The following is a 57,219-nucleotide window of genomic DNA, read 5'->3' as shown; positions in this document are numbered from 1 at the left end:
TTTGGTGGATACCGCGATGAAGTTCCCGCATACGTGACCTGTGGCTACTACCGGGATGGCAAGGATAACCAAGAACTGCGCGATGAAGTCTTGATGCTCAAGGAGCAGGGCCACACGGGCTTCAAGGTAAAGGCCGGTGGCCTGCCTCTGGGCGAAGACATCGAACGCATGGCTGTGATGCGACAGGCGATCGGTTCTGAAGCGCTTTTCATGGTCGACCCGAATCGTGCCTGGGATTTGGCAACGGCGATCGAAGGCGCCAGGTTGCTGGAGCCCTTGAATCCTCGATGGCTTGAAGAGCCAATTCGATGGGAGGATGACCGCAGGGGTCTTAAGTTGCTGGCTCAGAAGACTCGAATCCCGTTGTCTGGCGGAGAAAGCGAGGTCACCAGCTATGGCTGTCGCGCCATGCTGGAAGAACACGCAATCCAAATTCTGCAGTTCGACTGCACCATGATGGGTGGGTTCACCGAAGGCAGAAAGCTGGCAGGCCTGTGTGAGCTGAATCACGTGCAGGTAGCGCCTCACCATGATTGCTTTATTCACGCGCATATCGTCGCGGCTAGTCCCGCTGGCTACATCGTGGAGGCTTTCACCGATCCCGAACGCGACCCTCTACAGGCTGAGCTGTTCGAAGACGCGCCGAAAATTGTCAACGGCCGCCTCAAGCTCAAAGAGCAGCCTGGGCTGGGCCTCACCTTGTCGGAAAGCGCAATTCGGAAATTCGGCGAGCGGGTGATGTGATGGGCGCTTGCTTCGCAATCCATCCAATGCCGACCGTATTGGATGCTCGAACGGTCGATCAACTAAGTCGTTACGAGGCCTCCCAGCTGGCAGATTGCGTGGGAAAGCCGCAGGCAGCGGGGTCACATCTAGTTGGGCGACACGACGGAACACGGCTCGTCGGATGCGCGCTCACGGTCCGAACAAAGTCGGGGGACCACCTGATGGTTCAGAAGGCAATCGACCTGGCACGCCCGGGCGATGTCATCGTGGTCGATGGCGGAGGGTTCACTGAACAAGCCCTCGTTGGCGAGATCATGGTCACGCTGGCCACAAAGAGGGGTATCGCGGGCTTTGTGATCGATGGTGCAGTCCGGGATCTGCGGTTCCTGCGAGACCAATCATTGCCCGTCTACTCAACTGCCGTGTGTCTTCGCGGGCCCAGCCGCATTGGACCTGGTGAGATCAACGTATGCATCTCTGTCGCCGGTATGCAGGTGCGAGCCGGAGACATCGTCGTCGCAGATGCCGATGGGGTGGTAGCCATACCCCGGAACGACGTCCCCGCCGTTCTGCAGGCAGCCGAGGCGCTGAGCCGCAAGGAATCCGCGACGTTGCTAGCCGTCCAAAACGGTGATGTTGACCGCGAATGGATCGATGCAGCCTTGCACGCAGGGGGCTGCCACTTCATCTCCGGCAGCTGAATGGATCTGTCCGCAAGAGAAAATTGAAGGAGACCAAAATGAAGAGACTGTTGCAAACGATCGCCCTGGTGTGCATTGTTGGGGCACCCCTCACAGCCCTGGCGCAGTCAGCCCAGCCATACCCAAGCCGGCCGATCAAGATCGTCGTTCCGTTCCCACCTGGCGGGACCACAGACATCCTCGCGCGCATCGTTGGACAGCAGATGTCGACCGCGTGGGGTCAACCTGTCCTGATTGAGAACAAGGCCGGGGGAGGCGCGACGATCGGTGCTGACATGGTCGCCAAGTCGCCGGCGGATGGTTATACCCTGCTGATGGGCGCTGCACATCACACGATCGCACAGAACGTATATACAAAGCTACCGTATCACTTCGGTAGAGATTTCGCCCCCATTAGCGTGATCGCGATGGTTCCGAATGTGGTCGTCGTTAACGCCAACGTCCCTGCTCAGACAATTCAAGAGTTTGTTGCATTGGCAAAGTCGCAACCGGGCAAGTTGAACTATGGAACAGCCGGTGCCGGGACCGCACATCACATGCTGGGTGAGATGTTCAAACTGAAGACAGATGTTGATCTGGTTCACGTGCCCTACAAGGGAAGTGCACCGGCAGTGGCTGATCTCGTCGGGGGTCAGATTCAGGTGATGTTCGATACCGTCACCTCGGCGCTGCCTCAGATCAAAGCCGGAAAGACCCGTGCGCTGGCGGTGACCACTTCAGAACGATCCACCGCATTGAAAAATGTTCCCGCGCTAGCCGAAACGGTCATTCCGGGTTTCAACGCCGGGACTTGGTTTGGGCTCTTGGCTCCTTCCGGTACTCCGCCTGCAATCATTCAGAAGATCACCGAAGAGATCCAAAGAACGGTGAGATCTCCCGGTGTGCGTAAACAGTTGCTCGAGATGGGCGCCGAACCGGTTGGCGGCTCGTCGGAGGAGATGAATTTCCAGATCCAATCTGAACTCGCTACCTATGGCGCGGTGGCCAAGCAGATCAAGCTGCATGTTGAATAGCCTGAACCCATCCGCATCGAAGCCTAGCGGGCATCAACCGTGCGAAGCACGCATTCCGCATCGCTGCCTAGAACGGGACATGCGGAAGGACTATCGGCCAATGCACATTCAAGGTCGTCGCCTTCCCAGAACAGCTCACCTTCGCTGCGTAGCTCGAAGCCCTCACGTACACACACGCGACCTTAGTTCGACCCGAAATTTATGCTTCCCGACATAGATTCGCTCGCCCTCTTCGTCAAAGCGGCTGAACTTCGCAGCTTGACGCGAGCGGCGGAGTCCTCGCACATGGGGTTGGCCGCGGCCAGTCGCCGGATCTCCCTGCTGGAGCATCGTCTCAAGTGCTCATTGTTCGAACGCTCACCAAAGGGTGTCGAGCTGACCCCCGCAGGCGCGACTCTGTTGGTTCACGCGAAGGCGATGCTTCTCCAACTGAACCAGATGCAGGCAGATATGGATGACCATGGAGCTGGGCGGCGGGGTCACCTCCGGGTATGGGCGAACACTTCGACAATGACGGAGTTTGTGCCTGGCGATCTTGCGCGATTCGCGAAGCTCAATCCGGATGTGCTGTTGATCCTGGAAGAGCGCTGGAGCGCTCAAATCGTTGCCGCGCTCTTGGCTGGTGAAGCAGACGTTGGCATCATCGTGGAAGGGGTGGCAACTGACGGTCTCGAAGTCTTCCCCTATCGCACCGATCGGCTAGCGGTGATCGTTCCGCAGGATCACCCGCTTGCCTCGAACGAAGCAGTAGATTTCGTCGACGTGCTCGACTACGACCTGATTGCGCTCGAAAGCGGGTCATCAATGATGCGCTTGCTCGCTGAGCAGGCGGTCCACCTTGAAAAGGGATTGCGACTGCGCGTGCAAGTGCGGGGCTTCGAGGTTGTCTGCCGCGTGGTTCAGTCAGGATTGGGTGTAGGCCTACTTCCGTATCAGGCAGCTAGCGTCATGAGCCAAAGCATGGGTTTGACCGTTCGACCACTCACGGATGAATGGGCGGTCCGGCAAATGCTGACCTGCATTAAAAAGGACCGTCCGCGCTCGATCTCCCTCACGCGGCTGCTGGAGGTGCTTACCAATGCGAAGGTTTCGGCCGACCTAGCGAACACGCGACAAGCGCCGAGCACTGCCCAGGATTCGCTCGGCCTTCAGAATGACGGGGCGGTCCACCATTTTTCCGGCGATTGCGATCGCTGCGCCATGTGAGTTTGCGATGGCCTGAACCACCTCTTCAGCCCATTTGATGTCGTCGGGACTGGGCGCGAAACACCAATTCACTTCATCCAGCTGCGAGGGGTGGATACACAGCTTGCCTCCGAAGCCAATCCGTTTTGACCGCGCGGTGTCGGCGCTCAAGACCGCGATGTCACCGATTGCGGGCGTGACCCCATCCACAGGCGCCTGTATGCCCGCCAGACGCGACTCGAGAACCAGCCGTGAACGAAAGTATAGAAGTGCGTCGTCATCCCCGGTGAGACCCATGTCGACCTGAAAGTCCAAGGTACCGAACGCCAGGCGTTCGACACAACGGGTCGTTGCTAGCTCACTCGCTCGCTGAAAACCTACAGCGGTCTCGACGATCGGCAGAAGCCGCTTGCCATGAGTCGCGCAAGCCGAGACGAGTCCCGAATCCAGAACTTCAGCCTTTGGCACCATCAGCCCCAGGACGCCGGGATTCGTCAGAAGTTCCAAATCGTCCTCGTACCAGGCGGTCTCCACAGCGTTGATCCGCACGAAGACAGGTCTCGAAGGATTGAGCCAAGCACTGACGGCAGCGCGCGCGTGAACCTTGCGTTCGACACCGACGGCATCCTCGAGATCGAGGATAACCTCGTCGGCCGCGCTTGCCCAAGCCTTGTCAAAGCGATCAGGACGGTCGCCGGGCACAAAAAGGAAAGAGCGGGCCGCTGCGGCAGGTGGTGCGGTGGTTGGCGATAGTCTTGTTGTCATCGCCGGATGATTTCATGACGCGCACTGGCGCGGAATTCCACTTTCGCGAAGACCGGCTTCGAATTCTGCAAGCACGGGTTACTCCGAACCTCGATTCTTGGCAAGTCCCGCTTGCCCAAATCCCGATGGCCGAGCGTCCGCCCCCTTCGCAGAATGCGATCACCAAGCGGTGCACGCTGCGCGCCGCTTGTATCGACGAAAGGCTCTTCAGCATGACGCGTCCCCTGGATGGAATAACCGTTATCTCGCTAGAACACGCAATCGCTGCGCCCTATTGCACGCGGCAATTGGCAGACCTCGGCGCCCGTGTGATCAAGATCGAGCGCCCTGGCGTCGGCGATTTCGCACGTGCTTATGACCAGCGCGTTGATGGAGAAGCTTCACATTTCGTTTGGGTGAATCGGTCCAAGGAGAGCTTGACACTCGATCTGAAGCAACCAACAGCGCTCGCGATCCTTCTGGAGCTCATCGCCGGCGCCGACGTTCTGATTCAGAACCTTGCGCCAGGGGCTGCCGCACGAATGGGACTCGGCGGTGAAGCTCTGCAGGCGCGGCATCCGGCGCTTATCGTCTGCGACATTTCGGGCTATGGGGCAGACGGCCCCTACAGGGACAAGAAGGCATATGACTTGTTGATCCAGAGTGAGGCGGGGTTTCTCTCGGTCACTGGAACGCCGGAAGCACCCTGCAAATCTGGGAACTCGATCGCGGATATTGCCGCAGGCATGTACGCCTACACCGCGATCCTCGCCGCTCTCCTGCAGCGCGGCAAAACAGGGAAGGGATCGCATATTGACGTATCAATGCTGGAATCCCTGGCCGAATGGATGGGGTTCCCGATGTACTACGCATACGACGGAGCCACCCCTCCCCCACGGAGCGCGGCCTCTCACGCCACTATCTATCCATACGGCCCGTTTCCCGTTGGGGATGGCGGCACGGTGATGCTTGGCCTCCAGAACGAGCGCGAGTGGCGGGTGTTCTGCGAACGGGTGCTTTTGTCAACCGCCCTCGCGAGCGATGCTCGCTTCGACGCAAATGCAAAGCGAAATAGCAACCGCGAGACGCTCCGGTCGATGATCGTGGAGGTCTTTAGCGCTTTGAACACTTCGGAGGTCCTCGAGCGCCTCGATGCCGCACAAATCGCCAACGCACGCATGAACGACATGGCCGGCTTGTGGGCTCACCCGCAACTCGCAGCTCGCGATCGTTGGCGTGACGTTGGCTCACCCGCAGGTCCGATACCTGCCTTGCTGCCACCCGGCAGGCAAAGTGCTTTTGAGTACTGCATGGGCGCGGTGCCCGCGATTGGAGAGCACACGGAGGCGATATTGAAGTCACTTGGTCGAAGCGCCAATGACATCGCAGCGCTGCGTGTCGCAGAAGCAATCTAAGTGGCCTCACGAGTTCCGCCACCAACTGCGTCCTCGGCACCTTCTCCACGCGACCGCGTTCCACTGCGCAAGAATTTTCAGATGGGTCACCCCGGGCGTACCAGTCCAACACAGGGATTCCGATGGACGAACGACAATTAAAATACTTTCTGGTGACCTCGGAGATGGGATCGGTAACCAGTGCGGCGGACAAGCTCGATATTGCTCAGCCCTCCCTAAGCCAGATGCTGCTGCGACTGGAAGAGGAGCTTGGCACAAAGCTGTTCATGCGAACGTCGCGTGGCGTGGTCATGACAGAGACAGGTCAAGTGTTCCGCGAACATGCCTTGAAAATTCTCTCAGACATGCGGCGCGTCCGTGACGAGATCAGGCTTGAGGACACCTTTGAGCGCTGCGAGGTGACGGTTGGGCTTCCGAGTTCATTGGCCACCCTCATCGGATCACGTCTCGTGAGTGAGTTTCAGAGAGTTGCTCCGGGAGCCAAGCTGACACTCGTGGAAGCAATGTCTGGGCACATCCGTGAATGGTTGACTCGGGGCGAGCTCGATGTAGGAGCGCTCTATAGCGCGCAGGATTGCTGTCATCTCTCTTTGCAGCAGATAGCTGTAGAGGAGCTGTTTCTCGTTGGAGAGTCCGGTGCCTTTGGTGATGTTGACAACGACGGTCTGGCAATTGATTCCATCGATATTCTCGAGCTGAATCGCTTTCCTTTGATACTTCCAACAGCCCATCATGGGTTAAGACGGCTCGTGGATCAAAAGATCAAGCGTCTGGAAGGAAAAATCAACGTTCGCTTCGAGATCGACTCCCTGACACTGATTAAATCACTCGTCCGGGATGGACATGGGTATTCCATGTTGGCCCACGCCGCCATTTCTGAAGAGCTCAAGCGAGGGCAAATGTCGGCGGCGCGGATTGTGAAGCCGATTTTTCGGAGGGGGGTATTTGTGGCAAGAAACCCCTTGCAGGTCGTGACAAGGGCATCTGTGAAGATGGCGGAGGCTATAACCAACGTTTCCTGGAAGCTCATTCAGGACGGTGAATGGCTGGCCACTCGGGTCAAACCCCCAGCATCTGAGCCATTTATCCAGGAGACAGAGCCTGCCCGGCTCTAGTCGGCTGATGCTCAAGCGCTCCGGGGAAAAAACCAAAGGCGACACGCTCTGTGGAGGTCCTTGGGGCACTCGCTGCTAACGAGCGCAGTGTCGATCCGTGCTTCGCCCAGGAGCATTGCTGCACATTGCACGACGGTTGGGCGCGTCAATTTGCACAGTAGCCGTGGGGGACGGACCGCGGCGAAAGGCGGAATGTGGTCGAGGTTGTGTCAAGCATCGCGATCAAGCCGGTCATCGCGTCCGTGATCCATTGCGGTGAGGCCGCGGACAGGCGGCCTTCAACGGCGTTCTTTGGGTTCCCTCCATCGTTGGTGGAGGGGCCTGTCTCACTTCCGATCAAACCAGACGGTCTGCGCGTTCATGAATTCCTGAACGCCGAAATGCGAAAGCTCTCGACCGTAACCGCTCTTCTTCACGCCGCCGATCGGAACTCGAGGGTCGGAAGCCGAGAAGCCGTTGACGAAGAGTCCGCCAGTCTCGACGCGCCGTGCCAGGTCTCTGGCAAGTCCCTTGTTCCGTGTCCAGATCGCGCCACTGAGACCAAACTCGCTATTGTTGGCAAGGTCGATTGCTTCGTCGACTCCCTTAGCCACGATCAGCGATGCAGCCGGACCAAACGTCTCTTGGTCGAACGTTGCCATGCCGGGCTTGACGTTTCCGAGCACGGTGGGGGCATAGAAGTTTCCATCGCCTGGGATCTTCGATGCACCGAGGAGAACCCGCGCCCCTGCTTCGACGCTTCGCTGCACCTGGGTATCCAGTTCGTCACGCAGATCGTGGCGCGCCATGGGGCCGATGTAGGTATCCTCGCTCTGCGGATCACCGACGCGAAGCGCCGCCACGGCTTGAACAAAACGCTCGGTGAACTCCTCAGCGATCGGAGCGTCAAGGATGATTCGTTTGGCGGCGATGCAGATCTGACCGCTATTCTGGAAGCGGCCCACTACGGCCGCTTTGACAGCCTCTTCGAGATCGGCATCGGCGAGCACGATAAAGGGATCCGACCCTCCAAGCTCGAGCACGGTCTTCTTCAGCGCCGCTCCGGCCTGTGAAGCGATAGCGGAGCCCGCACGCACGCTGCCCGTCACGGCAACGGCAGCGATGCGATTGTCTACGATCGCCTTGGAGACCAAATCGTTGGTGATATTGACGACGGAGAACGCGCCCTTCGGGAGCCCCGCCTCGAGCCAGGCCGCCTCTGTGAGATAAGCGCAGCCCATCACATTCGGCGCGTGTTTGAGCACGTAGGCGTTGCCGCCAAGCAAGATGGGTACGGCCCCCCGCAGGATCTGCCAGTACGGAAAGTTCCACGGCATGATGGCAAGCACGGGGCCAAGCGGCAAGAAAGACACGTAGGCCTGTTCACCGACACTGGTCGGCTTGTCGGCGAGAAGGTCAGCGCCGTTCTCCGCATACCAGTCGCACAGGATCGCGCATTTTTCCACCTCTGCACGCGCCTGCACGATGGGTTTGCCCATCTCTTTCGTCGCCATCATGCCCAAGGCCTCAACATCGCGGCGCAAGATTTCCGCCATGCGCCTCAGTACCCCCAATCGCGCCGAAACGGCCATGCTCGACCACGTTTTGTAGCCCTGAGCCACTGTGGTCAATGAGCGTTCAAGGCTTGTCGCCGACTCATAAGGGTATTTCGCGAACACCTCGCCATTCGCAGGATTGGTAGACAGCGCGGTGTCGGTTTGCAGGACCACTTGATTCACTTGGCTTCCTTTGAGAGTTTCGAGTTCGCTGCGGTGTCGAGAAGGCTCACCGGAGGGAACGCGCAAAGCCATGAATGCTAGGGATCGATCGTTTGCCCGAATATCAGTTTCTCGACAACATTGGCTTTCAGATCATCGAAGTCAGGGAAAACCCAGGGGCCTAGGGCACTTGGCCTATCTTCGGTTCAAACAAGGGAGGCTTGACGAACTTCAACTTCCAGCGCTTCCCACCCTGAGGCAGGATGGTGAGAGCAAAGGAGCAAACGCAACCCATGAACCATAGCTCGCCATCGGAGGGACTCGTCCACATAGAAGGCTATGGTGCTGCACGCCCGTTCCGCGGTGCGCGCGTAGAGCGTACCGACGTCTCGCGCACTGCTGTTCGGTTTCGAAAAGCCGAAGGAGGGGGAGCGTCGAAGGTCTTGCCAAACTTGCGCGAAGCGATTCGAGCTGCCGGGCTGAAGAGCGGGGATACGATCTCGTTCCATCATCACCTTCGAAACGGCGACGCGGTCCTCAATATCGTGATCGCCGAGGCCGCGGCAATGGGACTGCGCGATCTCACCGTGGCTGCAAGTTCGCTGTTCGCGGTCCATGCGCCACTGGTGGACCACATTCAGCGAGGCATCGTCTCGCGCATCTACACGGCGTACATGACCGGACCGGTCGCTGATGCAATCTCGAGCGGGATTCTTCGCACGCCAGTTGTCATGCAAACCCATGGGGGGCGCGCCCGCGCCATCGAGTCGGGCGAGTTGCACATCGATGTGGCATTCATCGCGGCCCCAGCAGCCGATGACTACGGCAATCTCAGTGGAACCCAAGGAAGAGCGGCATGTGGTCCATTGGGCTATGCGGTCGTCGACGCGCAATACGCAAGCTGCGTGATTGCGGTGACCGATCAGCTCGTTGCATATCCATGCGGTTCGATTGACATAACCCAGGAGTTCGTCGACTTTGTGGTCGACGTGGACTCCATTGGGGATCCCAACGGAATTCTTTCGGGTACGACGCGTCCGACGACGGACCCGGTCGGCCTGGAGATCGCGAGGCAAGCCTCATCAGTCATCGAAGCATCGGGCTACCTGGTGGACGACTTCTCGTTCCAAACAGGGGCAGGCGGGGTCTCCCTGGCTGTCGCCGCTGAGGTGGGAAAGTCTATGCGCCGGCGTGGTGTGCGAGGAAGCTTCGCTGCGGGCGGAGTAACAGGCTATCTCGTGGACATGCTGGAACAAGGCCTGTTCCGAAACCTTTTCGATGTGCAGTGCTTTGACCTGAAGGCCGTTCAGTCGTACCGGGACGATAGCCGGCATCTGGCAATGTCGGCGTCGATGTATGCGAACCCCAACAATCGAGGCGCCGTTGCCAATCGGCTGGATGCGATGATCCTCGGGGCAGCGGAGATCGACCGGAACTTCAACGTGAACGTGACGACCGGGAGCTCAGGGAATATATTGGGTGGGTCAGGAGGGCATGCGGACACGGCAGCAGGCTCCAAACTGTCGATCGTTACGACCCGCCTGACCGCTCGGGGCGGTCCCAAGGTGGTCCAAAAGGTGCGATGTATTACGACACCCGGGGAGACCGTTGACGTCGTTGTGACCGAATTCGGTATTGCCGTCAACCCACGGCGCGGTGAACTCGAGCATCGCCTCCGCGGTGCGGGGCTCATGCTGAAGTCGATCGATACCTTGTGCGCAGAGGCCGCCCGCTTGGCACCGGTGGTGCCGTCTGCACCTGCAGACGGGCGAATCGTTGGCGTCGTTGAGTATCGCGACGGCACCGTGATAGACGTCTTGCGGATGGTGGCGTGAGACGCTTCATCGAGACAACTACACGGACTGTGCCGGTGCCGCGACATTTCTACAAGGTCAGGATGGTGCAGCCCGTGGTTTTGCGGGCTTCCAGGTCGCGGTGCGCCTGCTGCACGTCGGTCAAGGCATAGCGCTGGCCGATCGGGATTTTGACGGCGCCGCTCTGCACCACTTCAAACAAATCATCGGCCATAGCTTGCACGTTCTCACGGCCAGAGGCATGCGAGAACAAGGTCGGCCGGGTCACGTAGTACGAACCTTTTGCCAACATTCCGAGATTGAAGGCCGGCACCGGACCTGAGCCGTTGCCGAAGACGGCGAGCAGGCCGAAGGGCTGCAGGCAGGCCAGCGAGCCTTCAAAGGTGTCTTTGCCGACGGAGTCATAGGCCACCCTCACGCCCTTTCCACCGGTGATCTCTTTCACGCGCTCAGCGAAGTTCTCATTGCCGTAGTTGATGGCATGCGCGGCGCCATGCGCAAGAGCTGTCTGGCACTTGGCATCGCTGCCAGCGGTGCCGATGAGCTGGAGACCCATAGCCTTGGCCCATTGGCATGCGATCAGACCTACGCCACCTGCGGCAGCATGGAACAGGACAAAGTCGCCGGGCTGCAGGCCTCCGACGGGTAATGTCTTCTTCAGCAGGTACTGCGCTGTGAGACCCTTAAGCATCATCGCAGCGCCGGTCTCGAACGAGATCGCGTCCGGCAGCTTGCAAACGAGCTTGGCCGGCATCACGCGCGCTTCGCAGTACGCGCCGGGCGGCTGGCTCGCATACGCGGCGCGGTCGCCGGCCTGGAGGTGAGAGACGCCCTCCCCCACCGCCTCGACGATTCCGGACGCTTCCATGCCGAGTTGCAATGGCATGGGGAATTGGTAGAGCCCACTGCGCTGGTAGGTGTCAAGGAAGTTGAGGCCCACTGCATGGTGGCGGATGCGTATTTCGTCGGGCCCCGGATCGCCGACTTCGACCTCGACGATCTTCAGTTCCTCGGGACCGCCATTGCGGTCGATGCGGACGGCTTTGCTCATGGGTCTTGGTTCCTTGTGCTTAGTTGGGGATCGGCCAGACGCAAAGCGTCGAAGCTGTCACGGGCCGAGGTGACCTCATACCCTGCGCGCGAGGATCAGAGTTTGGACTCAAGCTCCGGTATCGCCTCAAACAGGTTGGCCACCAGCCCATAGTCGGCGACCTGGAAGATGGGTGCATCCGGATCACTGTTGATGGCAACAATCACCTTAGAGTCCCTCATTCCTGCTAGATGCTGGATAGCACCGGAGATACCGACAGCAATGTAGAGCTGTGGAGCGACAATCTTGCCGGTTTGGCCCACCTGTAAATCGTTCGGAGCAAAGCCACTGTCCACTGCAGCGCGCGAAGCCCCTACCGCCGCACCCATTTTGTCAGCCAGTCCTTCGACAAGCGCAAAGTTCGCTTCAGACCCAAGGCCACGCCCGCCAGACACAACGATATTGGCCGAGGTGAGTTCTGGACGATCCGAAGTCGCCACCTTGTCCTCCACCCAAACAGAGAGCGCGACACCGGTGGCGCCAGATACCGCTTGGAGCGAAGCCGCGCCGCCTGCTTGAACTGGAGCGAATCCGGCGGTGCGTACCGTGAAGACCTTTGGCGCATTGCCAGCGGCAACAACGGTCTGAATGGCATTCCCCGCGTAGATGGGGCGTTCGAAAGTCGAACCATCAATGACACTGATCACATCGGAAATCACCATCACGTCCAAGAGCGCAGCCACGCGCGGCAGCACGCTCTTGCAGAAGGCCGTGGATGCGCCGCAGATGTGCGAATACCCACTGGACAGTGAGACGACCAGCGCCGCAGTCGCTTCCGCCATGCCGTGGGCATAGGCAGGATTGGCCGCGATCAGCACATTGGCAACACCTGTGAGTCCCGATGCTTCGGCCGCGGCAGCCTCGCAGTCATCGCCTGCAATCAGAATATGCACCTCGCCCAACCCCTTGATCGCGGTAATTGTCTTGGCGAGGGAGTCGGTCGCCAGAGAACTGCGATTGACGTCAGCAATAACAAGAACGGTCATCTCAGAGCACGCCTTCTGATTTCAACTTCATGATCAATTCGTCAACGGATGCCACTTTGAGGCCCGGTTTGCGACCTTGCGGCTCGGCCGTCCTCACGACCGCCAAGCGTGGCGTCACATCGACGCCATAGTCGGCCGGCGTCCTGATCGCCAGCTCCTTCGATTTGGCCTTCATCACGTTCGATAGTGAGGCATAACGCGGCTCGTTCAGCCGAAGATCGGCCGTGATGATGGCGGGGAGATTGACGTTGACGATCTGCAGGCCTCCATCCACCTCACGGGTGACCTTGGCGTTGGTCCCTTCGATCGAAATTCTTGATGCGAAGGTTGCTTGCGCCCAACCGAGCAAAGCCGCAAGCATTTGACCGGTGGCGTTCATGTCGTTATCGATTGCCTGCTTACCGGTCAACACAAGGCCTGGCTGCTCCTCCCGAACTACACATGCGAGAAGCTTGGCGACGGCCAGCGGCTCAATGTCGGTATGCACATCCGAAGCAGCTTCGATCAGGATTGCACGGTCCGCTCCCATAGCGAGTGCCGTTCGCAACGTGTCCTGTGCCTTCTTCACGCCAATGGAGACAACCACGATCTCCGTGGCCCACCCGCTTTCCTTCAGTCGGACTGCTTCTTCCACCGCAATCTCGTCGAAGGGATTCATCGACATCTTCACGTTGGCCAGGTCTACGCCAGAGCCGTCTTGTTTGACGCGGACCTTCACGTTGAAGTCGGCCACCCGCTTCACGGGAACAAGTATCTTCATTTTTCAGGACCTAATGATCTATTCCCCTGCCGGCGCTTTTCTATGAGTAGAAAAATCCCTGATTTGGCAGGACATCCGCTCGGCGTACTAGCGAGAACTTGCGATACGCTTTTGGAGTGCATCGAGCAAAACGGCTGCAAGAATGATTGCACCAGTGGCGAACTCCTGCCAAAAAATGTCGATCCTTGCCAAGTTCAAGAAATTGCGCGTCAAGGCAATCACGATCACCCCGATGATCACCCGCAGGATATTTCCCTGACCGCCGGCCAAGCTAACGCCCCCGATGACCACCGCCGCGATAACCTCGAACTCGAGACCTCGCGCCGTGTCGGCTTGAATAGAGCCAATCCGTGCAAGCAGGACGAGGCTGGCGAAAGACGCGGTCAAGCCACAAATCATCAAACAGAAGATCTTGATCTTGTTGACGTTGATGCCCGAAAGGATCGCAACATTTCGGTTGGAGCCGATCGCATAGACCTTCTTGCCAAATGCTGTATGGTTCAGCAGCACATAACCGGCCAAAATAGTAAGAATCGCGATAATAAAAGGCAGCGGAACACCGAGCGGGCGAGCCAAACCAATTACTCGGAAGGCATCGGGAACCCCGGACACTACTTGACCCTCTGTCACCACGAAGGCAAGGCTGCGCGCAATCATCATCGTTCCCAAGGTGGTGATAAACGAAGGGATGCCGAATCGAGTGACCACGAATCCCGCAAACAACCCAAATGCCGGGCCGATCAGAAGAGCGAGGACCACCGTCAGAAAGATGCCGAGTTGTGGCATCAAAGTGCCTGCGATCGATGCGGTGAGTGCGACCACAGCGCCGACGCTGATGTCAAATTCTCCGTTAATCATGCAGATTGCCATGCCGGCCGCGACGATCATCGCGGGAGCCATTTGGGCCATGAGATTCTGAAAATTTACGATCGTTGCAAAGCGCGGTGAAATGAAAGACATCACGGCAACGAGAATAAACAAAACTGCAAGCGACTGGATAAAGCCATAAGAGGACCGAAGCCGCTCTTGCAGATTCGACGTCGTATGCAAGGTGGTAACTGTATTGACTGCGCTGGTATTCATGGTACTGCTTTCCCGCTCACCGAGGATTGAAGAATTCTGTTGTGCTCAAGTCTTTCGCCTTTGAATTCGTCGACGATTGAGCCTCGAAACATCACAAATGCTCTGTCGCACAACTGCTCGATATCCTGGATCTCCGTCGTAAAAATGGCGACTCCCACTCCCTCTGCGGCGATCTGCTCAATGATCTTCCGAATTTCATCTTTCGACCCGACATCGATGCCTACGGTCGGGTCATCCAGCATGAAAACTTTAGGTTTTGTCGCGAGCCATTTCGCAATCAAAACCTTTTGCTGATTTCCGCCGCTAAGTGTCTTGATCGGAACGCCCGCATTGGGTGCCGAGACTCGCAACTTCCTGATAGATTTTTCGCCAAGCGTATTGAGCTTGGATCTCGACAGCAACCCGACACCATTTCCGAACTCCTTGAGGACCGGAAGTGTGATGTTTTCGGTCAGTGAAAACTCCGGAAGAATACCCTCCCTGAGACGATCATTGGTGAGAAGTGCCATCCCTTCTTTCAAGGATATTCCGGGGCTTCTAGACGTATGCTGCTTTCCCTCGATAGTGATTGAGCCGCTGCTTGGCTTGAATTTATTGACACCGAACAGAGTTTTCGCAAGTTCGGTCAGACCGGAACCGGTGAGGCCGGTAAAGCCCAGAATCTCCCCCTTGTGGAGATCGAAATTGATGTCATTCAGCAGGCCAGGCACTTGCAGCCCCTTCACCGACATCAAGACTTCTTTCCTCTCCGCAACATGCCGGGCACTGCGGGCTGCCGTCTTGACGAGCTCGTGACCGAGCATCTGAGTTACCACCTCCTCTACGGTGGTCTCATCCTTGCTGAAGAGGGCAACTGTGTGCCCATCGCGCATCACACTGATCTGGTCGCAGATCCTGAAAATCTCCGACAAATAATGAGATACGAAGACGATCGTTACCCCGTGCTGCGCAAGACCCGCAAGCAGATTCAAAACGACATCAACTTCCATCGCTGTCAGCGACGACGTCGGTTCATCCAGCAGGAGAATGCTTGGATTCCATGTCATCGCTTTCACGATCTGGATCATCTTCTTTAGATCATTAGGAAGACGGCCAACCTGCATGCTGGCGTTGACTTCGATCTTGTATTGATCGATTAATTTTTGCGCCTTGCGGTTCATCTCCCTCGCAGTCAGAGTTCCCAACGGGCCGACGGGCTCGTTGTTCAGGAAAATATTCTCCGCAACAGACATGGTTTCCACCAGATTGATGTCTTGGTGGACCGTAACTACGCCTTGATGAAGGGCTTCAAACGCGGTGTTGGGCTCGTAGGGTTTTCCGTTTAAAAGGATGCACCCTGGCTCGTCGGGTTTATGGACGCCGGCAAGAATTTTCAAAATCGTACTCTTGCCCGCGCCATTTTCACCGACGAGTCCCACCACCTGCCCTTTTTGAAGGGATAGATTTCCGGCCTTAAGGGCGCGTATGCTTCCAAATGTTTTCTTTACGTCCTTACAGACAAGTACCGGTTCGCCCATACAGTTCTCCAAAGAATAATGACCTCGTGGACCTATATTGGTCTACGCGTCGATGCTGGTCATTTTTGGACTTGTGGGTCGTTGGAGAATTCGGCGACGTTCTTGGGCGTCATGAGCTTCGGCGCAAGTTCGATGTTCTTTTTGGTCTTGCCGCCAGTCAGATGCGTGAGCATTGAGTTCATGCCAACATAGCCCATCTGATATGGATCCTGAACAATCGTACCGGCAATTTTTCCATCGCGAACCATCTGATAGGCAGTCGGGTCGGTGTCGAAATTAACCAGTTTCACCTTCTTGTTGTTCTCTGCCTGAAGCGTTGCCGCAGCACCAATGGCTGGGGCGTGATTTTGGAAAAACACGCCGGCAATATCGGGGATTTCAGTCAGGGTATCTTCCATGGTTCTGCGACCGTCCTCGAGGGACAGCTTCATGACCTTGCGAGGAAGAACTTTGAGCCCGAGTTCGGCTGCGCGCTTTTCGAAGCCGCGATTGCGATCGATGATCACTTGGACCGCGGGACCATGATCGAAAACAATGACTTTGGAACCCGCTGGCACCAGCGTTGCCATATAGTCTGCCGCCATGCGCCCGCCCAACTCGTTCTCGGTACCCACGTAGGTAATCCAATCGCCCGATTTGAGCCCGATATCGGTCACGACAACGGGAAGCTTGTTGTCGTTGAACAATTTCTTTACCGGGCCGGCCAGAACCACCGAGTCGCCAGGAAAAATGAGCAAGCCGTCAATGTGCTGTGCAGAAAGATCTTCCAGGTCTGCCACTTGCTTGGTCGTGTCTGTGTCGCCACCGTTCGTAACGATCAGTTCGACATTGACTCCCTTTTTCTTCCACTCGGCCATCGCCGCTTGAGCACCTTTGACCTGCGTACGCAGAAATTTGTTTGTGCCCCAGAATTGCGAGTAGCCAATACGAAACTTTTGATCGGCTCCGAAAGCAGTGGTCGTGAGCGTTGTCGCGAACATCGCGGCGCTGGCGAACGCTGCCAGTTTTAGAAAATGGCGTTTGTTGTGCTTCATGAATTGTCTCCGTACGCCGGTCAAAAGCCGGCAGAATCTTGTTGATGAAAGAGCCTTCAGCTCCGCGCCTCCGGGTTGACTCCCGTTGCGCAAGTCGATCTTGGCACTCCGAATAGTCGCGAACAATCCGCAACGGCTTCTGGCGACAATTGGGTTTACCTATTGCTGCTCGCTCGCTGGCCGTGGTTAGCGCGGGCACCGTCCGCCCACGACGGCGGAGCGTTGCGAAATTCCTTAGTCGAGGTCGAGCAAACGCTGGCGCTCGGCCGTCCGAGCAAGACGGGCCGGTCGAGACTGCGCTGCGCTTGCAAGTCCGGCTCAGCGCGACAGGCGGCTGCCCTCTGTCAAACAGCCGGATTGCGCGAAATTCGGCGACGGTTTTGTTGGGCAAGATCCGAGTGCGCCGTCAAGCACTGGCGCCTCCACTCTGGCCAGCCCCATTCAGGAGGAACTGCATAACCGTGGATGCGCTTTGAGAAGTTGCCAGGTGCCAGATGCAAGAGATGTAGGCGGGCCTCGACGGTCTGCACCCTGACCACCGCAGGAAGCGGGCGTCGCGGCCCCCTTTGTAGCTGACGCAGGAGCAGGAGCAGGAGCAGGAGCAGGAGCAGGAGCAGGAGCAGGAGCAGTTCGATGGGTTCGTGGCGCCATAAACCGCAATTGGGAAACGGCCTGCCAATGGCTTGGCAGGGCACTCGGTCGCCGAGGTGTGGCGTTCAAGACCCAGCTTCGCGGACGCGCTGTGGGCGGCTTCCAGAAAGCGGAAAACAGACCGCAATCGCCCGGGACACCGGTCCCCAGGGTCTAAGTAGTGGGGAGTACACGCTACACGATCACGTAGCAGGGCCCTCGTTCAACGATTGGTTCGATCGCTTCCATGATCTCGTCGTAGTCGACGTTTTCATAGAGCGCTTGGAAGCCGGGGAAACGCAGCGCGGTCGTCACCTCGCTGGCTGTCAAGTAGGCGCCGGCAATAAAGCGGCCGACCACTTCCATCTGTGCGACAGGGACTGCGTTGATCACCTTGAGCGGATCGGCGGGGGTTTCGGCCGGGAGCGACGCAACAGTCTCATAGAACTTCAGGGCCAGGTCGGGCCGCGCCTCGAGCGCGCGCGGCAACAGCTTGGTGACCAATTCCAGTTTGCTCGCCGACGGCATGTCGAGTTCGGCACTGCCCGGGATCATCGCATCGCACATCCAAAACAGTTGTGCTTCGATATCTTTGTAGTTGATCTGCATGATTCTGTGCCTCTGCCTTACTTGCTATGGCCCGACACCACTTGGGTGCGGCGGTTCTTGACGATACCGTCGGCTGCGCGCAAAGCCAGAGCCGCAACGGTGCCAGTTGGATTCACCGGACCTGAAGTCGGCATCACACTGCCATCGACAACGAACAGGTTGGGCACATCGTGTGCGCGGTTCCAAGCGTCGACGACTGAGGTCATCGGATCGGTACCCATGCGTGCTGCCCCGAGGATGTGCCAGCCGGTTTCCCGCGAGTCGGGAGCCTTGACGACCTCATAGGCTCCGGCTTCCTTGAACGACATTGCCGCGTGTTCTTCGTGCCATGCGACCAGCTTCTTCGAGTTCTCGTCGCAACGGTAGACGACCTTCGGGGCGGGAATGCCGTCAGCGTCTTTCAGTGTCGAATCAAGGAGCACACGATTTTCTGGGTTCGGCAGGTCTTCTCCGATGATCGACCACATGCCCGAGTGGCCGAAGCGTTGCGAAACCGTCTTGTGGAACTCTTCGCCCCAGCCGGCCGGCTTGCCCCACGGCCAGACACCAATCTGGCTGAGTGGCCCGCCTGTACCCATGAGCTGCCACTTTGCCCCTCGATAGAAACCGACGCCAGGCTGAGTTTCGGTGAACTGTTGCGAATAGGCGCGCTGACCAGTCGGGCCTTGCCAGCTGTCGAAGAAGTCGTCGAAAAGGCCCATCACCATCCCATGCGGATGCATCATCAGATTGCGGCCCACCATGTCCGAACTGTTTGCTAAACCGGTCTGAAACCGTGCGCTGTGCGAGTTGAGCAAGATGCGCGGTGTTCCGATTCCGTTGGCGGCCAAAATGACAATCCGTGCGGACTGGAAATGTTCTTTGCCACTTTCCCGGTCAATGTAAGTAACGCCAGTAGCCATGCCCTGCGCGTCTGTCTCGACGCGAGAAACGCGAGCTCGCTGGATCAACTTCACGCCAAGCTTGATGTTGGTCGGCCAGTGAGTGCGGTCCGTTGACGCCTTTGCACCATCGAAGCACGCCGGCGCCATGCAGGCGCCGCGGCGCACACAAGGGGTCAACCCGTTGTTCTTTACGGTGGCGATCGCATTGGTACCCGGCCAGATGTGCCAACCCAGTCGCTTGTGCGCTGCAAACATCTTTTTGGTCAAGTCGCTCATCGGCATGGGCGGCAGAGGTGGGTCGAAAGGCGGATACGAAGGATCTCCGCCGACACCGGACACGGAGAACTGAAGCTCGGCTTGGGTGTAATAGGGAGCCAGGTCCTCGTAAGTGAGCGGCCAGTCTTCCGCCACGCCGTCCAGAGTCTTAACTCGAAAATTGCTGGGCTGAAAGCGGTGCCACGCGGCTGCATAGATCACGGAACTGCCACCGACACCGTTCCACATGAAGGGGGCCACGTCGGATTCAGTGTCGTTGATCGGATAGTCGGCGCTGTTCATTCGGCGATTTGGATTCCAGTTGAATACCTGGTCACGCTTCAACTCGAAAGTGCTCTCGTCAAAATTAATCGACGTGTAGTTCGGGTATTCGCCTTGTTCTAGGCAAACCACCGACATTCCCGCTTTCGCCAGATGCATTGCAGCGACTGCACCGCTGGGACCAGAGCCTACGATGACCGCATCCACGGTCCCTCGATTATTTGCCGTAATATTCATAGCTAATCTTGCCAAGTTACTATAACCAGTGCGATGAAATAGTCCGCCCATCAGCCGGTCAGTTCTAATTCATTGTTTCCTGGCACACAGACAGAGTGGCGCAATCTTGTCTCCGCCACAGCTTCTCGATCTCTGGTCAGAGGCTGGCGCCGTTCTTCCCAGTAACCCGCCCTGTCTCCTGCTGTGATGGTATGGCCACTCACAAATGGGCCGCAATGCGACTTTTCAACTGACACCCATAGGCATTCTGAATTGGTCGGGTGGCATTCCTCCGAGGAGCTGGCTCCTCCGTTTGCAGCTCCAGTGGTTTACCCTACGCCGTAATGAATCGCTGACCTTTGCAGAACGGCTCCTACACGGCAGCCTTTTCCGCCGGCGGCTGAGGGGAAATACTACATAGGATCCGCCTATGGCAACCAAACCGAATTGCGTCTAGCTGGTGCTAAAGGCGATCAGTACGATCGGCCTCCTAATTTCACCTTTGGAGACCTAAATTGAACAACGTACTGAAAGATCGCGTCTTTTTGGTTACCGGCGCCGCTGGCGGTGTCGGCCGTGAAATCGTCAAACAACTCACCGAAGAGGGCGCGAAGGTTGTGGCGACTGATATCGCCGACAACGTGCATGAATTGGCTAAGGAATTCCCGAACGCCAAGATAGTGACTACGGTGGGTGATGTCTCCAAGAGCGCCGACGTTGAGAAAATATTCAGCGCCGGCGAGGCCGAGTTTGGCCCTATTGAGTCGCTGATCAATAACGCCGGCTATATGATCGGCAAGGCTCTGCACGAAACTTCGGAAGAAGAGTGGGACGCGGTGATGACTGGCAACGCCAAATCATTCTTCCTTTGCGCTAAGCGTGCGCTGCCGAACATGCTCAAGGCAGGCAAGGGCTCCATCACGGCGACAGGTTCAATCTCCAGTGTGGTCGGCTTGCCGTCACAAGCTGCTTACTGCGCTTCCAAGGGAGCCGTCCTCCAATTCGTGCGCCAGTTGGCGGTGGAATACGCCGGTAACGGCATACGTGTAAATGCCGTCGGCCCGGGCGCGATCAACACGCCTTTCCTCGCCCGCTACCTCGCTGGCCTGCCGGATCCGGAAGCCGGCGCGAAGGCCGTGAAGGATGCCCACCCCATGAAGCGGTGGGCTGAACCGGACGAAGTGGCCAAGGCTTTGATTTTCCTCGCGAGCGATAACGCTGCCTTCATCACAGGGCACATTCTGATGGTCGATGGAGGCTACGTTGCCGGCTGACGATCAATCTCGGAAACCTAGATCAAAAGGAGTTGAAAGTGGCAACTAAGTCGATCATCGACCCGCATCATCACCTGTGGGACCTGGAGAACTATTCCTATCCTTGGCTCTGTCAACCTGGTGAGCCGGTCGCGCCCATCGCTGGCAGTCTGAGGTCGATCATGAAATCCTATTCGCTTGCGGACTACAAGGAAGACTCCAAGCGTTGGAACGTTGTAAAGGATGTGCATCTCGATGCGCTCTCGTCAGACATTCTGGCGGAGACGCGGTGGCTTCAAAAGATGAAGGACGAAACCGGTTTTCCAACCGCCATCGTCGCGCACGCCAATCTTGAGGACGACAATGTCGATGAGGTTCTAGCAGCTCATGCACAGAGCAAGGCCGTGCGGGGGATTCGCCAAATTCTCAACTGGCATCCGAACTCAAAGTACAGCTTTGTGGAACGAAACGATCTGTTGACGGATCCCAAGTGGCTGCACGGCTTTGATCTCCTGGAGAAGTATTCCTTTTCCTTTGATCTTCAACTCTATCCTCACCAAATGCCAGATGCGGCGAAGGTGGCGCGGGCCCATCAGGGGACGACCATCGTACTGAACCACACCGGCATGCCTTTGGACCGTGATCCCGCTGGCATTCAAGCGTGGCACGACGGGATGCAGGCGCTTGCGGCAAACCCGAATGTAAACGCCAAGATCTCGGGGTTGGGAATGGTCGATCCGGACTGGACGGTTGCCAGCATCCGGCCATTCGTCCTTGCGACCATCGAAATTTTCGGGGTTGACCGCTGCATGTTCGCGTCGAATTTCCCGGTCGACAAGATCTACTCGAGCTTCGATCGCATCTATGAGGCCTTCTTCGAACTGGTAGAAGGCATGTCCGAGACCGATCAGCGAAAGCTGTTTCACGACAACGCGCGGCGCGTGTACCGTCTTTGATTGGACATCATCGTCGCGATAGCCACCATTCTCGGTGGCTATCGCTCTTTTGTTCGAGTCGCTTCGGGGTTGACGTGAATAGCCCGGGTTTCCAGCACCGCTGAGCCTCAAACCTGAGGCCACGAGGAGGCCGCGGTCTATCAAGTCGCAGCGCCAAGCCGACGGATGTTGCCCCAGGCCACTGCAGCCGCGCTTCATCTTCAGCGATCCCAACCAGTCCTGAGCCACGAACATCACCGAGATCCGCACTAACGAGGGCTGATGTTTCTGAGCCGGGCGATTTGTTCTCGCGCCATGTCATGGGCTTGTCCGTGGGCACCGCATCGTTACAGCACTCGGTGCTGGCGCCAAGCCGGGCCCATACCAATTTCGCATGGATGTGTCGCAACAGATCATTTGTCGACATTCAGCCTCACTCCTACACTTTCGCCCAGAGAGCAGGAGTCCACGAAATGATTGTCGATGGCTCGCGTGCAGTCATTGATGAACCACGCGCAGTCACGCGCGCTACCCCAGGCAAAGCGTCCTTCGAGTTCACCGATGTTGCCGTTCAGACCTCGGTGGGAACCGAGATGGATGCACTCTGCCCGCCGCTTCCTGGCCTGGGCGATATTGCCTCTCTCGAGATCGACAGCCTCATTTTTGAACATGCTTCCAGACATTGACTCCATCGCCTTATTCGTACTCGCTGCTGAACAACGCAGCTTGACCAAGGCTGCCGATGCTTATCACATAGGGTTGGCCGCGGCGAGTCGACGAATTGCATTGTTGGAGCATCGATTCAGGACAGCCTTGCTGGAGCGGTCGCCAAGAGGGGTGGAGCTCACCCCGGCTGGCACAGCCTTGCTGGTTCATGCCAAAGTCATGCTGGTTTTAATGAACCAGATGCAGGCAGAAATGAGCGACTTTGCTGCGGGGCGTCGTGGTGCCCTGCGCATATTAGCCAACACGTCTGCGATGACGGAGTCACTGCCGGATGATCTGTCCAACTACGCTCGCGCTCACCCCGATGTTCGACTGGTGGTCGAGGAGCGATGGAGTGCTGAGATCGTGAAGGCGCTGCTTGCGGCAGATGCTGACATCGGTATCGTTGTGGAAGGAATTCGGGTCGAAGGGCTAGATGTATTTCCCTACCGAACGGATCGACTTGCAGTCGTGATGCCTGCTCGTCACGAGCTGGCCCTAAGGGAAGGTTTTCGTTTCCTGGAGGTTCTCGATCATGACATCATCGCTCTTGAGGGGGGGTCTTCCATGATGCGACTGCTGGCTGAACAAGCGGTAGTGGCGGAAAAGATGCTGCAGCTGCGTATACAGGTTCGCAGCTTTGAGGCGGTATGCAAAATGGTTAAGGCCGGACTTGGCATCGGACTTTTGCCATTTCAAGCGGCAAGGACCATGGGGGAAGGAATGGGGCTGGTTGTGCGGCCACTTCCCGAAGATTGGGCGGAGAGAAAAATGCTCGTCTGCGTTAGGCGAGACCGTTCGGTCAACAGCTCGGTCGCCAGCTTGCTGGAGCATCTGACAGCCGTCGCTTCAGCAGCCGGTTCAGAAGCATAGGATTCAGTGGGGCGATGCTGTCAAGCCGATCTTCAACGCGCGCAAAAGTACCGGTCAATCGACCATCTCGCCGTTCATCTGTACTGCCACGACCGCGTCCCTGATTCAGAATAAGGAAGCGCTTGCAAACGAGAGGTTCTTGCCGTCCCTCCAAAGCTCCGCAGTACCCCAACTCCACCCTGCACGCCGCGGTCTCCACACTTCGGTCCGATTCAAAGTAATAATGATTTCCTTTGCCAGCGGCTAAGTTCGTGGAACGTACAAGACCTTCATGTGCTGCCGCTTCAAACTTTACTCGGGTGTTCAGCCTTCCCTGCTGCTTTGACCACCATGGCCATGATTGGCAAGCATCCTGCGGATGCACCACTGCGAGAATAAGTAAGCGCGAGATGTTGCAGCGGCGACGACCTGCTGCACAACACGGTGCGCAACCAACTGCGCACCCGCACAAGCCTGCGTTGGCGAAGCTGGCACCATCCGTCGAGACGGTGAGGCTGGCGTTGTTGGCCAACACGCGCCGCCGGGGGACCGGGGCCGGCGAACTACCAAGGGGCTTGGTGATCAGCGGGATCTACCGCGAGCTGCAGGTCGTGCACACCAAGCTGTGGGCGAGCCGGGCGTTCTGGCTGTTGCCCGCCATTTGACGGCACTGTACTGCTCGCCGCTAGGGACACCGACGAAGTGGCCGGTCCCACTAGTTGAACTCATGGCTCCCCAGACGGGCTCATAGGTCACGACAGGATCAGAAGTTCGTTCAACAGACACGCGGGGTCGCGAGGGACGCGGATTACTCCCTGCCCCCGCACAGCTCCGTGCGTGCGGCACCACCGCATACGGCTCCTTCCTTGAGTCATGACGCAAAGCGCTGATACGGATACAGGTGGAGCAGCGCCAAGGTGCCGACCACCAGAACGACGACGCTTGGGAATGCGATGTGTTTGACCATGAGAGAACCGGAGCAGAAGATGGAAGCGCTGGATTGCCAAGCTCTGGGCAGAGAGGGACTCGCGGCCGCTGGACCGCAGCCGTCGCGGAGCGGCAGCTGTCGGTTCACCGACGTACGCTGCGGGGCGACATCAGGAGGTCCGCGAAGTAAGGGGCGGTGGGGGCGCATCTTTCCGAAGGCCCGGCATGACGGACGTTCGCGCACAGCCTGTGCGCTTGGCACTCCACGCCCAGATACCCAGCATGACAACAACCAGCGCAGCGCCGGTGAACGAAAACGCCATGTCGTCGAGTTCGACTTCCGGCGACAACACCTTAGTCACGTTGTAGACAGCCACGCCGAATGAGATGGCAACGATGAGCCAGCCGAGTGTCCGGCGCACGCGGCGCCCCGCCTCCGGATTTTCGATGCCTCGGCCGATTCGGCAGATGATGCGGCCGTCCAGCGTATCGGTGACCATCATTCCCGCCGTAAAGGTCATTCCCGCGAGCAAGGCAGCCCACGCACCGCCATTCTTGTTGCTGGCAACATAGCCCCAGGCTGCCGCCTGTGTGGCGGTGTCGAAGACGGTGGCGAACAGCACGCCGATGACCACTACCGACCAGGCACTCGTCTGCTGCCGCAAGCGCGCAGGGATCAGGCTCATTTTCCAGCCAATCGGCGCGTAGGCCCTGTCCGTGCGCAGCAGCAGGCGCAGATTGAGGCAGCCGACCATGATCAGCAGCAAGGTCGGAATCCATCCAAAAACGGTCACCACAAAGCCCGGGGGATCGAAGTGCATCGCAAGCTTGCTGACGACCACCGCGATCAGCGTGACCAGCAGGCCGTGACCGAGCGCGAACAAGGTCCCGATCCAACCTGCATGGGCATGCGAATGATTGAGCGCGTGCCAGGTCAGGCCATCGATGCAGGCGATGTGATCGGGGTCCAACCCGTGCCGCAGCCCCAGCGCGAACATCAGGAACAAGCCGGCAAAGGAAAGCCCCTCGGCGCTCATTCACTGCTCCGCACCGGTCGATCGGCCAGGACCCCGGCCAGTTCTCCGTTGGTGACCACCTGCTGCTGCTCCAGAACCTGCAGCAGCGCCCGAAAGAACCGCTCGTAGTAGTCCCACGGCGGCTGCGCTGCGCAGTCGAGCCGCTCCCAATCGCCGATCGATTCAATCAAGTGCTGGCGAAAATCCTCCCAGTCGAAGTGGCCCCGCTTGGCCACGGCCAACGTCAACCCGAAGAGCTGCCGTTGCCAGGCCTCTGCAAAGAACAGCTTGCCCTGGCTGCGCGGCGGCGAGTCGGCATGGCCCAGCATCTGGGAAGCTGCATATTCCTCGAAGCGAGTGAACATGGCACCCGCCTCAGGCAGCTGCAGGCGGCGGTACCAACGCGACGCCCATCATTGCCTCCGGCGTGACCAGTGCAGCCAATTGTTCTTCGCTGAACCCGTCGGTGTTGGCGGGTCTCTCGGGCACGACGAACCAGCGGATCTGCGCGCTGCTGTCCCACACCTTGACCTCGGTGTGCTCGCTCACCGGCACGCCGAACTCGCGCAAGACTGCACGCGGCTCACGCACGCCGCGGGCGCGGAACACCGGGTCCTTGTACCAGTACGGCGGCAGCCCGAGCACCGGCCACGGATAGCAGGAACAGAGCGTGCAGATGATCAGGTTGTGCACACCCGGACCGTTGGCCACGGCGGCCATGTGCTCCCCCTCGGCGCCCTCCATGCCCAATGGCAGCTGAAGTTCGGCAATGGCCTGAGGCGTGTCGTCGAGCAGGCGCTGCTTGTAGGCGGGATCGACCCATGCCCGCGCAACGATCCGCGCGCCGTTGAACGGTCCCGCGATCTTCTCGAAATGATCGAGCACCGCATCGACCGAGTCGCTGCCGATCACGCCTTTCTCGATCAGCAGGGCCTCCAGCGCGCGCACCTTCGCGGCACTCGCCGCTTCGCGCTCGTCGTTGTACTTGAACAGATCAGTGCTCATGGCGTTTTATCTTCTTCGTCGAGCGTTCGGGATTGCAGGTAGACCTCGAAGAGGTCGGCGTAGATCGTCGTATTCGGTTCGCAGAGGTCGGGACCCCAGATGTCGCGCGCATCGAACGCAACGCGGTACACCGGCATCGGTCCTTCCAACCCATCAGGCCCGGTCGAGCAGAAATACTCGAAGGCACCGGGGTACACCTCGCGGACAGTGCCCTTCTTGTTGCGCAGGTAGCCGGGTAGCCGCGTGTGGTCAGCCGCCGCGGGGTCGGTCACCTGCAAAGTCTGGCCGACTGCGAACCGCGGTGCATGCGGCAGCGGCCGCAGGCTGGAGTCCCCTTGCAGCAGGTAGTCGACGATCTGGCGTTTGATCGGCTCGCAGGGCCGATCCGGCAGCGGCGCGTCGGGCTGGACGCGATAGTGCGCGGTCCACCAGGCCAGCTCTTGGGCGGTGATGTAGCCTTCGTCGACAAAAAACTGGCTGATGCCCATCAGCCATTTCTCGTAGTAGCGGAACTTGAAGTACTCGAAGGGCTGCATGCCCTCGGCACCAGTGCGCAGCGAGGCCCAGGTCCAGGTGTGCTTGAACGTGGTGGGCAAGCTGGCCATCGGATATCTGGGCAATGCCTCTGCGAGGTGGGTGCTCTCGGCCATCATCACCGTGTGGATGCCGAAGATGCGCTTCTCCCAGTCCTGCACGAAGACTCGGGGTTCCAGGCTCACAGGCCCCAGGTTCTCAAGACCGCCCAGCGCATGCTGTAGCTTCATGGGTGCTCCATTTCAGATTCGGCGGCAGGAGCCGGCATTCGTTCAGACTGAACCGCCAGGCATCCGAGAAAGCCCTCTCGCAAGGCGTCGACCGCAAGTTCCCGCCCGATGAAGACCAGCTTGCTGCGGCGTGGCTCGTCGTGGCCCCAGCGCCGCCCAGGCCGCGCATCGAGCAGCATGTGCACGCTGTGACAGTGGAACTGGCGCGCCTCGCCGTTGAAGTGAAGCACGCCCTTCGTGCGCATCAGCCGTGCGCCTTCGCGTTGGACCAGCTGGTTCATCCAGCGGCTGAACCGCTCCGGGTCGATGGCGCCGTCGGTTTCCATGCAGCATGAGCCGATCGAGGTATCGTGCTCGTGGTCATGCGCCTCGCCGTCCAGCAGATCGGGCTCGATCGACAGCACGTGCGGCAGCGAGAAGCGCTTCGTGCCCAGCAACTCGGCGGCCGAAACCTGTGCCCGCTCGGTCCGGACCAGGTGCGCGGCCGGATTCAGCCGGCGCAGCTCTCTCTCGAGTTGCACCAGCTCCGATGCGCTGGGGATCTCGACCTTGTTGAGCACGATCACGTCCGCAAAGGCGATCTGCTCGCGCACGATGTCGTCGCTGATATGGAGCAGGACGTGGTGGGCATCGGCGACGGTGACCACCGACTCAAGTTCCACGAGTTGCAACAAGGCGGGATCGGCAAGAAAGCTCTGCAACACCGGAGCGGGATCGGCCAGGCCGGAGGTCTCGATGATCAGCCGCTCGATCGGACGTTCAGCGCGTTGCAGGAGCTCGTATACCGCCGCTGTCAGGTCCTTTCGCACCGTGCAGCAGACGCAGCCATTGGTAATCTCGATCAGCGGCTGGTCATCGGCGACGATCAGTTGCCCGTCGATGCCGACCTCGCCGAACTCATTGACGATGATGCCAATGTAGGTGCCGCTGCACTGCGCCAGCAGGTGATTCACGAGCGTGGTCTTGCCGGCCCCAAGGAAGCCGGTGACGATCGTGACGGGGATCTTCGCTAGAGCCATGGCGATCCGGGCTAATGTTGCGACGCCGCGAGCTTCGAAGCGGCATGCGGCGTTTCCGTTGCGGCTACCGGCTCGCGCATGTCGAGGCCCCGGCGATCACGAATGCAGAAGGCGCCCACTACCAGCGTGAGCAACGCTACGGCAATCGTGTAGACGAGGCCGCGGAAGATGTCACCGCTGCTCACGACCATCGCAGTGGCGATGAACGGCGCGAAGCCGCCGATCCATCCATTGCCAAACTGCAGAGCCACAGAGACGCCGCTGTAGCGCACCTGCGTCGGAAACTGCTCGACCAGGAACGCGCCCATCGGGCCGTACACCATGGTCGCGAGCAGCACCAGCACGAACAGCATCAGCACGACCATGGGCGCATTCACGCGTGCCGGATCGGCCGTGAGCGGCATGCCGCGCTCGACCAACACGCGGCGCAGTGCCGCTTCATCGAAGCCGGTCAGCGTCGTTTCGGCGACCACGAACTGCAGCTCGCCCGCCTGCGGCCGCAACGTGTACGGCACGCCTTGCGCGGCCAGGAACGAGCGGGCACGCGTGCACGGCTTGGTCGCCTTCGGCTGGAACAGCTGGCCGATGAAGGACTGGTCCTCGCTGCAATCGCCGCCTTGGATGACGACCTGGGTGCGGGCGCGGAACTCCTCCTGCGCCGGGTTGCCGTACTTGGCCATGCCCTGGAAAAGCGGCATGAACAGGATTGCGGAAAGCAGGCAACCCGTCAGCATGATCCACTTGCGCCCGATCAGGTCGGACAGCCAGCCGAAGAGCACGAAGAACGGTGTGGCGAGTACCAGGGCGATCGTCAGGTAGGCGTAAGCGGACTGCGGCAGCAGCTTGAGCGTCGCGGTGAGGAATTGCAAGCTGTAGAAGTGCGCGGTGTACCAGATCACCGCCTGCCCGGCCACTGCGCCGAAGATCGTCACCAGTACGATGCGCAGGGTGCGCGGATCGCCGAAGGTGTCCTTGACCGGGTTTCGCGAGCCCTTGCCGTGCGCTTTCATTTCGAGGAACACGGGCGACTCTTCCAGTCGCATGCGAACGTAGAGCGAGTACGCGAGCAGTCCAATCGACAGCATGAACGGCACGCGCCATCCCCACAAGGCGAAGGACTCGGCCGACATCGACGAGCGCAGCACCATGATCACGCCGAGAGAGACGAGCAGCCCGATGGTGCCGGTGATCTGCAGCCAGCTGGTCATGAAGCCTCGGCGGTGCGGGTCGGAATGCTCGGCGATGTAGGTGACTGCGCCACCGAACTCGCCGCCGATCGCCAGCCCCTGCAGAAGACGCAAGAGCACCAGAAGCGCAGGCGCTGCCCAGCCAATGGTCTCGAAAGTAGGCAGGAAGCCGATCGCGGCGGTGGCGGTGCCCATGATCATCATCGTCACCAGAAAAGTCTTCTTGCGCCCGACCAGATCTCCGAGGCGCCCAAAGACGATCGCACCGAAGGGCCTCAGCACGAAGCCTGCACCGAAGGTCGCGAGCGACGCGAGGATCGCCGCCGACTCGTTACCCTTGGGAAAGAACAACCCGCCGAAGAACACGGCGAGGCTGCCGTAGATGAAGAAGTCATACCACTCCAGCACCGTGCCAAGCGCCGCGGCAAAGACCACCCGGCGCGTTTCACGCGAACGCTCGGGCGTTGCGGTAGATGTCTCGACAGTTGATGTCATGTCCATACTCCTTGATGTATGGCGGGCGCGCGTCAAGCGCCGCTCCGGTTGTCGATGCGAGTGATGAAGTCGCGCAGGATCACATTGAAGCGCTCGGGCTGCTCGAGCATCGGGAAGTGCGCGGCGCTGGGCACCAGCTGCAGTATCGCGCCGGGAATGCCGGCGGCGAGCGCATTCGACTCGGCCGGCGGCGTGATGGCGTCCTCCTCGCCGCAGACGACGAGCGCCGGCAATGCCAGGCGTGCGAGCTGCGCCCGGCTGTCGGCCTCGTTCAGCGAGACGATGGCTTCGCGCGCGACGAATTCCGGCGTCAGTGCCACCTGTTCGCGCGCAAAGGCCACCAGTTCGGCGGAAGCGGCGGAAGCGAACGAGCGATCGATCACCGCCTGGCTCGCCGCAGTGACGCCTAGGCTTTCAATGGCGTGCAGCACATTCTTCACGTTCACGTCGGGGCCAAGCCCGTGCGGTGTGGCGCCCACCAGCACCAGTGCGCGCAAGCGGCTCGGGTGCGCGAGCGCGAAGCGCTGGGCGATGGTGCCGCCCATCGACAGCCCCACGAGAATGGCGTCTTCGAGACGCAGCTTGTCGAACAGCAGCACGAGGTCCTTCACAAATGCGTCGATCGTGTAGCGGCGCGAGCGTGGTGATGCCGAGCGGCCATGGCCAGGAAGATCGGGCACCACCAACCGGTGGTCGCGCGAGAACGCACCCATCTGCTCGCGCCAGAACTCGCCGGTCGTGGTGAAGCCGTGGCAAAAGACGAGCGCCGGGCCGTGGCCCGCCACGCGCACGTGCATGTCTCCGATTGAAATAATGTCATTCATGTGCATTTCCAGGTGAAAGGACGGAAGCCGCCGCGCGGCGTCGATCGCGAGGCGGAGGGCACAGAGCAAATCCGGGGCCCGCTCGGCGGACGTCTTCGCTATTTCGCCAAGTGCTTGATTTGCTTGGATAAATGCTCGCCACGGCTTCGATTGACGGCTTGGAGCACATGCATTAGTCTCAATATTGAGTCCTAACGTCGCAAATACGAGACGAGAAATGCCCTTTCCCGAATGGTTCGGCTCCGGCCAGAACGAGGCCGAGTTCCTGCGCCGCGTGCTCGACCATGTGTCCGACTGCCTGGTGGCGGTCGACACCAATGGCCGCGTCGTGCTCATCAATGCGCCCTACTGCCGCTTGCTGGGCGGCCCCCAGGAAGACTTCATCGGCCGGCACATCACCGATGTCGTGTCGCCGAAGACGCGCCTGCACCACGTGGCGCGCGGCGACCTCTCCGTGACCATGATGCCGCTCGAAGTGCGGGGCCACCAGTTGCTCGCGCGGCAAGTGCCTGTCTACCAGGACGAGCGAATCATCGGGGCGGTCGGTCTGGCGCTGTTCTCCAACATGGCGGCGCTGAAGAAGGCGGTGGCTGTCGCCGGCGACCAGGGGCGCGCCATCCACAGCCCGCCCACGCCGTGGACCGCGCGCTACGGGCTTGACGACATCCTGGGCCACGGCGCGCGGATGGATGCGGTGCGTGCGGCCATCGAACAGGCCGCCCCCCTCTCGCTGCCCGTGCTCGTCCAAGGCGAAACCGGCAGCGGAAAGGAACTGGCGGCCAACGCGATCCACGCACTGTCGCCGCGCGCCCGGCGGCCGTTCGTGTGGGTCAACTGCGCGTCCATTCCCGAATCGCTGATCGATGCGGAGCTCTTCGGCTACGAAGGCGGCGCCTTCACCGGAGCCCGGACGCGCGGCAAGCCGGGCAAGTTCGAACTCGCGAGCGGCGGCACGCTGTTCCTCGACGAGATCGGCGACATGCCCCTCAGTTTGCAGGCTAGCCTCCTGCGCGCCGTGCAGAACCAGGAGATCGTGCGCGTGGGCGGCGTATCGCCGATCCCGATCGACACCCGCGTCGTCTGCGCTACCCACCGCGACCTTCAGGAGCGTGTGGACGCGGGCCAGTTCAGGGCCGACCTGTACTACCGGCTCAATGTGCTCGGCGTGCGCATGCCCGCGCTGCGCGAGCGCAACGACCTGGAGTGGTTGGCCGAGCAGTTGCTCGAGCGCATCGCGCTGCGCGAAGGCCTGCCGGGGCGCCGGGTGCCCCCATCTGTTCGCGCGCGATGGCTGGCCTTCGACTGGCCGGGCAACGTGCGACAGTTGGAAGCCGCGCTGCTGCGCTTTTTGCTCTCTGGCGAAGCAGGGCTGCCGGATCAGCCTGTCGCAAAGCGCCCGCAGGCCATTGCCGGCCGGCACGGAACGACCCCAACGACTACGCTGCAGGTACACCTCGACCGCGAGCGCGATACCTGCATACGAAAGACGCTCGCAGAGACTGCAGGCGACAAGGACGAGGCCGCGCGCCGGCTGGGAATCAGCCGCGCGACGCTGTACCGGGAGCTTCGGCGCTCGCCCGCTTTGTCTTAGCGACACTCGCGATCGGCTTCGCACCCCGCGCGGCGATCACCGCAGCCAACACACGCATCCCCTGATCGATCTCCTCGACCGAGAGGCTGGCATATCCCAGGATCAGTCCGGCCGGCCGGGGTTGCATGCGCGACGACGGCTTGGCGAACAGCGGCGACACCGCATAGACGCCCACGCCCTTGCCGCGCGCGGCGGCCACCAGCGCGGGCTCGTCCTGCGGCCGCAGGAACGGCAGCCAGAGCACCACATGCAGCCCGGCCGCCGCGCCGATGACCGTGGCGCTGGCAGGCAAGTGGCGCGCAATGGCCTCGAGCAATGCCGCCCGGCGACGCTCATGCTCGCGGCGCGTGCGCCGCACGTGACGCTCGTAGGCGCCGCTGTCGATCAGCGACGCCAGCACACGCTGCTCCAGCACGGGCGCATGGCGGTCGGCCAGCCGCTTGGCCTGCCGGAACACCGGCACCAGCTCGGGAGGCAGCACCAGGTAGCCGAGCCGAAGCTGTGGCGACAGCGCCTTGGAAAAGGTCCCCACGTAGATCACGCGGCCGTCGGTGTCTACCGACTGCAGTGCGTCGATCGGGCGCTGGCCGTAGCGAAACTCGCCGTCGTAGTCGTCCTCGACGACCCAGGCGCAGTGCGTTCGCGCCCAACGGAGCAGTTCAAGGCGCCGGCCGATGGGCAGCACGCCTCCCAATGGAAACTGGTGCGAAGGCGTCACATAGGCCAGGCGGGTGCGATCGTCGTTTGGCAGCATGGCGGTGTCCAGCCCTTGGGCGTCCACCGGTATTGCCAAGGGCTCGGCGCCCGTGGCCTCGAAGCACCGGCGCGCCATCAGGTAGCCGGGCTCCTCGAAGACGAAGGCGTCGCCGGGATTCAACAGCAGCCGCGCGCACAGGTCGATGGCCTGCTGTGAGCCGTGCACCATGAGGATCTGCTCGGCATCGCAGGCCAGGCCCCGCGCGCGCCGAAGGTACCCCTGCAGGGAGCGGCGCAGCGATGCGTCGCCTTCGGGCGCAACGTAGTAGAGCCGGCGTTGATGGCGCAGCAGTTCGGCCTGGTAGGCACGTCGCCAGGCCAGCGCCGGAAAGTCGCGAGAAGCCACCGCTCCATACAGGAAGTCGATGCGGCAAGGTTCCACAGGAGCAAGTCCGGGCATATCGACCGCGGCCACGCGACATCCGAAGGCCGAGAGAGTCGGTGCAGTCCTGCCGCGCTGCTTCGGCCTCGTATCGGGACGTTCGGGCGCAGCCAGCGGACTTGCGACGCGAGCAACTCGCCCGACCGACGTGGCAAGGAATCCCTCGGCCGCGAGCTGCTCGTAGGCGGCGGTGACGGTGGTACGCGACACCCCCAGGTCAGACGCCAGGGCACGCGTGGACGGCACCTGCGCGCCTGCGGCGAGCGTCCCGTCGGCGATCTGGGAGCGCAGCAGGTCGTAGATGCGGCGTCCGGCCCTGTCGGCATTGGACTTTCGGCTCGGTCGCGTTGAAAACTGGTCCATGCAAAAGGAATGAAACTGGACCTTCCCATTGTGCCGGTTCCGCGGGACAGTACCAACTGCCCACACCATTCATACCCTCTCCGATGTACACCCCCACGCACTTTGCCGAAACAAGACCCGAAGAATTGAGCCGCGTCATCCGCAAGCACCCGTTGGGTGCGTTGGTCACGCATGGGACCTCGGGACTGGATGCCGATCACCTCCCTTTCGAGTTCGACCCCGACGTGGGAACGCATGGCTTGCTGTCGGCGCACGTCGCTCGCGCCAATCCGCTGTGGCAACGCTGCCCCACCGGAACTCCGGTGATAGTCATCTTCGGCGGCGCCCAAGCCTACATCTCGCCCAACTGGTACCCATCCAAGCACGAGGCGCACCGCCAGGTGCCCACCTGGAACTACGAGGTGGTGCACGCGCACGGCGTGCTCACCGTGCACGACGACGAGCGCTTTGCGCGCGGCATCATCGCGCGCCTGACGCGGCGCTACGAGGCGGCCGAACCGAAGCCATGGAAAATGGGTGACTCCGCACCCGAGTACATCGACAGCATGGTGCGCAACATCGTGGGCATCGAGATCGCAGTCACTTCGCTGGTGGGCAAGTCCAAGCTCAGCCAGAACAGGGAAGCGCGCGATCGCCTCAATGCCGCAGAAATGTTAAAGGCGCGCGGACACGAGGCAATGTCCGAACTGATGCGCAACGCCAGCGGAGTGAGTTGACGAGGCCTGCACGACAGATGTACACGTCCACATTCACTTTCGCAAAGGGCGAATTCGACGACGAGTTCCACGCCCTAGACAACGTCATTGCCGCGCTTGCCAAGTCCATCCCAGGCTACCTTGGCGAAGAGAGCTGGGAGAACTCTGCAACAGGGCTCGTCTCCACCGTGTACTACTGGAAGACGATGGAGGCGCTCCAAGAGCTCATTGGGCACCCGGCGCACATCGCTGCAAAGCAGCGACAGGCGCTTTGGCTCAAGGGCTATCAGGTGGTCATCGCACAGGTTGTCCGCTCCTATGGCGATGGCGGCATTCCGCACCCGCTCGCTGGCGAAACGCGATCAGTACCTTGTGTCCGCTGAATTTCGGCGGTCTTATGAACAGCGACGGAGTCGATCGGATGCGGCGTCTGGATCGCCGAACGGAGAATCGTATGGCCTGGATGCTTCGTAACCAATCAATGGAAACCTCTTCTCCGCGCCCCCTGCATAGGTGAGGAACTGTGGGTTGCAGATGGCCTAGCCAACACCTGGTCCGTTGGGATGCATCCAGAAGCTGAGCTGGTCAACAAGATGATGTATGCAGGTGTCGAGGCAATGGTCAATACCGACGACCGGCCCGTCTCCGGATGGAAATCAACAACGCAGCGATTGAGCCGCGGGCCTTGGTACGCTTTTCAGCTCAGCCGCGGCGCTCGCACCGGGAAGAGCGGTACCCGCGTCATGCAACGATATCTTCGCCGTTTCCGGCAACATCAATCCACCTATCAGTCCCATCACCGCGATCGCGACCAAATACAACGCAGGCGACATGTTGTTGCCCGTCGTTGTGATCAGCCACGTGGCGACGAGCGGCGCCGTGCCGCCAAACACCGTAAAGGCCAAATTGAAGGTAGTCGCCGAAGCGGTATAGCGCGTGCGCGTTGGGAACACTTCGGATAACAACGGCGGCGTCACCACGTTCGCCAACACCGCGCCAATCGCTAGCAAGCACACGCCAATTACCGACGGCGAAAAATGCCCCGAACCCACCAGCGAGAACGAGGGATAGACCGTAGCGATCAGGATGACGCACGCCGTAAGCATGGTCTTCCGGCGGCCTGCCCAGTCCGAATACAGACCGGCCAGCGGGCACAGCGCCGCCGCGAATAGCAACGCAATCACCGTGATCAGCAGCGACGTTGCTCGGTCCAATCCGCCCGCCACTTGCAGGTGAGTCGCAAAGTAGGTGGTGAACATGTAGAACGACACCGCAGTCACCGAAATAAACGCCCCCAGTTTCAGAATGCCCGCTGCCTGCGTGCGCAGCGTGTCGCGCAACGGCGCGTGCGCCACCTTGTGCTCGCCTTCAAGCGCACGAAACGCCGGGGTTTCGCTTAGATTCATCCGCAGGTAAAGACCGATCAGCCCGGTAGGCGCGGCAGCCAGAAACGGTACTCGCCAGCCCCAAGCGCTCATGGCCTCGGCGGAAAGTGAAGCGTCGAGCGCGTAGGCGACTACCGCAGCCAGCGCGAAGGACGAGAACGTAGATATCGGCAGAAAGCTACCGTAACGCGCGCGCTTATGCTGCGGCGCATGCTCCATCACGTAGGCGCATGCGCCGGCATATTCGCCGCCGGCGGAGAAACCCTGCACGCAGCGCAGTACCGTGAGCAGGATCGGCGCGAACACGCCGATCGCGGCGTATGTCGGCAACAAACCGATCAGCGTGGTCGCCCCGGCCATCATCAGGATGGTTAGCGCTAGAGTGCGCTTGCGGCCAATGCGGTCCCCAACTACGCCAAAAAAAATGCCGCCCAGAGGCCGGAATGCAAATGCCACTGCGAAAACGGCGAAGGTCTTGAGCAGCCCGACTGCTGGATCGTTGCTCGGGAAAAACTCCCGCGTGAGAATGGTTGCGAGAAAACCATACGCGGCAAAGTCGAACCATTCGACGAAATTTCCGAACGATGCCGCGAAGATCACCTTACGCAGCGTTTTCGGATCAACTTCGGGGGATGATGCTTTTAACGTTATCGACATTCGATGATTTCCAGGAAATAGAACGGTAATGGATGATGGCTTTCCGAGCGAGCCGGCATACCTGAAACGCGCCCGTTGGATCTCCTGAAGTAGACGCGACCATAAGTTCTATTTCTAGGATGATCGAGCCATGATGATTGGACCGAAGCGACATCGAGGCCAGGAGCTACCCGTGCAATCAACACGAAATAGCTTTGAGCCCATCCAGCCCTTGCTCTCAACTCACGATAAGGCGGCGACTACGAAAGCTAGTTTTGGGGCAATGAAAGATCAGCCCGCGCTGCTCATTGCGCATGCACCACCGCAGGGGACTGCATTCGCGATCATGAGTCGAGGTTTAGTACGCGTGGCGCCGACATAGAACAGTCGCACCTGCTCCGTCGCCGCCATCTTTCGACGGCGGTCTCATGGCCCGCCAAAGGCGGGTGTATCTTGTCAGCGCGACCACCGGAAGCTCCAGCACCTTGCTGGAGATCAACAGCCGGCGATCCTCTGCGCCGTGCTCACGGCCTACGACGCTACAAAGTTCGGCGTCGATCCGCCGAAGACTTGGGCCGATCTACCGGACACGGGCAAGTTCAGGGAGGGCCCGCTCGAAATGGGCCCGCCGCTATGGGTGATCGGCGCGGCTCTTGTCGTCGAAAAGGCCGATGAAGAGATTCCGCATCCAGCAGTGCGCCGGATCCGATTCGAACCGACGGCTCCAATGCAGCGACACCGTGAAGTTGCTGCGCGGCAGCTCGGCAGGAAGCACCGCGTAGCGCTTCGGCTCGATGAACCTGCGCGCGATCGCCTGTGGCATCACGACGGCGAAATCGGTGCGCGCAATGATCGCCGGCAGCGCCAGGAAATGCGCCGAGTTGAGCACCAGCCGTCCATCGAGTCCGAGCTGCTGCAGGATGCGGAAGGTCTCCGAGTGCGAGCGCACTGCTACATACTCCAGGCGCCGCAGATCCTGGATTGTCATTCGGACATTCGCTGCCTTCGGGCCCTTGGCCATCGGATGTCCCGCTCGCACCACCACCGCGTAGCGATCGCGCAGCAGTTCGACGCGCTCCGTTCCGCTGACCGAGGGCAGAAACCCGAGTGCGAAATGAATCGCCCCCGTTTCAAGGGCATCCGTGATCTCCCCGTGCGGCAGCGGAATCGTATGCACCCGTATGCCGGGTGCCTGGCGATGCAAGGCTTCCATCAGTTCCGGCAGCAGCCGGGCCTCCCCGATGTCGTTCATATGCAGCCGAACGGTCATTTGCGAGCGTGAAGGATCGAAGGTGTCTTCGTCCCGCAACACACCCTCGATGGCAGCCACCGCCGGCTGAACGACGCTCGCCAGCCGCTCCGCGCGCAACGTCGGGCGCATGCGCCCGTTGGCGCGCACGAACAGCGCGTCGCCCAAGGCGACCCGCAACCTCGTCAGGCCTTGGCTCGCAGCCGGCTGCGACAGCCCCAGAGCATCTGCGGCGCGGCTGACGCTGCCCAGACGGTAGACCGCCTCGAACAGGCGGAGCAGGTTCATGTCCAGCTTTTCAGTATGCATACACCTTATTTTGCTTTAGATATTTCATTGCATTGATGAATACCAAGAGAACCGCAAAACTGCGGATCTCATAAAGGAGCATTCATGGATCGACGCGTCGAACATCCCGCGCAAGCACCCCTCTCAAGCAGCAGCCCCGTGACCGTGCGAGACGCGGTTTTCAAGCTGCTGCGCGCGTTCGGCATGACGAGCGTGTTCGGCAACCCGGGATCGACGGAGCTGCCGATGTTCATCGACTTCCCGCAAGACTTCCGCTACGTGCTCGGGCTGCAGGAGTCGGTGGTCGTGGGCATGGCGGATGGTTACGCGCAGGCCACGCACAACGCGGCTTTCGTCAATCTGCACTCCGCCGCCGGCGTCGGCCACGCGATGGGCAACATCTTCACGGCCTTTCGCAATCGCACGCCGCTGGTGATCACGGCCGGTCAGCAGGCGCGTTCGATCCTGCCTTTCGAGCCCTTCCTCGGATCCACGCAAGCGGCCGAGCTGCCCAGGCCCTACGTCAAGTGGAGCATCGAGCCGGCGCGGGCCGAAGACGTTCCGCTGGCGATCGCGCGGGCCTACTACATCGCAATGACGCCGCCGCGCGGCCCCGTGCTGGTTTCCATTCCGTCGGACGATTGGGATGTGCAGACCCTGCCGGTCGATGCGCGAGCGGTCAGCCGGCACCTGCGCCCCGACCCGGAGCTGCTCGCGCGCATTGCCGAAGCGATCGATGGCGCCCGCTCCCCGGCCTTCGTCGTCGGTGCGGCGGTCGATCGCGACGAAGCCTGGAACGAGACCCTGCAGCTGGCCGAGCGTCACAACGCGCGCGTGTACGTGGCCCCGATGTCGGGCCGGTGCAGCTTCCCTGAAGACCATCCGCTGTGGGGAGGCTTCCTGCCGCCGATGCGCGAGCGCATCGTCGAGCGGCTCGCGAGCCACGACCTGGTGTTTGCGCTGGGCGCGCCGGCGTTCACTTATCACGTACCGGGCCAAGGTCCGCATCTGCCCGAATCAACCGAGCTGGTACAGCTGACAGACGATCCGCAGGTCGCGGCGTGGGCGCCGACAGGAACCTCGGTGGTCGGCAGCATCCGCCTCGGATTGCTCGACCTGCTCGAACAGAGCAAGCCGCGAAATCGCGCGACACCACCTCCTCATCCACGGCCGCCGCGCGTTGCAGAGCCATCGCCTGGCGAACGCCTGCCGGTGCCGTGGGTTCTGCAGACGCTGGCCGATGTGCGCGCGCGCGACAGCATCGTGGTCGAGGAAGCGCCCAGTGCTCGCCCGGTCATGCACGGGCATCTGCCGATCCTCGCGTCGGAAACCTTCTACACGATGTGCAGCGGCGGCCTGGGCTATGGGCTGCCGGCCGCCGTGGGCGTGGCGCTGGGCAAGCCCGGCGCACGAGTCATTGCACTGATCGGCGATGGCTCGGCCATGTACGCCATCCAGGCGCTGTGGAGTGCGGCGCAGCTGGCGCTGCCGGTCACGGTCGTGATCCTGAAGAACCGCCGCTACGCGGCGCTCTACGAGTTCGCGCGGATCTTCGGCTACCGGCCCGACGAGCATGTTCCGGGCACCGACCTGCCCGATCTCGATTTTGTTGCGCTGGCCGGCGCGCAAGGCATGAAGGCGCTGCGCGTCGAGACGGCCGAGCAGGTGCGCCCGGCCTTGCACCAGGCCCTTCAATCGGCTGCACCGATGCTGGTCGAAGTCGAAGTGGCCTGACAGTTTTTCGCTTTCTTTCAAACCTACAAGGAGACAAGACAATGGGCACGATATCGATGTTGATCAATGGCGAAAGCCGGCAGGCCGCGGACGGCGCCACCTTCGAGCGCCGCAACCCGCTCGACGGCACGGTGGCCACCACAGCGCCCGCCGCCACCCGCGCCGACGCCATGGCAGCGGTCGAAGCCGCTGCTGCCGCGTTTCCGGCCTGGTCCCGGACCGGCCCGGGCGAACGCAGGTCGCTGCTGCTGAAGGCGGCGCAGGCCATCGAGGCGAAGGCCCAGGCCCTGACGGATGCCATGGCATCCGAGACCGGTGCCGGTGCCTCGTGGGCCGGTTTCAATGTGCACCTGGCCGCCGGCATGCTGCAGGAAGCGGCCGGCATGACGACCCAGATCAGCGGTGAGGTCATCCCCTCCGACGTGCCCGGCAGCCTGGCGCTGGGCCTGCGCCGACCGGCCGGCGTGGTGCTGGGCATCGCGCCATGGAACGCGCCGGTGATCCTCGGCGTGCGTGCGATTGCCACGCCGCTGGCTTGCGGCAACACGGTCGTCTTCAAGGGCTCGGAACTCAGCCCCGCGACCCACGGCCTGATCGTGGAGGCCTTCAAGGATGCGGGATTCCCGCCGGGCGTCGTCAACTTCGTGACCAATGCGCCGGCCGATGCGGCCGAGGTGGTTGAAGCAATCATTGCCCATCCGGCATTGCGCCGTGTGAACTTCACCGGCTCCACCCGCGTCGGGCGGCTGATCGCACAGACCTGCGCGAAGTACCTCAAGCCGGCGGTGCTCGAGCTGGGCGGCAAGGCCCCGCTCGTCGTGCTGGACGATGCCGACCTCGACGCCGCCGTCAGCGGCGCCGCCTTCGGCGCTTTCGCCAACAGCGGCCAGATCTGCATGAGCACCGAGCGCATCATCGTGGATCACAAGATCGCGGACGCCTTCGTCGCGAAGCTCGCCGCCAAGGCCGTGCAGCTGCCGCTGGGCGATCCGCGCAAGGGGCCGGTGGTGCTGGGTTCGGTGGTCGATGCGAGCACCGTCGAGCGCTGCAACGCGCTGATCGACGATGCGCTCGCCAAGGGCGCGAAACTCGTGTGCGGCGGCAAGGCCGACAGCACGCTGATGCCCGCGACGCTGCTCGACCACGTCACGCCGCAGATGCGCATCTACCATGAAGAGAGCTTCGGTCCCGTGAAGCCGGTGGTGCGTGTGGACGGCGTGGACGAAGCGGTGCGCGTGGCCAACGACAACCCCTACGGGCTGTCCTCCGCCGTGTTCGGGCGCGACATCGCGCGTGCCTGGGATGTGGCCAACCGCATCGACTCCGGCATCTGCCACGTGAACGGCCCGACCGTGCACGACGAGGCGCAGATGCCCTTCGGCGGTGTGAAGGACTCGGGCTACGGCCGCTTCGGCGGCAAGGCCGGCATCGACGCCTTCACCGAGCTGCGGTGGCTCACGGTGCAGACCACCGACCGCCACTATCCGTTCTGATGAAGCGCAGGAGACAGACCATGAAATCCCTGCTCACCACCGCGGCGCTGGCGCTCGGCCTCGGACCGTGCGGCATCGCCCACGCCCAGGACTGGCCCCGGCAGCCCATCAAGATCGTCGCCAACTTCGCGCCCGGCGGCGCGGCCGACCAGCTGGCTCGCGTGATCAGCGCGCCCTTGCACGAAGCACTCGGGCAGCCGGTGCTCGTGGAGAACAGGGGCGGCGCGGGCGGCAACCTGGGCGGCGATTTCGTCGCCAAGTCGCCGGCCGACGGCTATACCTTCCTGATGAGTTCCGGGGGCATGGTGTCGATCAACCCGCACATCTACGCCAAGATGCCCTTCGATCCGGCGAAGGATCTGGTCCCGGTCGCATCCGTTGCACGGGTGCCGTTCTACCTGGTAGTGCGCGCCGACAGCCCGGTCAAGGACTTCAAGGGGCTGGTCGCCGACCTCAAGGCGAACCCCGGGAAGCGCTCGTTCGGATCGCCCGGCAACGGGAGCTCGCCCCATCTCGCGGCGGAGATGATGACGGGCCAGACGGGCACCACGGCCATCCATGTGCCCTACCGCGGCGCGGCGCCCGCGCTGACGGACCTGCTGGGCGGCCAGATCGACTTCCTCTTCGATCCGGGCATCAGCATCCAGCACGTCAGGACCGGCAAGCTGCGCATGCTGGCGGTCGCAAGCCTCAAGCGCGCGCCCCAGATGCCCGAGGTGCCGACGCTCGACGAACTCGGCCTCAAGGGCTTCGACGCCGATGCGGTGTTCGGCCTCTACGCGCCGGCCGGCACGCGGCCGGCCGTGATCCAGCGGATCAATGCCGAAGTCAACCGCGCGCTGGCATTGCCGGCCGTCAGGGCAACCATCGAGACCCTCGGCAACGTGCCGGAGCCGCTCACGCCCGCCGCCTTCGGCGACAAGGGCGCGGCCGACTTCAAGCGGCTGGGCGCCGTCATCCGGGAACGCGGCATCCGCGCCGACTGATGCATCAAGAAGAAGAAAGACAGCCCATGACCGCTCCGCCCCGGCCTGCAGCCGGCCACCCTCCCCTGATCGCCACGGACGTGCTGATCGCCGGCGGCGGCCCCTGCGGCCTGATGCTCGCCAACGAGCTCGGCCGCCGCGGCATCCGCTGCCTGCTGGTCGATGCCAAGCCGGGCACGGCCTTCAATCCGCAGGCCAACGCGACCCAGGCCCGCACGATGGAGCACTTCCGCCGGCTCGGCTTCGCGCACGAGATCCGTGCGCTCGGGTTGCCGGCCGACGACCCGACGGACATCGCCTACTTCACGCGCTTGGCCGGCCATGAGCTGGCCCGCATCAGCCTGCCCACGGCCGCAGAGGCCGCGGTGAGGGTCAAGACGATGACCGGGTCCTGGAGCGCCGCCGAGCTGCCGCATCGCGTGTCGCAGAAATTCGTCGAGCAGGCGCTGCGCCGCCATGCGCAGGCTTGGCCTTCGGCCGATGTGCGCTATGGCTGGCGGCTGGAGCGCTTCAGCGACGACGGTGGATCAGTGAGCGCGACGGTGCGGCCGAGCGAAGGCGGCCCTGCGCAGGAGGTGGCCGCGAAGTTCCTGATCGGCGCCGACGGCGCGCGCAGCCTGGTCCGGCAACAGCTGGGCATCGAATGGGGCGGCGTGAGCGGCATCCAGCGCGAATTCATGGGCGGCAAGATGTTCGCCATCTACCTGCGCGCGCCGCAGTTCGTCGACGTGCTGCGCCACCCCAAGGCCTGGATGTACGTGGCCGTCAACCACGAAAGGCGCGCCTTCATGGCCTCGGTGGACGGCGTGTCCGAGTACGCCTTCCATGCGGCGCTGCGCCCCGGCGAAGATGCCGACGACTGGACCGAGGCCGATGCGCGCCGTGTCTTTTCCGAGGCGGTGGGCGCCGACGTGCCGATCGAGATCCTTTCGATGGGCACCTGGCTCGCCGGGCATGCGCTGGTGGCGCAGCGCTTCCAGAAGGGCCGGGTCTTCATCGCGGGGGATGCGGCCCACCTGTTCACGCCCACCGGCGGGCTGGGCTACAACACGGCGGTCGAAGACGCGGTCAACCTGGGCTGGAAGCTCGCGAGCGTGATCCGCGGCGAGGCACCGCTGGCGCTGCTCGACAGCTACGAGGCCGAGCGCAGGCCGCTGGCCGAACGCAACACCGGCTATGCGCGCAAGTTCGCCGACTCGGTGGGGCTCTTCGCGGCAAAGCCCGAACTGGAAGAAGCCTCCCCGCGGGGCGATGCCGAGCGCAAGCTCGCGGGCCTGCACTTCGACGCGCATGCCCGGCTCGAATTCAATATCCCGGGCGTGACCTTCGGCGGCCGCTACGACGCCTCGCCGATCATCGTCGGCGACGGCGCCGTGCTGCCGCCGGACGAGCCGAATGCCTACACACCCACCGCCAGTCCGGGCGGCCGGCCGCCGCATGCATGGCTCGACGACGGGCGCTCGCTGTTCGACGTTTTCCACACCGAATGGACCCTGCTCGCGCTGGGGCCCGATGCGCCCGCGACCGAGGCCTTCGAAGCCGCGGCACGCGAACTGGCAATGGACCTGCGCGTCGTCCGGCTGGCGCAGCCGGCCCTGCGCGAGCTCTACGAAGCGCCGCTCGCGCTGATCCGCCCGGACCAGATCGTCGCATGGCGCGGCGCGGACGCGGACGAAGCGGCACGTGTGCTGTCTCGCGTCACTTCAACCCCTTCAACAATCTCCGTCGATGCGACGAGAGGAGACCCGGCATGAAAGTCAGCACCCCGCTTCTTCGTCTCGCCGCCCTTGCGATGGCCCTGGCGGTGGCGCCTTCGGTCTTCGCGCAGGCCTGGCCGACCAAGCCGGTCCGCCTGGTGGCGGCATTTCCGCCGGGCACGCCCGGCGACGTGATCGCCAGGCTGATACAGCCCGCGCTCCAGGCGGCTTGGAATCAGCCAGTTGTTATCGAGAATAAGACAGGCGCGGGAGGCAACCTGGCCGCTGGGGAAGTCGCGCACGCCAGGGACGGTCACACGCTGCTCGTCGGACCCGACACGATCCTCACCATCAACCCCCATCTGTACAAGAAGCTGGGCTTCGATCCGAGGGCTTCGCTCAAGCCGGTGACCTATTTCGCGAGCTTCAACCAGATGCTGGTCTGCAATCCCGCGGCCGATGTTCCGTCTCTCGCGAAGTTCGTCCAGTTGCCCTCGACGCGGCTGTACGCCTCCGGCGGCGCCGGGACACCGAGCCACATGGCCATGGAGATGCTGCTGGCCACGACCGGAACCCGGCTCACCCATGTGCCCTACAAAGGCCCCGGCCCGGCCGCGCAGGACGTGATGGGCGGTCATGTGGACTGCGGCTTCATCGTCTCCTCCGTCGTCCTGCCGCATGTCCAGAGCGGGCGGCTGCGCGCGATCGCCGTATCCGGCAAGGAACGATCGGGCCTGCTGCCCGAGGTTCCGACGATCGCGCAGAGCGGACATCCGGGATTCGATGCCACTTTCTTCGAGACCCTGATGGCACCGTCCGCCCTGCCGGCTGCCACGGTCGAGAAAATCCAGCGCGACGTGCGTGCCGCGCTCCTGGCGCCGGCCGTGAAGGCGCGTCTGGCCGAGATGGACCTGCGCGTCGAGGGCTACAGCACGCAGGAGGCAGAGCGGCGCAGCCAGGAGGACTTCGCCAAATGGGGTACGGTCGCGCAGCGGACCCAACTGCAATTGGACTGAAGGAGAGTCCTCATGCGCAACCTGAACCATCACACCATCACCGACGCCGTGCTTGCGCGGCAGGCGCAGGCGGCGGACCTGCGGCTCAAGTGCATCATGGACAGTCTCGTGCAACACCTGCATGCCTTTGCACGCGAGGTGGAGCTGACCGAAGAAGAGTGGTTCAAGGGCATCGAGTTCCTGACCCGCTGCGGCCACATCACCGACGACAAGCGCCAGGAATTCATCCTGCTGTCGGACGTGCTGGGCCTGTCGATGCTGACGGTGGCGCAGAACAACGACAAGCCCGCCGGCTGCACCGAGGCGACCGTCTTCGGCCCGTTCCACGTGGAGGGGGCGCCCCACTACGAACCCGGCGCGGACATCTCCAACGGTGCGCGCGGCATCCCGTGCCTAGTGCGCGGCACCGTGCGCGGCATGGGCGGCAAGCCGATCGCCAACGCCCGCATGGACGTGTGGCAATCGGACGAGGACGGCCTGTACGACGTGCAGCATCCGGAGATCGGCCATGCGCAGGCACGCGGCATCGTGCACGCCGACAGTGAAGGCCGTTATCACTTCCGCTCGATCCTGGCCGTCCCCTACGCCATTCCGCACGACGGCCCCGTGGGCGATCTCCTGAAGGCGACCGGCCGGCATCCGTGGCGTCCCGCGCACCTGCACTTCCTGATCGAGGCCGACGGCTACGAGAAGCTGATCACGCACGTGTTCCGCAGCGACGACCAATACCTTGATTCGGATGCCGTGTTCGGCGTGCGCCAGTCGCTGATTGCCGATTGGAAGCAGCAGGCCGACGGCTCCTACGTCGTTGAATATGACTTCGTACTGAACAAGCGGGACGCTGCGGATGCCTGACATCTCGCCTCTTTCAGCAACTGCAAAGGATGCGCAATGATCCGGCACATCGTCATGTGGGACGTGAGCGGCGACACGGCCGAAGAAAAGCAGCGAAACATGGACTGCATTCAAAGCGGCTTCCATGGCCTGCGCGGCTGCATTCCCGGGTTGCTCCACCTGGAGATCGGTATGGATGCCAGCAACGTTGACTATGCCTGCGACGTCGTGTTGTACAGCGAGTTCGAATCGTGGGAAGCACTGGCTGGGTATGCGGTGCATCCGGAACATCTGCGGGTGCGCGACGAATTGGCTGGCGTCCGCATCGCCCGGCATCAGGTGGACTACGAAGTCCGGCCCGGCCGAGCCTGGGCTGAGCACGACACGGCGGGGATCGCATGAAGGATTTCGTCTATAACGGCCAGCCATCGCGGGTGGTGTTCGGTGCCGGGAGCTTGGCGCATCTGGAACGAGAGATCGAGCTTCTCGGGGCGCGCCGTGCGCTGGTGCTGTGCACGCCCGAGCAGCAGCGGCAGGCGCAGATGGTCGCCGAGTGTCTCGGCAGTCGCGCCGCGGGCATATTTGCGCGCGCCGCCATGCATGTACCCATCGAGACGGCACACGAGGCCCGCGACGAGGCGCGGCGCCTGGGCGCGGACTGCGCCATCGCCATTGGTGGTGGCTCGACCACCGGCCTGGGCAAGGCCATTGCGCTGGAATCCGGCCTGCCGATCCTTGCCATCCCCACGACCTATGCGGGCAGCGAGATGACGCCGATCTACGGCATCACCGAGGGCGGCTTGAAGAAGACCGGCAAGGACGCACGCGTGCTGCCTCGTACCGTGATCTACGACCCGGAGTTGACGTTGACGCTGCCGGTTTCCTTGAGCGTGACGAGCGGCATGAATGCAATTGCACACGCGGCCGAAGGTCTGTATGCGCGCGACGGCAATCCCGTGATGAGCCTGATGGCCGAGGAAGGCATTCGCGCCCTCGTCAAGTCGTTGCCGGCCATCCGCCAGCGCAGCGACGATGTTGATGCCCGCGCAGACGCGCTGTACGGTGGATGGCTGTGCGGTACGGTACTTGGCAGCGTGGGAATGGCGCTTCACCACAAGCTGTGCCACACCCTCGGCGGCAGCTTCAACCTGCCGCATGCAGAGGTGCACACCGTGGTCCTGCCTCAGGCCATTGCCTTCAACGCGCCGGCAGTGCCTGAGGCCATGTCCCGCATCGAACGCGCACTCGGGTCGGCAGAGCCGCGCAGCGCCGCGGCAAGCCTGTTCGACCTGGCGCGAGACAACGGAGCGCCGGTGGCGCTGCGGGACCTGGGCATGAAGGAGGCTGACCTCGACCGCGCGGCGGATCTCGTCGTGAACAACCCCTACTGGAACCCGCGAGAGACAGGACCGGCACAACGCTGCGAGATCCGGCGACTGCTGCAGAACGCCTTTGAGGGCACCCGGCCTGAGTAGGCCGACCATCTGTGGCCGAGGTCAATTGACTCGCCACCGGCCACGGCGTTGAGGAAACAGTCTCGATCAAACCGGGGCAGGTCACTATCGGAGACTCGGCTATTTTTCTTCCGTGGCAGTCGATTTTTCGTTGGCGATCGCGCGAACAAGCCGAAGCAATGAGGGCTGCAGAATACGTGCTTCGAAATCGCGGCGCGGTATCGCGAGCTGCGCCATGATGAGTCCATTAACACAATTCAACACAAACGCATAGTCCAAATCTGGATCACTGGACCCAAGTTTCAGAAAGCTGTCCCGCATTAGACGGGCATGTATCTTTCCCCACTTCACCAGTACGCTACCTAACTCTAAGTCGCGCGATCCCGCGAGCGTAAGTTCGGTGATCGCCATGCCCATCGCATGATCATTGACCATGTACTTGATGTTGTGTTCCGCAAGGATGGTGGCGAACCGATCGGCGTCGTCCGCGCACTTCCCGAGTTTAGGTGTGACGAGGGTAATGTTGTTTGCAATGCGACGGCAAACATCTTCGGCGAGTGCGCACATCAGGGCGCTTCGGGAACCGAAGTAATAGTTGATCGCCCCATGACTTGCATTGGCTTCGACTGAAACCGCTCGCAAAGTTACAGCATGATGCCCGTCGCGAACCAGTACGCGAAGCGCCGCTGCGATCAACTCTTTGTGACGCTGACTTCCACGCGCGCTTAGTGGCAAATCGGGTTCAGCAAAGGCGCTCACGGAAGGTCTTAAAAGTCGTCTGGATCCTCAGCTTAGCAGAAGAGGACGTTCGATCATCGGGCCTCAAGTGGTAGAACCGCGGACAAATCCGGCATGTACTCGAGCTTCTCGCCCACGTCTTCGGATGTGCTTGAGTCCGCATCAGAATCTCGCTCTCGGCTCGCGCAAGCTGCCGTAGAGGCCAAGCGCGACGAAGCCCTCGCCGTCACGGCGAGCGCGTGCAGTTCCGCCTCGCGAGCCACACAGCACCAAAAGATCAACGCTGCACGATGAGATGGAGAGTTCGCACGGTTCTCACGAGTCTGGCGCGCTGCTGAGGCCACGGCCCTCCGGCACCCAGCGCACCAGGCCGTCGCGTCGCCCCTCGAGCCATGGCGATCCCGGTCACCCAACTTCGGGATTCGCACCCTCGGCCGAGCTTTTGGGCTCGAGGGTTGGATCAGGGCACCGCGTTGTGGGTCGTAGAGCCCTGCCTTGATCACCTGCGCGACTGTTCTCGGGTAAGTACTAGTTCCGCCCGCCCTCTCGGCAGCTAGATTAGCCGGACTAAAACTTATCCACTTGGAGTACTTTCCAGATGACACCAACAACCTTCACGCGGAGGCACTTTGCCCGCATCGCGACCTGGGCAGTGGCTGGGTTGGGTCTTTCGAGACAAGCACTCGCGCAAAACCAGAAGCCGGTGCTGAAAGGCCAAGTGGTGAAAATCGCGGTGATCGAACCCTTGTCCGGGCTCATGGGATCCGTCGGCACCAGCCTCCTGAAGTCATATCAATACCTAGCGGAACAGTTCAACGCCTCCAATCCCGCCGGCGTGAAGTTCGAAATCGTTGGCTTCGATAACAAGTTGAGTCCAACCGAAACTCTCGGAGCTCTTAAGAGTGCGATAGATCAAGATATTCGATTCATTGCGCAAGGCACCGGATCGGCGCCGGCGCTGGCGCTTATCAACGCGATCGAAAAGCACAACCAGCGCAATCCTGGCAAAGAAGTCCTTTACCTGAATCATGCCGCGACCGATCCGGAATTGACTGGCAGCAACTGCAGCTACTGGCATTTTCGCTTCGAGGCCGACACCGCAATGAAAATGGAGGCGTTGACGAGCTTCATCAAAGACCGGGCATCGGTCAAGAAGGTCTACCTGATCAACCAGAATTATTCCTCTGGCATCCAGATTGCAGAGGCCGCCAAGGCCGGTTTGCGAGCGAAGCGGCCTGATGTCGAAATTGTTGGCGACGACCGTCATCCGCTTGCGCAGATACGCGATTTTTCACCCTACATGACAAAAGTTCGCGCTTCCGGGGCGGACACGATCATTACAGGAAGCTGGGGAACAGACCTTTCACTGCTGATCAAGGCCGCAGAAGAAAGTGGCTGGAAAGGCACTTTCTATACCTACTATGCCGTGGTCGCAGGCACCCCAACAGCCCTGCGCCAAGTTGATGACAACCGCGTGTTTCAGGTCGCCTACAGCCACTACAACATGGGCGGTCAAATGAACGTCTGGATGAAGGAATTCCAGAAACGGTTCAACGAGGATTTCTACACGCATGGTGTTGCGCTTGTATTCGAGCTGTTAAGCAAATCGATCCAGCAGGCGCAATCTGCGGAAGTGATTCGGGTCGCAGAGCAAATGGAAGGAGCCAAATTCAAAGGCTTCAACGGCATGGTCGAAATGAGAAAATCGGACCATCAACTTCAGCAGCCGTTGTTTGTAACCGTTTGGACGAGCGTCAGCGCTCAAGTTCCCTACAGCGCCGAAGGCACGGGCAAGACATTCGCTCCCGTTCGCGAGTTCACCGCTGACGAGGTTTCACGACCTTCAACCTGTCGAATGGCTCGCCCCTGAGCGACGCTCGACATCGTCAAGTCAAAAAATTTTACCCTTAATTACTCCACTTGGAGCACTAGCGCGAAGCCATGAATCACTATTCCAACACGCTTTTTGATCTTGAAGGTTCCACCGCTCTCGTTACGGGCGGGTCACGAGGCATCGGGCTTCAAATTGCCGAAGCGCTCGGCAGTGCCGGTGCGCGGCTCATGCTGACAGCCAGAAAGGAGGCCGAACTTGAGGCTGCAGCCGCCCATCTGCGAAAGCTTGGCATCGAGGCTTCCTGGATTGCTGCCGACTCCAGCGACCCGTCCGAAGTTCAACGCGTTTGCAGCAGGACTTTTGACACGCTCGGTCATCTGGACATCTTGGTCAACAACGCGGGCACTTCCTGGGGTGCCTCGGCTGAGACCCACACGCTTCAGGCATGGGACCGCGTCATGAACCTGAATATCAGAAGTCTTTTTCTTTTTAGCCAACAGGCTGCCGTGGGAAGCATGATTCCGCGTAAGCGGGGTCGCATCATCAACATCGCCTCAATTGCTGGGCTCGGCGGAAATCCGGCGCCAATGGAATGCGTCGCTTACAACACCAGCAAAGGAGCCGTCATCACGTTCACTCGTGCACTTGCCGCCGAATGGGGCAAGCATGGAATCAACGTCAATGCGATCTCTCCCGGGCTGTTCCCAAGCAAGATGGCCGATGGGGTGATTGCGGCGTTCGGTGAGGAAAGAATCATCAGCACCACGCCTCTTGGCCGGCTGGGCGATCCAGACGACCTGAAAGGCGCTGCTCTTTTGCTGGCTTCTGCAGCCGGAAAACACATGACCGGGCATGCCATCGTCGTCGATGGCGGCACCAGTTCGGTGATCGGCGCGTGAATGCAGACATCTCTATTCGCCAATGAACGAAAGATCACCCATGACCTTTGATTACGAACCATCCGAGTTGACGCAGCGTGATGAACTGCTTTACGCATGCCAAGAGTTGACCCCCATCTTGCAAGCGGCAAACGACACCGTAGAAAAAGAACGACATCTGCCAAACGACCTTGCCGAAAGACTGGCTCGGGCCGGCCTCTATCGAATGTTCGTTCCACGTGCACTCGGCGGTCTGGAGGCGGATGTGCATACATTCGTCGCCGTCGTTGAAAAGCTGGCGCAAGCCAATGCTGCGGCGGCATGGTGCACGTTTATCTCGAACACGTCGACCATCATCGGGGGCTATCTCCCCAGTCCCGAAGCGAAATTACTCTTCGAGAATCCAAACATCAAAATGGCCGGCGTATTCGCGCCGCGCGGGACTGCGGTCCGCACGGTAGTCGACGGGGTATCCGGCTTCCTGGTGAACGGCAGTTGGATGTGGGGATCAGCTTCGTACAACGCCGATTTCATCACCGGCGGGTGCGTGATTTTGGGCGAGGATGGAAAACCGGAAAAATTGGCCGACGGAACACTTGAAAATCGTTCCATGGTTTTTCGGGCGGAGCAAGTATCGATAGCCGACACGTGGCACACGCTCGGTTTGCGCGGAACAGGGAGCAATGAATACAGCGTCAAAGATGCATTCGTCCCTGCCGGCCTGTCGGCATCCATCCTTACCGATGTGCCGATCCCGGGTGCGTTGTTCAAGTTTCCGGTGTTTTGCATTCTGGGCGTCGGCATTGCGGCGGTGGCGCTCGGCATTGCGCGTCTGGCCATCGACAGCCTGATTGAGCTCGCAACAAAAAAGACGCCCCAAGGCAGCGCTCGTCTTCTGGCAGAGCGCGCCTCAACTCAGCAGCATGTTGCAAGAGCGGAAGCCCAGCTTCGCTCCGCACGGGCTTTCCTGATTGACGCAGTGGACCGTGCATGGTCGGCGTCCACCGACTCGGGGGAGATTTCTGTGGCACTACGCCGAGACCTTCGACTGGCGACGACCCACGCAAGCGAAGCGGCGGTCCAAGTCGTCACGCGGGTGTATTCCTGTGCGGGCGGCAGCGCGATCTTTGACGACTCTCCACTACAGCGCTGTCTGCGCGATGTCTTGACTGCCTCCCAACACATGATGGTCAGCGAGTCCACGTATGAACTCACGGGCCGGCTGTATCTCGGCCTTCCGACGAACGCCGCAATGCTCTGAGGACGCAAATGACAATGCCTGAAGACTGGCTCAGCCGGTTGAAACTGCCGCTCCTGATCGCGCCGATGTTTCTGGTATCGACCGTCGAGTTGGTAGTGGCTGCATGCCGCAAAGGTGCCATTGGGACCGTTCCCGCGGCGAATGCCAGGACTGTTGAAATCCTGGACGAATGGTTTGATCGAATTTCAACCCAGCTCGGACCGGCCGATGCGCCGTGGGGCGTGAACCTGCTGGTGCATAAAAGCTATCAGCGGCTCAACCAAGACCTTGAGGTAGTGGCGCGCTATCGGCCACCACTGATCATTACGGCCCTCGGAAGTCCGAAAGAGGTCATCGAATGCGTGCATTCGTATGGCGGACGGGTGTTTGCCGATGTGAACTCTGTTCAGCATGCCCGAAAAGCCGTATCGCTCGGAGTCGACGGCCTTGTCCTGGTCGCTGCCGGCGCGGGGGGACACACCGGGATGATGAGCGCCTTTGCAATGGTCCCCGCCATTCGAGAGTTTTTCGGTGGGACGATCGTCTTGGGCGGGGGAATCATCAATGGGTCGGGCATTCGAGCCGCGGAAACGCTGGGCGCCGACCTTGCCTCGATGGGCACGGCATTTATCGCCTGCCCGGAGTCGATGGCCAGCGACTCGTACCGTCGAATGCTGCTGGACTCTGACATCGACGATCTGATCCTGACCAAGGCTGTTTCTGGCGTGCCGGCGTATTGGTTGCGCAAGAGTCTGGCCGCGGTCGGCATCAATGCAGACGAACTCGCCTCTGCCGAGCCGGTGCACAACGCGGACATCGAGCGTTGGACGAAGGTGTGGTCAGCCGGCCATGGAGTGGGATCGCTCAATGCGATTGAGCCGACCGCCACTTTGGTGGACAGGCTGATCCGCGAGTACTGGTCCGCCGTTGAAAGCGGGTCTCAACTGCAGTATTTCGAGGCCGCATGATGACCAATTCCTCGCCACGCATCCTTGGCATTGGGGGCGGGACCAGACCCGGTTCAAGTGCCGAGCGCTATCTGCAGCTTGCACTGAGCGCCGCTGAAAAGGCGGGGGCAACCACAACCTTCCTCGGTGCCCATTCGCTACGTCTACCGCTTTATGAACCCAGCGCCGCCGCAGACGGTGCGGCACAGCAGCTCGTTGAGGAATTGCGCAGAGCCGACGGAATCATCATCGCATCGCCTGGCTATCACGGCACCGTGTCCGGGTTCATGAAGAACGCGCTTGACTATGCCGAGGAGACCAGAAGCGATAAGCGCCCCTATTTCAGCGAACGAGCGGTCGGGTGCATGGCCGTCGCCGGGGGATGGCAGGCGGCTGTCGGAACGATGGCTTCCTTGCGGGAGATCGTGCATGCCCTGAGAGGCTGGCCCACCCCGATGGGCGTCGCCATCAACATCGCCGAAGCTCCGCTCGATCCGGCAGGCACGTGCCAATCGACTTCCGTAATACAGCAAATTCAGCTCATGGCCAGCCAAGTCGTTGAATTCGCGAATCTTTCGACCCATCGGCAACTTTAAACATACGAACCCTGGAGATATCCCATGACCGACCTTTCGCAACTTTCCAACAAGCAGTTCGTTCTCAGGCAGCGTCCCAGTGGGCTGCCCAAAGAAAGCGACTGGCAGCAGGTAAAAACGGCAATCAAGGCGCCAGAGAAAGGAAAGGTGCTTGTGGCGGTCACCTTTATTTCTGTGGACCCTGCCATGCGGTCGTGGATGAATGAAGGCAAGTCCTACATGGAGGCCATCGCCATCGGTGATGTCATGCGGGCCGCCGGGGCGGGTCTGGTCCTGCAGTCCGAGGACGCAAGATTCAGTGTCGGTGACGCTGTGCTAGGCGCTTTTGGTGTTCAGGAGTTCGCGACCGTGGATGCTAACGATCTCACGAAGATCGATATTTCAAATGTGCCGGCAACGGCTTACATGGGCGCCCTTGGCACTCCGGGTTTCACGGCCTACTTCGGTCTCCTCGAAATAGGAAAACTCAAATTCGGCGACACGGTCCTGGTGTCTGGCGCCGCAGGGGCCGTGGGTTCGGTGGTCGGCCAGATCGCCAAGATCAAGGGATGTCGCGTCGTCGGTATTGCAGGCGGGGCAGAGAAATGCGCTCACCTTGTGAACAACCTGGGCTTTGATGCTGCGGTTGACTACAAGCAGCCTGACGCACGCGCCCAGTTGTCAAAAGCATGCCCTGAAGGTGTCGACGTCTACTTCGACAACGTCGGTGGCGAAGTACTTGATCTGGCGCTCGGTCGCATTCGCCGCGGTGCGCGTATTGTGGTTTGCGGGGCTGTCTCGCAATACAACAACGTGGCCCGTGGCAGCGGACCCAAGAATTACATGTCTCTGCTCATGAACAGAGCCACGATGGAAGGATTCGTCATTTTCGATTATGAGAAGCGCTATCCCGAGGCACTGCATGCGTTGCGCGGTTGGCTGGCCGCCGGGTGGATCAAGTCCTACGAAGACGTGCTCGAGGGGATCGAGACTTTCCCCACAGCCCTGCAGCGCATGTTTGAAGGTGGAAACACCGGAAAAATGCTCATCAAGCTCTCGGCAACCGCTGGCCTTGCGGCAACTGCGAAGTAGCGGGGGCAACTCATGAACAACCGCCCGTGGCTGGCATGGTATCCGCCTCATGTTCCGCACACCATCGAGCCCTTGAAGGAGTACCAGACCCTTGCCGATTTCTTCACTGGCTTGTTTTATCAGTTCAGCGATCGCATTGCCATTCGCCACGAAAGCAGTGAACTCAGCTATTCAACTCTGGATTCATTGAGTCTGGGAATTGCAGCGTATCTCCAGACGCTGGGGCTCGAAGCGGGGACAAAAGTAGCGGTCGCTCTTCCCAATTCCCCTCAGTACGTGATAGCGGCAGTCGGTGTGATTCGAGCGGGGATGGTATTGGTCAACGTCAATCCCGCCTACACCGCTCGGGAGTTCCTGCTGCAAGTCTCGGACGCTCAGGCTGAGGCGGCCATATTGCTCGAGAGTCAGTTCGATGCCGTGAAGGACGGCCTCCCCCAGACGCAGATTAATCATTTGATTCTGTGCAATCTGCGCGTTGCCTTGGAACCCACACGAGAAAGCCTTCGCGCAGACCGTGCCGGCGCCAAATCAGTCGTCGATATGCCTCAAGCGCTCTCGCTGGGGATGTCCGCGACCTACTCAATGCCCAAGCTCGTTAAGAATGACGTCGTGGTTCTGCAATACACCGGCGGGACCACGGGAGTTTCCAAGGGAGCCATGCTCTCTCATGAAGGTCTGCTGGCCAACACAGCCCAGAACTCCGCCTGGTTTCAGCCCGCCTTGGTGGACATACCTGTCCCCGTGTTCGCGTGTGCGTTGCCGCTCTATCACATCGTTTCCTTCATAACACTTCTAGCGAGCATCAAACTGGGGGGAACCATGCTCCTGATTACCGATCCTCGTGATTCGGCAAAGATGCTGGCGAAACTGCGTGAAGCGCCCTTTCACATGCTGCCCGGCATCAACACGCTGTTCAGCAACTTGATGAATGACCCCGAGTTCGACACAGTCGATTGGCAACATCTCAAGGTGACAACCGCTGGCGGAATGGCCACGCAGCGTCCCATCGCCGCCCGGTGGCTCGAAAGAACGGGCTGCGCCATCAGCGAGGGATACGGACTTTCCGAGACATCCGGAACGGTGAGCTGCAACCCGCCTCACGGCGACATTCGCCAAGGAACCGTTGGGCCGCCAGCACCGTCGACGGAAGTGCTGATCCTTGACGAAAAATTCGAGACCCTGCCGCTGGGAGAGATTGGACAAATTGCAGTCCGAGGCCCGCAGCTGTTCAAGGGCTATTGGCAGCGCGACGAGGAAACTGCCCGTTTCATGACAAAGGATGGTTTTTTCCTGACTGGCGATCTGGGCTGCATCGATGAACACGGCTATCTGTGCATTTCTGGCCGAGAGAAAGAAATGATGCTCGTGAGCGGTTTCAACGTCTATCCCAACGAAATTGAAGCCGTGGCCATTGAGATGGACCAGGTGCTCGAGTGCGCGGCGGTCGGCGTTCCCGATGAGCTCACGGGGGAAGCCGTGAAACTGGTTGTGGTGCCTCGCAGCGACGCGCTCACTGAAGAGTCGATAAGGCAACACATGAAGGCAAACCTGACTGCATACAAGCGCCCGAAGATCATCGAATTTCGGACAAAGCTCCCCCGGTCAGCCGTTGGGAAGTTGCTGCGCGCCTCACTGGGTGCCGCGCTGTGACGTTGAAGATAGGCGTGCCTGCCGAGACAATGGCCGGCGAAACCCGCGTGGCCGTAACGCCCGAGACGGTGAAGAAACTGGCCGCTTCCGGGCACACCGTGCGCGTGCAGTCCGGGGCCGGCATTGCAGCCAGCGTCACCGATGCCGCCTACGAGGCCGCCGGTGCCGAGATCGTCAACATGAACGCCGCCTTCGCGGCCGACATGGTGCTCAAGGTGCGCACCCCCAGCGATGCCGAAACCGCGCTCATGAAGCCCGGCACCGTGGTCATCGGCATGCTCAACCCCTTCGATGCGGCCGGCCTGCAGCGCCTGGCCACGGCCGGCCTCACGGCCTTCGCGCTCGAAGCGGCGCCGCGCACCACCCGCGCCCAGAGCATGGACGTGCTCTCCTCGCAGGCCAACATCGCGGGCTACAAGGCCGTGATGATCGCGGCCGACAAGTACCAGCGCTTCTTCCCGATGCTGATGACCGCCGCCGGCACCGTGAAGGCGGCGCGCGTGGTCATCCTGGGCGTGGGCGTGGCGGGCCTGCAGGCGATTGCCACCGCCAAGCGCCTGGGGGCCGTGATCGAGGCCTCCGACGTGCGCCCGAGCGTGAAGGAGCAGATCGAATCGCTCGGCGGCAAGTTCATCGAGGTGTCCTACGACACCGACGAGGAGAAGGAAGCCGCGGTCGGCGTCGGCGGCTACGCCCGGCCCATGCCCGCGAGCTGGCTCGCGCGCCAGCAGGTCGAGGTGGCCAAGCGCGTGGCGCTGGCCGACATCGTCATCAGCACCGCGCTCATTCCCGGACGTGCGGCGCCCACGCTCATCACCGAGGACATGGTCAAGGCCATGAAGCCGGGTTCGGTGATCGTCGACATCGCGGCCGGCAAGGGGCCCGATGTGAACGGAGAGATGAAGGGCGGCAACTGCCCGCTGTCGGAGGCCGACAAGACGGTGGTCAAGCACGGCGTGACCATCGTG

Annotated in this window: 52 protein-coding genes (1 of these 52 only partly in view); 31 read left to right on the top strand and 21 right to left on the bottom strand. The window is 61.1% G+C overall.

Annotated elements, in window-relative coordinates; genetic code table 11:
• The 4 genes from BMW87_RS31945 to BMW87_RS31930 all read left to right on the top strand — a co-directional run.
• On the top strand, nt 1–744 hold the 3' portion of the coding sequence (locus tag BMW87_RS31945; RefSeq protein WP_093082023.1) for a mandelate racemase/muconate lactonizing enzyme family protein. The gene continues 390 nt to the left of window position 1, outside the view; only the last 744 of its 1,134 coding nucleotides appear in the window; its start codon lies beyond the left edge, outside the window; it ends in the stop codon at nt 742–744.
• Nucleotides 744–1,427 carry an RraA family protein gene (locus tag BMW87_RS31940; protein WP_093082020.1) on the top strand — a complete coding sequence of 228 codons (684 nt, stop codon included), beginning with the start codon at nt 744–746 and terminating at the stop codon, nt 1,425–1,427. The genes BMW87_RS31945 and BMW87_RS31940 overlap by 1 nt, the downstream gene beginning before the upstream one ends.
• Nucleotides 1,428–1,465: 38 nt before the next feature.
• The gene (locus BMW87_RS31935) at nt 1,466–2,440 is read left to right on the top strand and encodes a tripartite tricarboxylate transporter substrate binding protein (protein WP_093082018.1); all 975 of its coding nucleotides are present in this window, start codon (nt 1,466–1,468) and stop codon (nt 2,438–2,440) included.
• Between the two features lie 201 nt (nt 2,441–2,641).
• Nucleotides 2,642–3,646 (top strand): LysR family transcriptional regulator, encoded by a 1,005-nt coding sequence (locus tag BMW87_RS31930; RefSeq protein WP_093082015.1) that lies wholly within the window; start codon nt 2,642–2,644, stop codon nt 3,644–3,646.
• Here BMW87_RS31930 and BMW87_RS31925 read toward each other — a convergent pair.
• Complete coding sequence (locus BMW87_RS31925; protein WP_093082013.1) at nt 3,539–4,390, bottom strand: HpcH/HpaI aldolase/citrate lyase family protein; 852 nt, start codon at nt 4,388–4,390, stop codon at nt 3,539–3,541. The two genes, BMW87_RS31930 and BMW87_RS31925, sit on opposite strands and share 108 nt — an antisense overlap.
• A gap of 212 nt (nt 4,391–4,602) precedes the next feature.
• On the opposite strand from BMW87_RS31925, the gene BMW87_RS31920 reads away from it, so the two are divergent.
• Both BMW87_RS31920 and BMW87_RS31915 read left to right on the top strand, forming a co-directional pair.
• The gene (locus tag BMW87_RS31920; protein ID WP_093082033.1) at nt 4,603–5,784 is read left to right on the top strand and encodes a CaiB/BaiF CoA transferase family protein; all 1,182 of its coding nucleotides are present in this window, start codon (nt 4,603–4,605) and stop codon (nt 5,782–5,784) included.
• Between the two features lie 122 nt (nt 5,785–5,906).
• Entirely contained in the window at nt 5,907–6,899 is a 993-nt protein-coding gene (locus BMW87_RS31915; protein WP_093082010.1) for a LysR substrate-binding domain-containing protein, read from the top strand.
• Nucleotides 6,900–7,225: 326 nt separating this feature from the next.
• Here the strand turns inward: BMW87_RS31915 and BMW87_RS31910 are convergent, their stop codons facing one another.
• A complete protein-coding gene (locus tag BMW87_RS31910; RefSeq protein ID WP_256216994.1) occupies nt 7,226–8,617 on the bottom strand; it encodes an NAD-dependent succinate-semialdehyde dehydrogenase in 1,392 nt (463 codons plus the stop codon).
• Nucleotides 8,618–8,889: 272 nt separating this feature from the next.
• Here BMW87_RS31910 and citF point away from each other — a divergent pair, with 272 nt between their 5' ends.
• The gene (gene citF / locus BMW87_RS31905; protein WP_093082005.1) at nt 8,890–10,431 is read left to right on the top strand and encodes a citrate lyase subunit alpha; all 1,542 of its coding nucleotides are present in this window, start codon (nt 8,890–8,892) and stop codon (nt 10,429–10,431) included.
• Nucleotides 10,432–10,480: 49 nt separating this feature from the next.
• Here citF and BMW87_RS31900 read toward each other — a convergent pair whose 3' ends face one another.
• The 8 genes from BMW87_RS31900 to BMW87_RS31865 form a co-directional block, all read right to left on the bottom strand.
• Nucleotides 10,481–11,461: a quinone oxidoreductase family protein gene (locus tag BMW87_RS31900; protein WP_093082002.1), complete on the bottom strand. Its 981-nt coding sequence runs from the start codon at nt 11,459–11,461 to the stop codon at nt 10,481–10,483.
• Between the two features lie 95 nt (nt 11,462–11,556).
• The gene (locus BMW87_RS31895; RefSeq protein WP_093081999.1) at nt 11,557–12,486 is read right to left on the bottom strand and encodes an electron transfer flavoprotein subunit alpha/FixB family protein; all 930 of its coding nucleotides are present in this window, start codon (nt 12,484–12,486) and stop codon (nt 11,557–11,559) included.
• Between the two features lies 1 nt (nt 12,487).
• Nucleotides 12,488–13,246 carry an electron transfer flavoprotein subunit beta/FixA family protein gene (locus BMW87_RS31890; protein WP_093081996.1) on the bottom strand — a complete coding sequence of 253 codons (759 nt, stop codon included), beginning with the start codon at nt 13,244–13,246 and terminating at the stop codon, nt 12,488–12,490.
• A gap of 87 nt (nt 13,247–13,333) precedes the next feature.
• Nucleotides 13,334–14,329: an ABC transporter permease gene (locus BMW87_RS31885; RefSeq protein ID WP_093081993.1), complete on the bottom strand. Its 996-nt coding sequence runs from the start codon at nt 14,327–14,329 to the stop codon at nt 13,334–13,336.
• Entirely contained in the window at nt 14,326–15,846 is a 1,521-nt protein-coding gene (locus BMW87_RS31880; protein ID WP_093081991.1) for a sugar ABC transporter ATP-binding protein, read from the bottom strand. The genes BMW87_RS31885 and BMW87_RS31880 overlap by 4 nt, the downstream gene beginning before the upstream one ends.
• A 59-nt stretch (nt 15,847–15,905) precedes the next feature.
• Nucleotides 15,906–16,880: a substrate-binding domain-containing protein gene (locus BMW87_RS31875; protein ID WP_093081988.1), complete on the bottom strand. Its 975-nt coding sequence runs from the start codon at nt 16,878–16,880 to the stop codon at nt 15,906–15,908.
• Between the two features lie 825 nt (nt 16,881–17,705).
• Nucleotides 17,706–18,119 (bottom strand): hypothetical protein, encoded by a 414-nt coding sequence (locus tag BMW87_RS31870; RefSeq protein WP_093081986.1) that lies wholly within the window; start codon nt 18,117–18,119, stop codon nt 17,706–17,708.
• Between the two features lie 17 nt (nt 18,120–18,136).
• Nucleotides 18,137–19,747 carry a GMC family oxidoreductase gene (locus BMW87_RS31865; protein ID WP_218149797.1) on the bottom strand — a complete coding sequence of 537 codons (1,611 nt, stop codon included), beginning with the start codon at nt 19,745–19,747 and terminating at the stop codon, nt 18,137–18,139.
• Nucleotides 19,748–20,271: 524 nt separating this feature from the next.
• On the opposite strand from BMW87_RS31865, the gene BMW87_RS31860 reads away from it, so the two are divergent.
• The 5 genes from BMW87_RS31860 to BMW87_RS31845 all read left to right on the top strand — a co-directional run bounded on the left by BMW87_RS31860 (nt 20,272) and on the right by BMW87_RS31845 (nt 24,166).
• Nucleotides 20,272–21,030: an SDR family NAD(P)-dependent oxidoreductase gene (locus BMW87_RS31860; RefSeq protein ID WP_093081980.1), complete on the top strand. Its 759-nt coding sequence runs from the start codon at nt 20,272–20,274 to the stop codon at nt 21,028–21,030.
• Nucleotides 21,031–21,068: 38 nt separating this feature from the next.
• On the top strand, nt 21,069–21,965 hold the full coding sequence (locus BMW87_RS31855) for an amidohydrolase family protein (protein WP_093081978.1): 897 nt from the start codon (nt 21,069–21,071) through the stop codon (nt 21,963–21,965).
• Between the two features lie 452 nt (nt 21,966–22,417).
• Nucleotides 22,418–22,630, top strand: coding sequence for a hypothetical protein (locus BMW87_RS35240; protein ID WP_177192892.1), 213 nt, complete (start codon nt 22,418–22,420; stop codon nt 22,628–22,630).
• Complete coding sequence (locus BMW87_RS31850; RefSeq protein ID WP_177192891.1) at nt 22,614–23,522, top strand: LysR family transcriptional regulator; 909 nt, start codon at nt 22,614–22,616, stop codon at nt 23,520–23,522. The genes BMW87_RS35240 and BMW87_RS31850 overlap by 17 nt, the downstream gene beginning before the upstream one ends.
• A gap of 458 nt (nt 23,523–23,980) precedes the next feature.
• Complete coding sequence (locus BMW87_RS31845; RefSeq protein WP_093081973.1) at nt 23,981–24,166, top strand: hypothetical protein; 186 nt, start codon at nt 23,981–23,983, stop codon at nt 24,164–24,166.
• A gap of 432 nt (nt 24,167–24,598) precedes the next feature.
• Here BMW87_RS31845 and BMW87_RS31840 read toward each other — a convergent pair whose 3' ends face one another.
• From BMW87_RS31840 to BMW87_RS31810, 7 genes are read right to left on the bottom strand one after another with little or no spacing between them, the layout of a single operon-like run.
• Nucleotides 24,599–25,465 (bottom strand): HoxN/HupN/NixA family nickel/cobalt transporter, encoded by an 867-nt coding sequence (locus tag BMW87_RS31840; RefSeq protein ID WP_093081970.1) that lies wholly within the window; start codon nt 25,463–25,465, stop codon nt 24,599–24,601.
• Nucleotides 25,462–25,809, bottom strand: coding sequence for a nitrile hydratase accessory protein (locus tag BMW87_RS31835; RefSeq protein ID WP_093081967.1), 348 nt, complete (start codon nt 25,807–25,809; stop codon nt 25,462–25,464). Before BMW87_RS31835 ends, BMW87_RS31840 begins: the two co-directional genes overlap by 4 nt.
• A gap of 10 nt (nt 25,810–25,819) precedes the next feature.
• Nucleotides 25,820–26,449 (bottom strand): nitrile hydratase subunit alpha, encoded by a 630-nt coding sequence (gene nthA / locus BMW87_RS31830; protein WP_093081965.1) that lies wholly within the window; start codon nt 26,447–26,449, stop codon nt 25,820–25,822.
• The gene (gene nthB / locus BMW87_RS31825) at nt 26,446–27,213 is read right to left on the bottom strand and encodes a nitrile hydratase subunit beta (RefSeq protein WP_093081962.1); all 768 of its coding nucleotides are present in this window, start codon (nt 27,211–27,213) and stop codon (nt 26,446–26,448) included. The genes nthA and nthB overlap by 4 nt, the downstream gene beginning before the upstream one ends.
• The gene (locus BMW87_RS31820) at nt 27,210–28,232 is read right to left on the bottom strand and encodes a CobW family GTP-binding protein (RefSeq protein WP_093081960.1); all 1,023 of its coding nucleotides are present in this window, start codon (nt 28,230–28,232) and stop codon (nt 27,210–27,212) included. The genes nthB and BMW87_RS31820 overlap by 4 nt, the downstream gene beginning before the upstream one ends.
• A gap of 11 nt (nt 28,233–28,243) precedes the next feature.
• A complete protein-coding gene (locus BMW87_RS31815) occupies nt 28,244–29,914 on the bottom strand; it encodes an MFS transporter (RefSeq protein WP_093081957.1) in 1,671 nt (556 codons plus the stop codon).
• Nucleotides 29,915–29,946: 32 nt separating this feature from the next.
• Entirely contained in the window at nt 29,947–30,738 is a 792-nt protein-coding gene (locus BMW87_RS31810; protein ID WP_218149794.1) for an alpha/beta fold hydrolase, read from the bottom strand.
• A 217-nt stretch (nt 30,739–30,955) separates the two neighbouring features.
• Here BMW87_RS31810 and BMW87_RS31805 point away from each other — a divergent pair, with 217 nt between their 5' ends.
• A complete protein-coding gene (locus tag BMW87_RS31805) occupies nt 30,956–32,329 on the top strand; it encodes a sigma-54 interaction domain-containing protein (protein ID WP_093081953.1) in 1,374 nt (457 codons plus the stop codon).
• On the opposite strand, the gene BMW87_RS31800 is transcribed toward BMW87_RS31805, so the two are convergent.
• Complete coding sequence (locus tag BMW87_RS31800) at nt 32,277–33,830, bottom strand: MocR-like pyridoxine biosynthesis transcription factor PdxR (RefSeq protein ID WP_093081950.1); 1,554 nt, start codon at nt 33,828–33,830, stop codon at nt 32,277–32,279. The genes BMW87_RS31805 and BMW87_RS31800 overlap by 53 nt on opposite strands.
• An 83-nt stretch (nt 33,831–33,913) precedes the next feature.
• Between BMW87_RS31800 and BMW87_RS31795 the strand changes: the two genes are divergently transcribed.
• Together BMW87_RS31795 and BMW87_RS31790 are read left to right on the top strand one after the other, a co-directional pair.
• A complete protein-coding gene (locus tag BMW87_RS31795) occupies nt 33,914–34,546 on the top strand; it encodes an FMN-binding negative transcriptional regulator (protein ID WP_093081947.1) in 633 nt (210 codons plus the stop codon).
• A gap of 17 nt (nt 34,547–34,563) precedes the next feature.
• Entirely contained in the window at nt 34,564–34,908 is a 345-nt protein-coding gene (locus BMW87_RS31790) for an antibiotic biosynthesis monooxygenase family protein (protein WP_093081945.1), read from the top strand.
• Between the two features lie 273 nt (nt 34,909–35,181).
• Here the strand turns inward: BMW87_RS31790 and BMW87_RS31785 are convergent, their stop codons facing one another.
• The gene (locus BMW87_RS31785) at nt 35,182–36,567 is read right to left on the bottom strand and encodes an MFS transporter (RefSeq protein WP_093081942.1); all 1,386 of its coding nucleotides are present in this window, start codon (nt 36,565–36,567) and stop codon (nt 35,182–35,184) included.
• A 610-nt stretch (nt 36,568–37,177) separates the two neighbouring features.
• Entirely contained in the window at nt 37,178–38,104 is a 927-nt protein-coding gene (locus BMW87_RS31780; protein ID WP_093081940.1) for a LysR family transcriptional regulator, read from the bottom strand.
• Nucleotides 38,105–38,188: 84 nt separating this feature from the next.
• Here BMW87_RS31780 and mdlC point away from each other — a divergent pair, with 84 nt between their 5' ends.
• The 8 genes from mdlC to BMW87_RS31740 are packed head-to-tail and all read left to right on the top strand — an operon-like array spanning nt 38,189 to nt 47,318.
• Complete coding sequence (gene mdlC / locus BMW87_RS31775) at nt 38,189–39,817, top strand: benzoylformate decarboxylase (protein WP_093081938.1); 1,629 nt, start codon at nt 38,189–38,191, stop codon at nt 39,815–39,817.
• Between the two features lie 41 nt (nt 39,818–39,858).
• Complete coding sequence (locus BMW87_RS31770) at nt 39,859–41,310, top strand: aldehyde dehydrogenase (RefSeq protein WP_093081936.1); 1,452 nt, start codon at nt 39,859–39,861, stop codon at nt 41,308–41,310.
• 20 nt (nt 41,311–41,330) lie between these two features.
• Entirely contained in the window at nt 41,331–42,296 is a 966-nt protein-coding gene (locus BMW87_RS31765; protein ID WP_093081933.1) for a Bug family tripartite tricarboxylate transporter substrate binding protein, read from the top strand.
• A gap of 26 nt (nt 42,297–42,322) precedes the next feature.
• Entirely contained in the window at nt 42,323–44,050 is a 1,728-nt protein-coding gene (locus BMW87_RS31760) for an FAD-dependent oxidoreductase (protein ID WP_093081930.1), read from the top strand.
• Nucleotides 44,047–45,009 carry a Bug family tripartite tricarboxylate transporter substrate binding protein gene (locus BMW87_RS31755; RefSeq protein WP_177192890.1) on the top strand — a complete coding sequence of 321 codons (963 nt, stop codon included), beginning with the start codon at nt 44,047–44,049 and terminating at the stop codon, nt 45,007–45,009. The genes BMW87_RS31760 and BMW87_RS31755 overlap by 4 nt, the downstream gene beginning before the upstream one ends.
• A gap of 12 nt (nt 45,010–45,021) precedes the next feature.
• Nucleotides 45,022–45,864, top strand: coding sequence for an intradiol ring-cleavage dioxygenase (locus BMW87_RS31750; protein ID WP_093081925.1), 843 nt, complete (start codon nt 45,022–45,024; stop codon nt 45,862–45,864).
• Between the two features lie 36 nt (nt 45,865–45,900).
• Complete coding sequence (locus BMW87_RS31745) at nt 45,901–46,245, top strand: Dabb family protein (RefSeq protein WP_093081922.1); 345 nt, start codon at nt 45,901–45,903, stop codon at nt 46,243–46,245.
• On the top strand, nt 46,242–47,318 hold the full coding sequence (locus tag BMW87_RS31740; protein WP_093081919.1) for a maleylacetate reductase: 1,077 nt from the start codon (nt 46,242–46,244) through the stop codon (nt 47,316–47,318). The genes BMW87_RS31745 and BMW87_RS31740 overlap by 4 nt, the downstream gene beginning before the upstream one ends.
• A 99-nt stretch (nt 47,319–47,417) precedes the next feature.
• Here the strand turns inward: BMW87_RS31740 and BMW87_RS31735 are convergent, their stop codons facing one another.
• Nucleotides 47,418–48,056: a TetR/AcrR family transcriptional regulator gene (locus tag BMW87_RS31735; RefSeq protein WP_093081917.1), complete on the bottom strand. Its 639-nt coding sequence runs from the start codon at nt 48,054–48,056 to the stop codon at nt 47,418–47,420.
• 577 nt (nt 48,057–48,633) lie between these two features.
• On the opposite strand from BMW87_RS31735, the gene BMW87_RS31730 reads away from it, so the two are divergent.
• The 8 genes from BMW87_RS31730 to BMW87_RS31695 all read left to right on the top strand — a co-directional run.
• Nucleotides 48,634–49,905, top strand: coding sequence for a branched-chain amino acid ABC transporter substrate-binding protein (locus BMW87_RS31730; RefSeq protein WP_093081914.1), 1,272 nt, complete (start codon nt 48,634–48,636; stop codon nt 49,903–49,905).
• Between the two features lie 71 nt (nt 49,906–49,976).
• Complete coding sequence (locus BMW87_RS31725) at nt 49,977–50,768, top strand: SDR family oxidoreductase (RefSeq protein ID WP_093081912.1); 792 nt, start codon at nt 49,977–49,979, stop codon at nt 50,766–50,768.
• Nucleotides 50,769–50,808: 40 nt separating this feature from the next.
• The gene (locus BMW87_RS31720; RefSeq protein WP_093081909.1) at nt 50,809–52,008 is read left to right on the top strand and encodes an acyl-CoA dehydrogenase family protein; all 1,200 of its coding nucleotides are present in this window, start codon (nt 50,809–50,811) and stop codon (nt 52,006–52,008) included.
• Nucleotides 52,009–52,016: 8 nt separating this feature from the next.
• Nucleotides 52,017–52,955: an NAD(P)H-dependent flavin oxidoreductase gene (locus tag BMW87_RS31715; protein WP_093081907.1), complete on the top strand. Its 939-nt coding sequence runs from the start codon at nt 52,017–52,019 to the stop codon at nt 52,953–52,955.
• Entirely contained in the window at nt 52,952–53,530 is a 579-nt protein-coding gene (locus tag BMW87_RS31710; protein ID WP_093081903.1) for an NADPH-dependent FMN reductase, read from the top strand. The genes BMW87_RS31715 and BMW87_RS31710 overlap by 4 nt, the downstream gene beginning before the upstream one ends.
• Nucleotides 53,531–53,554: 24 nt before the next feature.
• Nucleotides 53,555–54,601: an NADP-dependent oxidoreductase gene (locus BMW87_RS31705; protein WP_093081900.1), complete on the top strand. Its 1,047-nt coding sequence runs from the start codon at nt 53,555–53,557 to the stop codon at nt 54,599–54,601.
• Between the two features lie 12 nt (nt 54,602–54,613).
• Nucleotides 54,614–56,251: an AMP-binding protein gene (locus BMW87_RS31700; protein WP_093081897.1), complete on the top strand. Its 1,638-nt coding sequence runs from the start codon at nt 54,614–54,616 to the stop codon at nt 56,249–56,251.
• 2 nt (nt 56,252–56,253) lie between these two features.
• Nucleotides 56,254–57,219 (top strand): NAD(P) transhydrogenase subunit alpha (locus BMW87_RS31695; protein ID WP_093082031.1); only part of this gene is annotated, 966 nt, incomplete at its 3' end.

This window comes from Variovorax sp. OV084, from assembly GCF_900111625.1.
Classification (GTDB): Bacteria; Pseudomonadota; Gammaproteobacteria; order Burkholderiales; family Burkholderiaceae_C; genus Variovorax.
The sequence above is the reverse complement of the archived record's forward strand: the minus strand, read 5'-3'. Positions and strand labels throughout refer to the sequence as shown.

Excerpts from the sequence above, each read along its gene's own strand:
- BMW87_RS31940 (WP_093082020.1), top strand. The coding sequence starts at position 744 with ATGGGCGCTTGCTTCGCAATCCATCCAATGCCGACCGTATTGGATGCT.
- BMW87_RS31935 (WP_093082018.1), top strand. The coding sequence starts at position 1,466 with ATGAAGAGACTGTTGCAAACGATCGCCCTGGTGTGCATTGTTGGGGCA.
- BMW87_RS31930 (WP_093082015.1), top strand. The coding sequence starts at position 2,642 with ATGCTTCCCGACATAGATTCGCTCGCCCTCTTCGTCAAAGCGGCTGAA.
- BMW87_RS31925 (WP_093082013.1), bottom strand. The coding sequence starts at position 4,390 with ATGACAACAAGACTATCGCCAACCACCGCACCACCTGCCGCAGCGGCC.
- BMW87_RS31920 (WP_093082033.1), top strand. The coding sequence starts at position 4,603 with ATGACGCGTCCCCTGGATGGAATAACCGTTATCTCGCTAGAACACGCA.
- BMW87_RS31915 (WP_093082010.1), top strand. The coding sequence starts at position 5,907 with ATGGACGAACGACAATTAAAATACTTTCTGGTGACCTCGGAGATGGGA.
- citF (WP_093082005.1), top strand. The coding sequence starts at position 8,890 with ATGAACCATAGCTCGCCATCGGAGGGACTCGTCCACATAGAAGGCTAT.
- BMW87_RS31900 (WP_093082002.1), bottom strand. The coding sequence starts at position 11,461 with ATGAGCAAAGCCGTCCGCATCGACCGCAATGGCGGTCCCGAGGAACTG.
- BMW87_RS31895 (WP_093081999.1), bottom strand. The coding sequence starts at position 12,486 with ATGACCGTTCTTGTTATTGCTGACGTCAATCGCAGTTCTCTGGCGACC.
- BMW87_RS31890 (WP_093081996.1), bottom strand. The coding sequence starts at position 13,246 with ATGAAGATACTTGTTCCCGTGAAGCGGGTGGCCGACTTCAACGTGAAG.
- BMW87_RS31885 (WP_093081993.1), bottom strand. The coding sequence starts at position 14,329 with ATGAATACCAGCGCAGTCAATACAGTTACCACCTTGCATACGACGTCG.
- BMW87_RS31880 (WP_093081991.1), bottom strand. The coding sequence starts at position 15,846 with ATGGGCGAACCGGTACTTGTCTGTAAGGACGTAAAGAAAACATTTGGA.
- BMW87_RS31875 (WP_093081988.1), bottom strand. The coding sequence starts at position 16,880 with ATGAAGCACAACAAACGCCATTTTCTAAAACTGGCAGCGTTCGCCAGC.
- BMW87_RS31870 (WP_093081986.1), bottom strand. The coding sequence starts at position 18,119 with ATGCAGATCAACTACAAAGATATCGAAGCACAACTGTTTTGGATGTGC.
- BMW87_RS35240 (WP_177192892.1), top strand. The coding sequence starts at position 22,418 with ATGATTGTCGATGGCTCGCGTGCAGTCATTGATGAACCACGCGCAGTC.
- BMW87_RS31850 (WP_177192891.1), top strand. The coding sequence starts at position 22,614 with ATGCTTCCAGACATTGACTCCATCGCCTTATTCGTACTCGCTGCTGAA.
- BMW87_RS31840 (WP_093081970.1), bottom strand. The coding sequence starts at position 25,465 with ATGAGCGCCGAGGGGCTTTCCTTTGCCGGCTTGTTCCTGATGTTCGCG.
- BMW87_RS31835 (WP_093081967.1), bottom strand. The coding sequence starts at position 25,809 with ATGTTCACTCGCTTCGAGGAATATGCAGCTTCCCAGATGCTGGGCCAT.
- nthA (WP_093081965.1), bottom strand. The coding sequence starts at position 26,449 with ATGAGCACTGATCTGTTCAAGTACAACGACGAGCGCGAAGCGGCGAGT.
- nthB (WP_093081962.1), bottom strand. The coding sequence starts at position 27,213 with ATGAAGCTACAGCATGCGCTGGGCGGTCTTGAGAACCTGGGGCCTGTG.
- BMW87_RS31820 (WP_093081960.1), bottom strand. The coding sequence starts at position 28,232 with ATGGCTCTAGCGAAGATCCCCGTCACGATCGTCACCGGCTTCCTTGGG.
- BMW87_RS31815 (WP_093081957.1), bottom strand. The coding sequence starts at position 29,914 with ATGACATCAACTGTCGAGACATCTACCGCAACGCCCGAGCGTTCGCGT.
- BMW87_RS31810 (WP_218149794.1), bottom strand. The coding sequence starts at position 30,738 with ATGAATGACATTATTTCAATCGGAGACATGCACGTGCGCGTGGCGGGC.
- BMW87_RS31805 (WP_093081953.1), top strand. The coding sequence starts at position 30,956 with ATGCCCTTTCCCGAATGGTTCGGCTCCGGCCAGAACGAGGCCGAGTTC.
- BMW87_RS31800 (WP_093081950.1), bottom strand. The coding sequence starts at position 33,830 with ATGGACCAGTTTTCAACGCGACCGAGCCGAAAGTCCAATGCCGACAGG.
- BMW87_RS31795 (WP_093081947.1), top strand. The coding sequence starts at position 33,914 with ATGTACACCCCCACGCACTTTGCCGAAACAAGACCCGAAGAATTGAGC.
- BMW87_RS31790 (WP_093081945.1), top strand. The coding sequence starts at position 34,564 with ATGTACACGTCCACATTCACTTTCGCAAAGGGCGAATTCGACGACGAG.
- BMW87_RS31785 (WP_093081942.1), bottom strand. The coding sequence starts at position 36,567 with ATGTCGATAACGTTAAAAGCATCATCCCCCGAAGTTGATCCGAAAACG.
- BMW87_RS31780 (WP_093081940.1), bottom strand. The coding sequence starts at position 38,104 with ATGCATACTGAAAAGCTGGACATGAACCTGCTCCGCCTGTTCGAGGCG.
- mdlC (WP_093081938.1), top strand. The coding sequence starts at position 38,189 with ATGGATCGACGCGTCGAACATCCCGCGCAAGCACCCCTCTCAAGCAGC.
- BMW87_RS31770 (WP_093081936.1), top strand. The coding sequence starts at position 39,859 with ATGGGCACGATATCGATGTTGATCAATGGCGAAAGCCGGCAGGCCGCG.
- BMW87_RS31765 (WP_093081933.1), top strand. The coding sequence starts at position 41,331 with ATGAAATCCCTGCTCACCACCGCGGCGCTGGCGCTCGGCCTCGGACCG.
- BMW87_RS31760 (WP_093081930.1), top strand. The coding sequence starts at position 42,323 with ATGACCGCTCCGCCCCGGCCTGCAGCCGGCCACCCTCCCCTGATCGCC.
- BMW87_RS31755 (WP_177192890.1), top strand. The coding sequence starts at position 44,047 with ATGAAAGTCAGCACCCCGCTTCTTCGTCTCGCCGCCCTTGCGATGGCC.
- BMW87_RS31750 (WP_093081925.1), top strand. The coding sequence starts at position 45,022 with ATGCGCAACCTGAACCATCACACCATCACCGACGCCGTGCTTGCGCGG.
- BMW87_RS31745 (WP_093081922.1), top strand. The coding sequence starts at position 45,901 with ATGATCCGGCACATCGTCATGTGGGACGTGAGCGGCGACACGGCCGAA.
- BMW87_RS31740 (WP_093081919.1), top strand. The coding sequence starts at position 46,242 with ATGAAGGATTTCGTCTATAACGGCCAGCCATCGCGGGTGGTGTTCGGT.
- BMW87_RS31730 (WP_093081914.1), top strand. The coding sequence starts at position 48,634 with ATGACACCAACAACCTTCACGCGGAGGCACTTTGCCCGCATCGCGACC.
- BMW87_RS31725 (WP_093081912.1), top strand. The coding sequence starts at position 49,977 with ATGAATCACTATTCCAACACGCTTTTTGATCTTGAAGGTTCCACCGCT.
- BMW87_RS31720 (WP_093081909.1), top strand. The coding sequence starts at position 50,809 with ATGACCTTTGATTACGAACCATCCGAGTTGACGCAGCGTGATGAACTG.
- BMW87_RS31715 (WP_093081907.1), top strand. The coding sequence starts at position 52,017 with ATGACAATGCCTGAAGACTGGCTCAGCCGGTTGAAACTGCCGCTCCTG.
- BMW87_RS31710 (WP_093081903.1), top strand. The coding sequence starts at position 52,952 with ATGATGACCAATTCCTCGCCACGCATCCTTGGCATTGGGGGCGGGACC.
- BMW87_RS31705 (WP_093081900.1), top strand. The coding sequence starts at position 53,555 with ATGACCGACCTTTCGCAACTTTCCAACAAGCAGTTCGTTCTCAGGCAG.
- BMW87_RS31700 (WP_093081897.1), top strand. The coding sequence starts at position 54,614 with ATGAACAACCGCCCGTGGCTGGCATGGTATCCGCCTCATGTTCCGCAC.